The 46074-nt window shown below is 39.8% G+C and carries 39 protein-coding genes and 2 pseudogenes; 12 read left to right on the top strand and 29 right to left on the bottom strand.

Annotation, left to right across the window (positions count from 1 at the left end; all coding sequences use genetic code 11):
• Positions 1–726: 726 nt before the first annotated feature.
• The 8 genes and pseudogenes from OA91_RS23585 to OA91_RS23550 all read right to left on the bottom strand — a co-directional run bounded on the left by OA91_RS23585 (position 727) and on the right by OA91_RS23550 (position 15663).
• Complete coding sequence (locus tag OA91_RS23585) at positions 727–1278, bottom strand: hypothetical protein (RefSeq protein ID WP_063337839.1); 552 nt, start codon at positions 1276–1278, stop codon at positions 727–729.
• Positions 1279–1499: 221 nt separating this feature from the next.
• Positions 1500–4385 carry a UvrD-helicase domain-containing protein gene (locus OA91_RS23580; RefSeq protein WP_197477866.1) on the bottom strand — a complete coding sequence of 962 codons (2886 nt, stop codon included), beginning with the start codon at positions 4383–4385 and terminating at the stop codon, positions 1500–1502.
• 656 nt (positions 4386–5041) lie between these two features.
• A pseudogene (locus tag OA91_RS23575) lies at positions 5042–6043 on the bottom strand (transposase).
• 229 nt (positions 6044–6272) lie between these two features.
• On the bottom strand, positions 6273–7700 hold the full coding sequence (locus tag OA91_RS23570; RefSeq protein WP_157203810.1) for a pentapeptide repeat-containing protein: 1428 nt from the start codon (positions 7698–7700) through the stop codon (positions 6273–6275).
• Between the two features lie 74 nt (positions 7701–7774).
• Positions 7775–11056 carry a type I restriction endonuclease subunit R gene (locus OA91_RS23565; RefSeq protein WP_063337841.1) on the bottom strand — a complete coding sequence of 1094 codons (3282 nt, stop codon included), beginning with the start codon at positions 11054–11056 and terminating at the stop codon, positions 7775–7777.
• Positions 11053–12606 carry a hypothetical protein gene (locus tag OA91_RS23560; protein ID WP_063337842.1) on the bottom strand — a complete coding sequence of 518 codons (1554 nt, stop codon included), beginning with the start codon at positions 12604–12606 and terminating at the stop codon, positions 11053–11055. The genes OA91_RS23565 and OA91_RS23560 overlap by 4 nt, the downstream gene beginning before the upstream one ends.
• Before the next feature lie 17 nt (positions 12607–12623).
• Positions 12624–13973, bottom strand: a complete 1350-nt coding sequence (locus tag OA91_RS23555; protein ID WP_063337843.1) for a restriction endonuclease subunit S — start codon at positions 13971–13973, stop codon at positions 12624–12626.
• Positions 13966–15663 carry a class I SAM-dependent DNA methyltransferase gene (locus tag OA91_RS23550; protein ID WP_063337844.1) on the bottom strand — a complete coding sequence of 566 codons (1698 nt, stop codon included), beginning with the start codon at positions 15661–15663 and terminating at the stop codon, positions 13966–13968. Before OA91_RS23550 ends, OA91_RS23555 begins: the two co-directional genes overlap by 8 nt.
• Positions 15664–16231: 568 nt before the next feature.
• On the opposite strand from OA91_RS23550, the gene OA91_RS23540 reads away from it, so the two are divergent.
• From OA91_RS23540 to OA91_RS23530, 3 genes are all read left to right on the top strand, one after another.
• Positions 16232–16786 carry a methylated-DNA--[protein]-cysteine S-methyltransferase gene (locus tag OA91_RS23540; protein ID WP_063337846.1) on the top strand — a complete coding sequence of 185 codons (555 nt, stop codon included), beginning with the start codon at positions 16232–16234 and terminating at the stop codon, positions 16784–16786.
• A 755-nt stretch (positions 16787–17541) separates the two neighbouring features.
• Positions 17542–18255: a response regulator transcription factor gene (locus OA91_RS23535; RefSeq protein WP_063337847.1), complete on the top strand. Its 714-nt coding sequence runs from the start codon at positions 17542–17544 to the stop codon at positions 18253–18255.
• Positions 18236–19477 (top strand): sensor histidine kinase, encoded by a 1242-nt coding sequence (locus OA91_RS23530; RefSeq protein WP_046019408.1) that lies wholly within the window; start codon positions 18236–18238, stop codon positions 19475–19477. The genes OA91_RS23535 and OA91_RS23530 overlap by 20 nt, the downstream gene beginning before the upstream one ends.
• A 30-nt stretch (positions 19478–19507) precedes the next feature.
• Here OA91_RS23530 and OA91_RS23525 read toward each other — a convergent pair whose 3' ends face one another.
• On the bottom strand, positions 19508–20155 hold the full coding sequence (locus OA91_RS23525) for a TetR/AcrR family transcriptional regulator (RefSeq protein WP_063337848.1): 648 nt from the start codon (positions 20153–20155) through the stop codon (positions 19508–19510).
• Between the two features lie 232 nt (positions 20156–20387).
• Between OA91_RS23525 and OA91_RS23520 the strand changes: the two genes are divergently transcribed.
• From OA91_RS23520 to OA91_RS23500, 5 genes are all read left to right on the top strand, one after another.
• On the top strand, positions 20388–21839 hold the full coding sequence (locus OA91_RS23520) for a coniferyl aldehyde dehydrogenase (RefSeq protein ID WP_063337849.1): 1452 nt from the start codon (positions 20388–20390) through the stop codon (positions 21837–21839).
• A 90-nt stretch (positions 21840–21929) separates the two neighbouring features.
• A complete protein-coding gene (locus OA91_RS23515) occupies positions 21930–22553 on the top strand; it encodes a hypothetical protein (protein WP_063337850.1) in 624 nt (207 codons plus the stop codon).
• A gap of 24 nt (positions 22554–22577) precedes the next feature.
• Positions 22578–24182 (top strand): GMC family oxidoreductase, encoded by a 1605-nt coding sequence (locus OA91_RS23510; RefSeq protein WP_063337851.1) that lies wholly within the window; start codon positions 22578–22580, stop codon positions 24180–24182.
• 212 nt (positions 24183–24394) lie between these two features.
• The gene (locus tag OA91_RS23505; RefSeq protein WP_063337852.1) at positions 24395–25255 is read left to right on the top strand and encodes a crotonase/enoyl-CoA hydratase family protein; all 861 of its coding nucleotides are present in this window, start codon (positions 24395–24397) and stop codon (positions 25253–25255) included.
• 57 nt (positions 25256–25312) lie between these two features.
• Positions 25313–25711, top strand: coding sequence for a nuclear transport factor 2 family protein (locus OA91_RS23500; RefSeq protein WP_046019413.1), 399 nt, complete (start codon positions 25313–25315; stop codon positions 25709–25711).
• Positions 25712–25799: 88 nt separating this feature from the next.
• On the opposite strand, the gene OA91_RS23495 is transcribed toward OA91_RS23500, so the two are convergent.
• The 3 genes from OA91_RS23495 to OA91_RS23485 form a co-directional block, all read right to left on the bottom strand.
• Positions 25800–26045, bottom strand: a complete 246-nt coding sequence (locus OA91_RS23495) for a YdcH family protein (protein ID WP_046019414.1) — start codon at positions 26043–26045, stop codon at positions 25800–25802.
• Positions 26046–26158: 113 nt separating this feature from the next.
• Entirely contained in the window at positions 26159–26935 is a 777-nt protein-coding gene (locus tag OA91_RS23490) for a CmcJ/NvfI family oxidoreductase (protein ID WP_063337853.1), read from the bottom strand.
• Between the two features lie 308 nt (positions 26936–27243).
• Positions 27244–28131 carry a cation diffusion facilitator family transporter gene (locus OA91_RS23485; protein WP_063337854.1) on the bottom strand — a complete coding sequence of 296 codons (888 nt, stop codon included), beginning with the start codon at positions 28129–28131 and terminating at the stop codon, positions 27244–27246.
• A gap of 354 nt (positions 28132–28485) precedes the next feature.
• Between OA91_RS23485 and OA91_RS23475 the strand changes: the two genes are divergently transcribed.
• Positions 28486–29340, top strand: coding sequence for a transporter substrate-binding domain-containing protein (locus OA91_RS23475; RefSeq protein WP_082828102.1), 855 nt, complete (start codon positions 28486–28488; stop codon positions 29338–29340).
• Between the two features lie 129 nt (positions 29341–29469).
• On the opposite strand, the gene OA91_RS23470 is transcribed toward OA91_RS23475, so the two are convergent.
• The 8 genes from OA91_RS23470 to OA91_RS23435 form a co-directional block, all read right to left on the bottom strand.
• Positions 29470–30723 (bottom strand): NADH:flavin oxidoreductase/NADH oxidase family protein, encoded by a 1254-nt coding sequence (locus OA91_RS23470; protein WP_063337856.1) that lies wholly within the window; start codon positions 30721–30723, stop codon positions 29470–29472.
• Positions 30724–31042: 319 nt separating this feature from the next.
• Complete coding sequence (locus OA91_RS23465; protein WP_063337857.1) at positions 31043–31660, bottom strand: TetR/AcrR family transcriptional regulator; 618 nt, start codon at positions 31658–31660, stop codon at positions 31043–31045.
• A gap of 112 nt (positions 31661–31772) precedes the next feature.
• Positions 31773–32945, bottom strand: a complete 1173-nt coding sequence (locus tag OA91_RS23460; protein ID WP_063337858.1) for a GGDEF domain-containing protein — start codon at positions 32943–32945, stop codon at positions 31773–31775.
• Positions 32946–33138: 193 nt separating this feature from the next.
• Complete coding sequence (locus OA91_RS23455; protein ID WP_063337859.1) at positions 33139–33495, bottom strand: hypothetical protein; 357 nt, start codon at positions 33493–33495, stop codon at positions 33139–33141.
• A gap of 182 nt (positions 33496–33677) precedes the next feature.
• Positions 33678–34841, bottom strand: coding sequence for a beta-aspartyl-peptidase (iadA, locus tag OA91_RS23450; RefSeq protein ID WP_063337860.1), 1164 nt, complete (start codon positions 34839–34841; stop codon positions 33678–33680).
• A 79-nt stretch (positions 34842–34920) separates the two neighbouring features.
• Positions 34921–35340: a GNAT family N-acetyltransferase gene (locus tag OA91_RS23445; protein WP_063337861.1), complete on the bottom strand. Its 420-nt coding sequence runs from the start codon at positions 35338–35340 to the stop codon at positions 34921–34923.
• Between the two features lie 131 nt (positions 35341–35471).
• Positions 35472–35789 carry a YciI family protein gene (locus tag OA91_RS23440; protein WP_046019428.1) on the bottom strand — a complete coding sequence of 106 codons (318 nt, stop codon included), beginning with the start codon at positions 35787–35789 and terminating at the stop codon, positions 35472–35474.
• 171 nt (positions 35790–35960) lie between these two features.
• Entirely contained in the window at positions 35961–36266 is a 306-nt protein-coding gene (locus OA91_RS23435) for an NIPSNAP family protein (protein WP_063337862.1), read from the bottom strand.
• A gap of 142 nt (positions 36267–36408) precedes the next feature.
• On the opposite strand from OA91_RS23435, the gene OA91_RS23430 reads away from it, so the two are divergent.
• Positions 36409–37353: a helix-turn-helix domain-containing protein gene (locus OA91_RS23430; protein ID WP_063337863.1), complete on the top strand. Its 945-nt coding sequence runs from the start codon at positions 36409–36411 to the stop codon at positions 37351–37353.
• On the opposite strand, the gene OA91_RS23425 is transcribed toward OA91_RS23430, so the two are convergent.
• From OA91_RS23425 to OA91_RS23410, 4 genes are all read right to left on the bottom strand, one after another.
• Positions 37350–38333: a glutathione S-transferase family protein gene (locus OA91_RS23425; RefSeq protein WP_063337864.1), complete on the bottom strand. Its 984-nt coding sequence runs from the start codon at positions 38331–38333 to the stop codon at positions 37350–37352. The genes OA91_RS23430 and OA91_RS23425 overlap by 4 nt on opposite strands.
• A 65-nt stretch (positions 38334–38398) precedes the next feature.
• On the bottom strand, positions 38399–39004 hold the full coding sequence (locus OA91_RS23420) for a malonic semialdehyde reductase (RefSeq protein ID WP_063337865.1): 606 nt from the start codon (positions 39002–39004) through the stop codon (positions 38399–38401).
• A gap of 56 nt (positions 39005–39060) precedes the next feature.
• A complete protein-coding gene (locus OA91_RS23415) occupies positions 39061–39822 on the bottom strand; it encodes a pirin family protein (RefSeq protein WP_063337866.1) in 762 nt (253 codons plus the stop codon).
• 23 nt (positions 39823–39845) lie between these two features.
• On the bottom strand, positions 39846–40289 hold the full coding sequence (locus OA91_RS23410; RefSeq protein ID WP_046019434.1) for a DoxX family protein: 444 nt from the start codon (positions 40287–40289) through the stop codon (positions 39846–39848).
• A 108-nt stretch (positions 40290–40397) separates the two neighbouring features.
• Here OA91_RS23410 and OA91_RS23405 point away from each other — a divergent pair, with 108 nt between their 5' ends.
• Positions 40398–41306, top strand: a complete 909-nt coding sequence (locus tag OA91_RS23405; protein ID WP_063337867.1) for a LysR substrate-binding domain-containing protein — start codon at positions 40398–40400, stop codon at positions 41304–41306.
• Between the two features lie 43 nt (positions 41307–41349).
• Complete coding sequence (locus OA91_RS23400) at positions 41350–42483, top strand: glycerate kinase (protein WP_063337868.1); 1134 nt, start codon at positions 41350–41352, stop codon at positions 42481–42483.
• 13 nt (positions 42484–42496) lie between these two features.
• On the opposite strand, the gene OA91_RS23395 is transcribed toward OA91_RS23400, so the two are convergent.
• The 5 genes and pseudogenes from OA91_RS23395 to OA91_RS24880 all read right to left on the bottom strand — a co-directional run.
• The gene (locus tag OA91_RS23395) at positions 42497–43249 is read right to left on the bottom strand and encodes an SDR family oxidoreductase (RefSeq protein WP_063337869.1); all 753 of its coding nucleotides are present in this window, start codon (positions 43247–43249) and stop codon (positions 42497–42499) included.
• A gap of 53 nt (positions 43250–43302) precedes the next feature.
• Complete coding sequence (locus OA91_RS23390; RefSeq protein WP_063337870.1) at positions 43303–44034, bottom strand: PAS domain-containing protein; 732 nt, start codon at positions 44032–44034, stop codon at positions 43303–43305.
• Between the two features lie 60 nt (positions 44035–44094).
• Positions 44095–44505, bottom strand: coding sequence for a CBS domain-containing protein (locus OA91_RS23385; RefSeq protein ID WP_063337871.1), 411 nt, complete (start codon positions 44503–44505; stop codon positions 44095–44097).
• A gap of 313 nt (positions 44506–44818) precedes the next feature.
• On the bottom strand, positions 44819–45346 hold the full coding sequence (locus OA91_RS23380) for an Hcp family type VI secretion system effector (RefSeq protein ID WP_046019440.1): 528 nt from the start codon (positions 45344–45346) through the stop codon (positions 44819–44821).
• Positions 45347–45948: 602 nt separating this feature from the next.
• Positions 45949–46074: pseudogene (locus OA91_RS24880) on the bottom strand (IS30 family transposase); the annotation flags it as partial.

The following is a 46074-nucleotide window of genomic DNA, read 5'->3' as shown; positions in this document are numbered from 1 at the left end:
AGATCTAACCAAAGTCGACGAACAAATGATGTGAAAGCGGGTTTTCCGCACTTAACGACAGTCTGGCATGGACAAGGTTCTTGAAACCGATTGGGTGATAAAGACAGTTAAGTACGGATCTCATCAAGGCCAGAAAACCAACAAAAAGCGTTTTCATAACAGGCCGGATATATGTCTAGTACGACCCTTCATCGAGTTTTTGGAATTGGTAAAGGTCAAAAGCGGTTAATAAGAAAAAGACAAAACCACTTAATATTCAGAATTAAAAAGTGGTTTGGATAACTAATGCCTTGACGGCACAGGAGCGTCCATATATGTCCATGGTAATTGAAAACAACTAAAGAGTTAAACAGCCGAAAAAGATCTAACCAAAGTCGACGAACAAATGATGTGAAAGCGGGTTTTCCGCACTTAACGACAGTCTGGCATGGACAAGGTTCTTGAAACCGATTGGGTGATAAAGACAGTTAAGTACGGATCTCATCAAGGCCAGAAAACCAACAAAAAGCGTTTTCATAACAGGCCGGATATATGTCTAGTACGACCCTTCATCGAGTTTTTGGAATTGGTAAAGATCAAAAGCGGTTAATAAGAAAAAGACAAAACCACTTAATATTCAGAATTAAAAAGTGGTTTGGGTAACTATTGCCTTGACGGCACGGGAGCGTCCATATATGTCTATGGTAATTTATATTATTAGTTTACTTGAACAACCGACTACATCTTTCATTTAATAATTGGGTTTGTTTTTTCAAGAAAACCATTGCCTACTAGCATTGGTTTAAATTCGAAAGTATATCCATCTAATTCTGATTTATTATAACCATACAGTTCTGCGGCATAAACTCCCCCCGTAAAGTCACGAAATATAGTTGCATCAAAGAATTGCCCACTCTCTAACAATAACCAACAATGAACTTTTTGAGTTTTATTTGAAACCCCTTCATTTAACTGCTCCATTAATGTATTTATGCTGCAACCCATATGAGGCTCGCCATTTATATATATATCTCCAAAAACTAATTCTGAAGAATAACCGTGTGCTGCAAATGCCTCTTTCAAATTAGAATGGACGAGTAAACATGCACCTGATAAGTGGTCATAATTCATTACAGGTTGAAGCCTGTCAATAATAGAAAAAAGATTATTAAAGTCATTCTTGTCTAGTTTTCTGTAACTCAAAAAATCGGGGCTTAATCCTAGTTTTTTAGACTTAGAATAAGCTTCTTCAATATTTAATACGTGTTCTTGATGGTTTATTTTAATTTCGCTAAACATATTGTTACCTTCTAACTCCACTTGATAATTTAGTAAACTAACAGCTTAATTACTAAAGACATCCATTTTAAAAGAAATAAAAGGAAACAACACCTGAACAACACTCACTTCGATCAAGTTCATCATTTTATGGTTGAAAATAATAAGAAAATCTTAAATTTTAGGCTAAATTTAAAATATTCATTGAAGTTTTTCGTATTCAAATTGACATGCTTGTCCTGTTAAATTACCTCTTGGTAGATACTCTCAGAATAGGTACAAGAATTATCTTTTTTTCCACGATAATTACTACATCCTAAAAAAACACTGCCATCTATCGAGTTTTTACGTTCTTCTAGCACCCCATTATGACAAGCAGGGCAACGTTTTAACCTGAAGTCACAGTCTTCAGAAGAACATTCATAATGATGTTCATTTGGTAATATTGGTGCCTCTTTACAATTGGCACAAACCTTAACTTTAGTTTTACAGTAATACTTTCCTAATGAACACGCATAATAAGGCCCGTAACGGCCTTCCAAAGGAACAAGGTTTCCCTCTAAACATTCAGGACAACTCACGTTTTTTTTAAATAATGAACTTAGATTATTTGAAAACACACGTACATCCTGTTTATTTTCCTCAAGCTCTTTTATGAAGACAGATTCACGTCCAAGCTCGGTTTGAATAAATACAGATTGCTTGGCTCGACTTAATGCAACATAAAAAAGTCGTCGCTCTTCTGAATATTTAAAATCATCTACAGAGGGCAATAAGGAAAGGAGAATAGGATCTGTTTCAATCTTTGATGGAAAACCCCATTTAGCATCAATAACATCTAAAATAACCACATAGTCTGCTTGTTTTCCTTTAGAGCCATGAACAGACATAGCTTTAACCTCATAGTTTGGAAATTTCGATTGCAACCCTTCAATAACTTTTAGGGCCTTTTTAAAACGACTTAAAAACATAAGGGTTGGTCTGGTGCCCGTTTCAGGTTCACCTAAAGCATTCATTATCCGAGCTATCGCTTCCTCTTTAGTATCCTTGATAATTGATACTTCTGGGTGATTGCTATGGGAGTGCGTAAGTAATTTTTTAGGAATCTGTGCTGGGTTCTTTTGAACAAACCCAGAAGCAACTTTCTCAATGCGATCATTAAAGCGGAAGGTACGATCTAATTGTAATACTTCACTTGTACCGAAGTTCTTCGAAAATTCAGTGGTTAAGCTAACATCACTGCCCGTAAATCTGTAAATTGCCTGCCAGTCGTCTCCTACTCCCATCAACGAAGACGCTGGACTTGCAGACTTTAGCGCTTTAATAAGTGACGCTCTTATAGGAGATATATCTTGAAATTCATCAACTAAAAGATACTTTAGTTTAAAAGAGTTTCTCGTTATTTTATGGAAATCGTTTTTCCCAGCATAGACTGTTGCTTTATTAATCATATCTGAAAAATCAAGAGTGTTTTTTATCTCTAATTCACTCTGATACTGTCTATAAATGAAATGAAATAAGCGTTCAAATATCTGCCATCTATTATGATTATAATCATCTAGATGACCAGTTTTAATTGCCTCTAAGCCATATGGTGAAGCTTTGAATAAAGAGAGAAAACTTGCTAATAATTTGGAGAATGCCGAAACCATACCTAAATCTTTCAATCGTAAATAGATATTACTCGGGCTCAGTGGGTAGTAGATATCTTCGGAATTAATATTATTAAGATCACAATAGTCGTTAATCTTCTTATCTAAAAACTTTGTTAAACTATCAGGTGTTTTTGCTTGATGACTAAATGTTTCCCAAAGCACTGTTCTATTTTCTTTATGAAAATTACGTTTCCACTCCATTTCTTCTTTGTATTTTTTGGAATCGATACCTTTTTTTGTATGACCATTTTCATCAATGCCAAAGTGCTCTAGATAAATATCAAAATCTGAAAGATAAAAATCAGGTTGGTAAGATCCACGCCCTGGATCTTTTGACGAGAATGGATATACTTTTTCATACTCGAACTTAATATTATTAGAGTATAGAAAGTTTGCAATAGATAATTCTTCAAAACTCTTTACTAAGTCACCAGAAAGGGCTCGTAAACCGTTATCCTTTACATAACGTAAATATTCGCCATGAGACTTAAAATCCAAATCACTAGGTTTTGGATAGAGATATTTAGTCGTAAACTGTTTAAAAACTTCACCTAATTTTTCATTTCTTAGTAACTCTTGAATTTTATTTTCAATAAATTTTGTATAGATTTTTTCATCTATAGCAAACTTACTTACTGAATTTTTTTCATGAAAATTAACTATTCCTTTGCCAAGGGAATGAAAAGTTCTAACTTGAACACCCTCAAGTTTTTTGTGCTCTTTTACCCTCTCTTCTAACTCATCTTTAGCTTCAGCCCCATAGGCTAACATCATAATTTCAGAAGCTTCTGCGTAACCATTAACAACTAGGTATTTAGCTTTAGCCACCATCGTGCTTGTTTTTCCTGTTCCTGCACCAGCTAATACAAGAATATTATCTTCATCTGTCACACATGCTAAACGCTGCATGTCTGTTAAGGGGTGTTCTTCAAGTTGATCAAATAAACTTTTATTTTTTTTAACTTGAGATGTAATCCACTGCTCATTATATAATCTCTGAAATACAACTGGCTCATTCAAAAATAACCTAAAGGATTCTGATATAGGTTGAGTATTCAAACCTAATACTAACCACTTGGATTCTTCAGCAAGGACTGATTTATCTTTTGAGAAAACATCCATCAATTCATATAAGTAGCTGGTTTTAATATATCTATTTTTACTTTTCAGTAGGTCATCAAATTCATTACCTCGCACTATAAAGGCTTCGAGTTCTGAACGAGATTGGCTTATCCAATACTCATTACGACACTCAATAACTTTATAAATAGCACTTATTAATTTTTTATTTCTAAAAAATAAAAAATGATTTTCAGCCCAACATAAAATCATGAAAGGGCCACTTAGCTTCAGAGAAACATTGATACTTATTGAAGGGTACGGGTATTTATATTTATTAATTTTCAAACCTTCTTGATATGACTTTATACTTATCTTACCTAATAATATCTGCCATTTTTTTATTTTAATCATATTGTATATTTTAAAACTCATTTAAGAATTGGAAAACTATTAAAAATAACAAGACTTAATCATTTAAAAAATAAAATCAAGACATTTCAATTAAAAAAACAATATCAAAAATTTAAATAAAAAACCATCATTTTAACACTGAAACTAAAAACTAATTCATTTAGTACCGTACTAATTAATTTGGTACCGTACTAATTAATTTGAGTACCGTACTAATTAATTTGGTACCGTACTAATTAATTTGAGTACCGTACTAATTAATTTGGTACCGTACTAATTAATTTGGTACCGTACTAATTAATTTGGTACCGTACTAATTAATTTGAGTACCGTACTAATTAATTTGAGTACCGTACTAATTAATTTGGTTACGTAATTTATAAGCTAAGTTCTTATTCATAACAAATAGCTCAGAAAAGGCATTTTTCAGAACACATTCAAAAACTTCAAAAACAGCCATTCTAAAAGAGATCAAACACGACTACACCTGAACATCACTCACTTGGCTCATGTTCATCAATTTAAGGTTGAAAATAATAAGAAATTCTTAAGTTGGAGGCTAACTATAAAGTATTCATTGAAGCTTTTCGTATTTTGGTCGAGCAGGTATCTCGCATTAACGATTAGGAAGAATTAGATGTGTTAAGCTTGTCGAGTTAAGACAAAAGTCTTCTACATGTAGTTAAATTGGGCCGCCTTTTAATATGAGTATGTTGGCAGTACTTAGCCAATTGCCTGTCAGACCCAACAGCTGTGGTGAAATGCTTTTCAAACCCTGTTGAAACCTCTAACCATTGCTCTGATGTAAGATTGATTCGCTGAAGAATTGGAGCCAAGGAGATATCCAACGATCCTCTTTTATCTTCTCTCACCAACCTCCCCGTTAAATCAATTAATTCAAGGTAATCAGTAAGTTTAAAAGGCAAGCCTTGGGGCTGATCTTCTCTTTCATAACCAATAAAAGGAAATAAGTTTTTGGGTTGCGTCTGATTCGCTTTGGCGACTTCAATACGAGTCTTGATACTTGTATGTTTTGAAGTTTCAGGTGTCTTGTCCATCTTTGCGCGTACAGGATTTAAGTCAACATAAGCCATACATGATACTAGCGCGGCTTCATTCAACAAGGCTTGAGATTTAAAGCGACCTTCCCAAAATCGTCCTGTACATTTATCTTCTTTGTTAGCCATACGCGCTACAGATTCATTGAGCTCTCGCATAAACCAACTTATGTCCATTAAACGTTTACGGTACTTCTCACAGCTATCATAAACAGAGGCTAGCTCAAACTCTTCTAAGACTTTGTTCTCTAGATACTTTTGCGTGAACTGGGTGCATTTATGCTTATCTGAAGTTAAAGAGAATGCCAGCGCTCAAGTACCTGTTTAATAGACCAATTATTCGCTTCATCTTCATTCACATGAAGCACTAAATGGGTATGCTTCCCTAAAAAAGGGCATGACCGAATAAGCACATACATCTATTGCAAAGATAGCTTCAAGAGAGAATATCTTATCCTCTATCCAACCACGTCTATGTTCGTAACTTTGGCCTGTCTGTTCATCTTGGCCACAGAGAAAAGCGCGCCTCACACAACGTGAAACACAGTGATAGTAAGGTGTATCTTGAAGGCTTATTAAAGATTTTCTTGGTTTAGGCATATTAGATTCCTCATCCTTGAGTGAATCCAATAAAACTAGTCTGAGACTAGATGCAGGTCAAATTACGAAGGGTGTCCATGGTAAATTGATAAATCAATGAATATTCTGTCGCACTTTTCATCAAGTATCAGTTCATTAGGTGTTGGTACTTTCTTAAACTTTTTTAGCAAACTAGATAACAACACGAAGAATCTCCAATTTTTTTTATATACTTGATAATTACAATTATTCAATTTGGTATTTTTTCACCACACGCTAAACTTTTTGGCCGTATTGATAAATGCCAATTTTTTGCTTTCTTAAACTCTGTACACGCATCAAGCGGTTTTTTAGTTTTTTCATCGAACCAAGTTAGTGTCGATGTTGAAAAATCTACACCAGAGATATCACTACCAGTAAGGTTTATATTCAGCATTTCATTTTCGATAAATTTAGAGTTCATTAAGTCGGTTTCAATAAAGCTAACATTATTGAGAATTGAATTAGTAAAAAAAGATCTCTCCATCCTACTCCTTTTAAAATCAACATCTACTAGTTTAGATCTAGTAAAATAAGCCCTACTTACATTTTCAGTCCTTTTATTTTTAGAAGCGATATTCATAAATACAGTTTTATAGTTTCGCTTTACCTTTTCATTAAAAAAATCTTCAAACAATGAACGCCCAAAAATCTTATCACCCATCAAATTGATTTTATCATAAGCATTAAATTTTTCTACATTATTAACAAAACTTGTATTGACAGAATTAAACTCTACATTTTCCATATTAACTTCATAAAATTCAAGTCCAATAAAGTCTATTCCTTTAAACATAGTATCTTTTAAATCAGCATCATTAATTCCTAATACACTATTACATTTATCAGTGCCATAGTCATTTTCAAAGCTAACACTTCTAAAAGCACCATTATTCATATTAATGTAAAAACAACTATTTAATACATTAGCCTCAATTAAATCAAATTTATCTGACACTATAAAAACTGAATCTTTAACTAGAATATCATCAATAATATTAGACCTTTTATTTAAGTATTTATTTAATGTAAATACTAAAAATGAATTTTCAGCAGTTAAATTATGAAATTCACTTTCTCTAGACTCACCAACTAAATAGGAATCAACAATACTCAAGCGCTCTACCACTAAGTCTTTAATATTATAGTTTAATAAAAAAGAGTTTTGTATTTTTGATGCAAAAATATAACTTTCAATAAGTTTTATTTGATAGAATCCAATGTCGGTGAAATTTATTTTCATGTCCTTATTTGATAGTTTTATATCAATTAGAGCATGACTATTCTCCCTATCCCCTTTTAGAATTAAATCCTTCATATCGGGATCGTTTTCATTTAGGTTATTTAAATGTCGAGATCTAACCGATGAGGTTTTGTCTTGAACTACACTCCAACTTTTATTAATCTCATTCAATAAAGTTAACTTATTTGCTTCACGTCTAAATTGATAGTCAGAAATTGAAGTCACTACTAATAATATAAATGTTCCAACTAAAACAATAGACTTATAGTTTTCCCTAGTTATCATAAAAACATATGGAGTTGTTAAAATTATTTTTATTGATTTTCCTAACGTTATCGCATTCAAATAAAATTTTTTAGAAAAAACAATTACGAATTCACTTACTACATCCAACATATCAAGCAACTACCCATCTTTGTATTATTTAATGGTTATCTAAAAATAACCATTAAATAATCTGTCAATCTTAATTACACACTCCAGCTGTTACTCAGGGCTTCGGCCTGTTTTAGGCAAAGCTCTATGGCTTCGTCGGCTTTATCCGGTGGGTATTTCCATTTTCGCAATGCTCGACGTACTAGGTTACGTAGTTTGGCCCGTACACTGTCTCGTACTTGCCAATCGACAGTGGTGGATTTTCTAAGTTGGCCAGTAACGTATTTAGCCAGTTCTCTTAAGTTGTTATTACCTAACTCTTTCACTGCCGATTCGTTTTGAATCAGCGCACGATAGAAGGCAACTTCATCAGAGTTGAGGTTCATTTTTTTGGCAAGTTCAGCATCATTGGCCATGTCTTTGGCCATCTGAATCATCTCTTCAATCACATGGGCAGATTCAATACCGCGGTTATGATATTTGCGCATTGTCTCGGTGATTCTGTCTGTGTAGCTTTTCTCAGAGACCACATCTGTGCTCATGCGCGCTTTCACTTCATCTTTAAGCAGTTTTTCAAGCAGGTCTACCGCAAGGTTTTTATGCTCAATATTGGCAAGGTCTTCAAGAAAGCCTTCCGATAACAAACCGATATTAGGTTTCTCTAAGCCCACCAGCTCAAAAATATTATCAACACTTTCTGTTTCGATGGCGTTATCGAGAATCTGTTTAAGGGCCGAATGCTTCGCCTCATCATTGCGTTTTTTGTCTACATTGGTGCTTTTGCAAATGGCCGCTTTTATTGCATCGAAAAAGGCAATTTCTTTGGAATAGGGCTTAGCTTCATCTAACGTAGCGCAAAGCGTATAAGCCGCTCGAATGTTTGCCATGATATCTAAGAAACGGCTTTTACCATCGAGCTTGCCCTTACCTTTATCATTTTTAACTGGGCTTTCAATTGAGGCGATATGGTTCATCACTTTTGGGAAAAGTAACAAGGGCTCTTGCTCAAACCCAGCATAATCACAACCGTGCATCAGGCCATGTAACTTATCCATGTTCTCCATAAACACCGCCAAAGCTTCTTCAGTGTTCAAGGTGGTTTTGCCTTTACCGTCCGCATTGGTATATACCTTAAGCGCTTCTTTTAGCTCATTACCTATGCCGATATAGTCCACCACCAAACCACTGGGTTTATCTTTAAATACTCGGTTAACCCTCGCAATCGCCTGCATCAGGTTATGGCCCTTCATGGGTTTGTCTAAATACATAGTATGGCAATTTGGTGCATCAAAACCTGTGAGCCACATGTCTCGTACAATGACTATTTTTAGCGGGTCATTCACATCTTTGAAGCGCCTTTCAAACAGCTTTTTGGTTTTCTTATCATGAATATGAGGCTGCAGTATTTTTTTATCTGAGGCTGAACCTGTCATGACAATTTTAATGGCGCCCTTCTCAGGGTCGGCATGATGCCAATCGGGCCTTAGGGCAACTATAGCGTCGTACATGGCCACACATATGTCACGGCTCATGGACACTATCATGGCTTTGCCGTCTAAGGTGCTATTACGCAATTCAAAATGATGCACCAAATCTTGACTCACCAGTTTGATGCGGTTTTCCGCCCCCACTAGCTTTTCAAGAGCTGCCCATTTGGATTTAGTTTGCTCGCGTTTACCGCTGTCTTCTTCGTCCTCAATCACCTCATCCACTTCATCATCCAAGGTATAAAGCTTCTCGGTTTTTATATTGAGGCGAGCCAAACGAGATTCATAATAAATAGGCACGGTAGAACCATCATCTACTGCATCTTGAATATCATAAGTGGAAATCTTCGGACCAAAGACACTGGTTGTTATCTTGTCACCCTGTTCAATCGGGGTGCCCGTAAAGCCAATAAAAGCCGCATTGGGTAAGGCGTCACGTAAATACTTAGAATAACCATGGGTATACTTGGCGCTAATCACCTTGCCGTCATTATCTTTTTTGGTTTTCAGCTTGGCCTTTTCCCCGTAATGGCTACGGTGGGCTTCGTCACTGATCACCACAATATTGCCCCGTTCACTCAAGGTCGGAAACCGGCTCTCTTCTACGCCGTCAATTGTCATCAAGCCGAATTTTTGAATCGTGGTGAAGAAGATGCCACCCGCTTGGCGAGAACCTAATACTTCTCTTAGTGCTTCCCTATCATCCACCTGTATCGGTGTTTGTTTTAAGGTGTCTGCGGCGGTCACAAAGGTATTAAACAGCTGGCCATCTAAATCATTTCGGTCTGTTACCACCACTATGGTGGGGTTATTCATTTCAGGTTGTGCCAACAACTTAGCCGCATAACACAACATGGAGATAGACTTACCACTGCCTTGAGTATGCCAAACCACCCCCGCCTTACCCGAGGCGAGTTCAATTTGCGCTAACTCCCCTTGGTATATGCTAGCCGTCTTAGGCTGATTAGAGAGCGCATAAAGAACAGACTGCTCAGCCACTTCATCAAGCGTACTTTCAATGGGGGTTGCAGTTCTACTTGCGAGTATGGTGCTTTGCACCGCCGCTCTCACCGCATGGAACTGATGGTAACCGGCTACTTTTTTAATCAAGTCACCGGATTCATTTTCTTCAAAGAGGATGAAGTTTTGCACAAAATCCAAAAGATACTCAGGCTCAAAAAAGCCCCGAACCAAGGTTTCTAATTCAAGCTTATCATTGGGTCTGTCTTTTTCATTCTTGATCACACGCCAAGGTTGAAAGCGCTCTTTATTTGCCGTTAAAGAACCGAGCCTTGCTTTAATGCCATCACTAATAATTAAGGCTTGGTTGAAGATGAATAAATCAGACAATTCCTCTTTATAGGTTTGTAACTGCTGATAAGCCGACCAGATATCCGCCTGCTCGTCTTTTGGATTTTTCAGCTCAATAACGGCCAGCGGCAGACCATTAATAAAAACCAACAAGTCAGGGCGTCGATTCCCCTTAGACCCTGTAATAGTGAACTGATTGACCACTAAAAACTGATTGTTAGCTAGCTGCTTAAAATCGATTAATCTCACATAATCGATTTTCTCAACCCCTTTTGCGTCCTTGTACTCAACCTTCACTCCTTCTAACAGCCACTTATAAAAAGCACGGTTGTTCTTAGTTAAAATGGGCGTATCTGCTTTTGCGATTTGCTGAGCAACTTGCTCTAAGGTGGCGAGAGGCACTTGAGGGTTAATGACTTCAAGTTGAGCTAGTAAACGAGCATGCAACAAGACTTGGCGATAGTTATCCCGCTCGGCAGCGGCTTCTCCTGGGGCGATGTCATAACCGCAAACTGTGTAATAACCGATATCTTGAAACCATTTAAGGCAGAGTTGTTCTAGCTGGTCTTCCGTGATCATGCAACCGCACCACCATTTTCTTGATGATTTTGTACAATATGCTCTAACCAATTTTGGTCTTGAATACAACGAGATTCTGCACCAACAGGAATAACAGTGACTTTTGCTCTGTTCTCTGAACTTATACGCAGTCGCTTCACCAAGTTTCTTTTTTGGTGTTCTGCAGCCCCCTCAGTAGCCAAGCTGATCCAATATAAATGCTTACCCGCTTCTTCAATTAATTGCCGAAACAGTCCATTAATATGGCTATCGTCAATATTAAAACCGTATCCAATAACAATGATTGCATCTGCACCTTGATACTGATCATATAGGCCCACATAACGCCTCGACATATCAACGGAGGTTAAAGGCTTCAAACCACTTTGTGTCAATATAAACGGAACATGTATTTGATCTTTAGGCACGTCATCGGCATTATCAATGGTCACCACTGAATTTTTATAAGGATTATAATAGTCCTTCACTCCACCGTTTAAGTGCTTAACATCAGGCAGATCGTATCCTATCTGCTCGGATATCGATTCAACTAAATTGTTATAATTAGCTGTACCAACAGCCTCGATTTCTACACCTAATTCTTCGCATTGCTGCAAGTCATGGTAATACCCCTGCTCCGGTAGCTCTCCCGCACCTTCAAGTTGTTGAACTATATATTCTCTTGTTGCCCTTAAAAACACTACCATCTTGGTAAACTTAGCCCACTCAGTTTTTGGTGAGTAGATATAACGAAAATGGTTGTCGATTAACGATTGATAATCCAAGACAGTTGTGAAGATATTTTCTAACATTTGTTGAGCAACAGCACATATAAGTTCAGCCACATCACCATTTTCTGTATCAAACTCATGGCGCTCTTCTAGAAGCAATTCCAATGCCGTCATACCGGCACGGCTAAATTCAATCTTAAACATCCCGGTCACGTCATCAAAAATAGGGATATCATCCGGTGCTGCTTCGAATAGCTCTTGATTCAAACGCTGCACTAAGTCTTGACCGTGAGCACCAACCAATAACTGAAGGAATGCTGCTGCATATCTTTGAATATTTGCTGTATCACCACCACGTTTAATGACATCAAGAATCGCCGAATAAAATTCAGAACCAAATAGCTGTACCTCATTAGCTAATATTTGATTCATCCTAACAGCATGAGCATAAAGCTCTTCTCCAAAAGCGGTTTCCATCTCATTATTAAACTGGACGATGAGAGCCTGCTTTTCAATACCTAGCTGCTGCATTGCCCAATCTGCTTCAGTATCAAAGTCATTTAATCGACGAATGATCTCATTCTTGCGGTATTCGATGGATGACTCAATTAAACTGGTAAATTCGTTTTTACCAAATGCATGAATTCGGCTTGTCTGATACCTCTGAGGCAACCAATCAACTGCATAAGGGCTAAGGTGATTGATATTTCTAAGTTGCTCTCTCAGCGCAGTTTTATGTTGACTAACGTCCTGTCTAAACAAATCAATTGCAAACTTACCGCCTGAAGGAAGGCCATATCCGATTTCAGCACCCGCTCCAAAAAACAATCCTATTTTCATAATCAATCCTTTTCTAATCAGCTAATGCTTACTTCACCAGAAAGAAGCTTTGGCAATAGCGAATTTCTAATATTTTCCAAACTTGTGTTTTCTAATCTCTGCTCTATTTGTTTTTCGATAAAATCACCAATCATTCTAAAATTCGACAACTCAATATTCGGCACTACGCACTCAGCCTCAGATAAATGACTCCTCTTGATATGTCCCATGGTCACAGCTTTATCTGCAGCGACTTGTTGAAACACGCCAAGGTGTCGCTTTGTCCAATAGCAATAAAACCATTTAGGGTAATCAGACGAAGTAACCTTAAAGAGATGCTGATTCAACGCCACCTTTCCACCACACCAAACATCAACAACTAAAGATCCTGACCATGAAAAAACTACATCACCGTTATCCACTATGCACTCAGGCTTAATATTTGGGGATGCCTTCTCTTCGCCATCGGCAAAACCTTTCTTGAGTTGCGCTATTTTTAGAACTGGCAAAAAATCATTTTCATCTTCTGGCCTAAATTTCTGAAGAGCTAGACCATTTTGATAATGTGCAATTTTATCAAGTGCTTTAACTTCCCACCCTTCCGGTATTTCACCCAACTCCGAATCCACCAGTGAGTCTGGAAATAAAGCAGCGGTGGTTTTGAGTTCTTGATATTTTTCTGGAGGGAGTTGGTCGAGTTCAGTGAGTGGCTTACCGCTAATAGTCGCCATGGCCGCGAGTTCTGGGTCTTGACCTGTTTCTTTTGCAGTCATCTTGGCGCGGGTCGGTTCGAAGTCCACAAACCAACTTTTAAATATGGCTTGCGTCATTTCTTCTAGGGTTTGGTTGGTTTGGCGGTTGAGTTCGATTTTTCTATCCAAAGAAGAAAGCATCTTCACTATGCTTTTCTGAACTTCTATTTCAGGTAATCTAATCTCAAGGTTACCTATCTGTTGAAGATTAATATTTGGCTGAGCCGATTGAGATGTTGCATTATTAACAAAATATACAACTTCTTTTTGCTGTAAAAAGTAGAGTAGATATAACGGTTCAACTATATCTTGCTTCGGTCGGATCAATGCCAAAGCCTGATTAGTGTTCGCAGGCACATGTTTTTCTTCTACTATCCCAGACTTACCAAGATGAGCACCAGCCATAGAAAATAAAATATCATCAACATCTAACTGTGATCGTTTTAGCTTGTTGTGGATGGCTTCGGTAACGTATGAAAACTTACTACTATCAATTCGACCATCGTAACCAACAGACTCTGCCTTGATATAATTAATGCCTGATTCTGAAAACCCACCATCTTTTTTTGACGGCGTTGTGCCCTTCGTGATCTTAGATGTTATGTCCGTTAGCTTTACAATTTTCCAATCAGACATCAAAGCCCAACCCCGCTAAGTTCTTTTTAATCTCAGCTTCTAATCGATCCGATTCTTCAAATTGGCTTTTTAGCTGGCTAGTTAAGCGTGCCATTTTTTCGGCAAAGGGCTCGCTGTCTTCCCCTTCGGCAGCAGCGCCCACATAACGGCCCGGTGTGAGGACAAAGTCGTGTTTTTCTAATTCAGCAAGTTTGACTGATTTACAGAATCCAGCCTCGTCATCATAATTTTGTCCGGTTTCCCATGCATGAAACGTCTCACTAACGGTATTAAGATCCTCTTGGGTGAAGTCACGCAGTACGCGGTCTTTCATGAAACCTAGATTGCGCGCATCGATAAAGAGCACTTCGCCAGTGCGATCTCTTAGTTTTTTGCCGCTGGCCGAGGTGCGCGCTTTTTTATTCTTGGTCAAAAACCAAATACAGGCGGGGATTTGCGTATTGGTGAAGAGCTGACCGGGCAAGGCCACCATACATTCCACCAAGTCGTTTTCAATCAGGGCTTTACGAATATCGCCTTCACCACCGGTATTCGAGCTCATGGAGCCGTTAGCTAATAAAAGCCCTAAGCTGCCGTTGGGTGCCGTGTGATACAGCATGTGTTGCAACCAAGCAAAGTTGGCATTGCCAGAAGGCGGTGTGCCATAGACCCAGCGCGGGTCATCCTCTGCCACGCCTAAATCCCATTCCTTCATGTTAAAAGGCGGGTTGGCCATGACAAAGTCGGCCCTTAAATCCGGGTGCTGATTATGGGTGTAGGTACTGGCTGGCTCTTTACCAAAATTAAAGTCGATGCCACGAATGGCCATGTTCATGGCCGCTAGCTGCCAAGTGGTATGGTTATACTCTTGGCCGTAGATAGACACATCATCAATACGACCTTTATGGGCATTAATAAAATGCTCGGATTGCACAAAGAAACCACCTGAGCCCATGGCAGGGTCATACACTCGCCCTTTAAAGGGTTCGAGCATTTGTACGATCAGGCTAACGATGGATTTAGGAGTATAGAACTGCCCCCCCTTTTTACCTTCTGCCAAAGCAAATTGGCCCAGCATGTATTCGTACACATGGCCTAAAATGTCTTTGGAGTTAAGCTCTAAACCTTCTTTCTCAAAAGGTACCGTCGCAATCAGATCGATTAACTCAGCCAGCTTGGCTTGGTCAATTTGCAATCTGGTATATTGCTTGTTCAATACGCCTTTTAGTTTGGCATTGTCGGCTTCGATCAGTTCTAGCGCGTTATCAATAAGATGACCGACTGAGCTGAATTTCTTTTTAACTTGACTGTTCGCACCGTTTTGAATAGTAAGTTCAGCACCGCCGATCACGGTTTTGTTATTGTCTTGCAAAAACTGCCAACGAGCCCCAGCTGGCACCCAGAAGGTATTGGTTTCGGCATAATAATCACGGACTTCGAGTTCTGCTGCGAGTTCTTCTTGGTACGCTTCGCTTTCTACACCGCCAAAGTCTTCTGGGTCTAAAAAGTAGTCATGCTCGGGGTTTTGTAGCTGCTTTTTCAAATCAGCGTGCCTAATATCAAAGGCATCGGAGACATATTTGATAAACACTAAACCCAAAACAGTGTGTTTATACTGGGCAGCATCTAAGGTGGAGCGCAATTTATCTGCGGCTGTCCACAGCTTTTTTTCTAAGTCATTTAAAAATGTTTGTTCTGCAGAACTTGTCATGGGTAACCTAAGTAGGAGTATGTGTTAAATAAGTGAGTTTTTGGGCTAAGCGAAGGCGGTAAAACGCGGCGTTTAAATATTGTAAAAATGAAATAAGATGAATACACATTACCATACGCGCCTCCTTGCATTTCGTTCTAAAAAAAGCCCAGTACTTCTGAAGCTAATTTCACTAATCAATGAATAAAATTATGGTTATAAACCAAACCCGCTTCAGTTTTTCGTACCTTTAAAGTGAACCTCTCTTTATACGCCCCTCTTCTCCACATTTCAATTACACTAAGTTGCTGTCTTAAAAGATTTATTTAACGAAATAATAAGCGGCTTCATTTGTGGCTTTTGTTTGCTGAGTGCATTGTAAAAAAAGAGACAGATAAACTCACAATAAGCCTTAATCCTTCCTTTTTTGGTTAATTGACAGAGGCTGTTATACCTATGATTTTTGCCTTTGTTGAGTTTCATTGGTGCTTTCTTAACAAACCACTGTATGTTCAAACAGTCTTTTATTTGTTACTTTACCAACACCTCAATTTCTAATTTTTAGATAACGCCAACCAAAGGACGTTCAATGTCTCAATCCAACTCCCCTATTCTCATCCAATATTACAAAACCAAATATGCTGAGTTTATCTTAGGGGCTTATGAGGGAGAGTTGTGTATGTTGGACTATCGCTATCGTAAATCTCGCGATGCGGTGGATGCGAGATTGCAGCGTTTGTTAAAGGCGGACTATCTTGAGGTTGAGGAAAGCTCGGCTGAGGTGCCGGTTTTTGAGCAAACCAAGGCTCAGCTGAATGAGTATTTTTTAGGCGAGCGTTCTGAGTTTGATATCCCTCTGCTTTTGGTTGGCAGTGAATTCCAGCAAGGTGTATGGCGTGCTTTGTTAGAAGTAGCCTACGGGGAGACGGCGAGTTACTTGGATTTATCCAAACGGTTAAATAATGAGAAAGCCATTCGTGCGGTCGCCAGTGCCAATGGTGCGAATGCGATTTCTATCATTGTACCTTGCCATCGTATTATCGGTTCGAACGGTGAATTAACGGGTTATGCTGGCGGTTTACCTTTAAAGAAGCGTTTGCTTGATTTAGAAAACGCCAAGTTCGTTCAAGAAACTTTATTTTAAAATTAATTTTTTATTGCCGTTTTTTGTATGCAGGCTCACTTTCGTCATGTTTTGAGTCAATAAATAAGCTCATTATTGTAATTATTTGTAATAAAAAATATTCATTTTTTCTCAAATTTCCACAAAGTTTTTAACTTTCTGTTTCCTTAAGTGTGATTCATCTTAATAAGTGAATTATGCTTCATTTTTAGTGTTTTTAGCTCGTATTTTGTTGTTTTAGCTAACTTTTGTTTATCTTAATGCATTAAGTTATATGGTAAGTTTCCCTTCTTTAAGTGCGTTTTCACTAAGATATTAATAGGAATTATTCTCGTTAATCTTACTTTTACTTAGCCTTTTCTTTTCCTACCTACTTGCTGGTTACTTATTGATCTACAAACGATTTTTGTCTTTTAAGATTAATTAATTAGACTACTTCTCAAACCCACGTTTACCTAGCATTTACTTTCATATTGATAGAGTGCGAAGGAAGGCGTAAACAAGTCTTCCCGCCTCAGCATGGGGCTAAAGTGTCTTGTATATCGGATATGAAATGAAACTTAATCACAGGTGCTTAAGGGGAATTTTCAGTCGATAAAAAACGCTTTAGAGCATGCCTTTCGGGTCTTTAAGAGAGAACCTCAACCTGTGTTGCCTCTTCTCGTAAGGTACCTACATTGCGTCGAAATGCGCCTTGTTTGAGTTTTTCACTGATAAGACTGAGAAGTGGTGACTATTTCGCCTTTCCAGGTAACTCGATATGGATATGATGATAAATGTTAGAACAATTCAAACAAACGCCGTTACTCGTCTTAATTGTTGAAGACAATACTGCTTTAGCTGCCAATATTATTGAGAGTTTAAAGGAGTTTAATATTGAGTGTGACTATGCAAAAAACGGTGTTCAGGCACTTAGTCTCGCTCAGCTATACCATTTTGATGTCATCGTATCTGATATCTTAATGCCGGCAATGGATGGCATTACCATTTGCAAAAAGTTACGTGCTTTAGATATCACTACGCCCATTCTTCTGTTAACGGCCCTTGATCATATTGAGGATAAGGTCACAGGTTTTAGTGTGGGTGCGGATGACTATTTAGTTAAGCCTTTTGAGATGCTGGAATTAATTGCCAGAATCCGCTCTCTTTCGGAAAAAAAACGCATCAACCCCTCTCGTCTGGTTGTTGAAGACCTTCAGGTAGACCTTAAGACCTATAGTGTTACCCGTGCAGGTAAGCCGATATTTCTATCGCCTATTTGCTGGGAGTTATTGGTCTTTTTAATGCGTAAAAGCCCTAGTCTTGTGAGTAAGGAGCAAATAGAACAACACTTATGGAAGCATAATGCGACCCCTGAAACGGATGTCACCAAGGTTCACCTCTATCGCTTGCGTCAGGCGATTGATAAATCTTTTGATAAACCACTTTTGCACACTGTACGTGGCCGGGGAGTGGTATTAGGAAAACGCCATGTTGAAGCCAATGTTTAAGTTACGATCTCTGTGCACCATTTATCTCTTATCTTCTTTTATTATTATTTTAGTGTTTGGTGCCTTGGTGCATGATTCGGTGCAGAAAAGCTCTGTTATCAATACCTTAGAAATAAGCCTGAGGGCATTAGCTGAAAAGCGAGACAAGGATACTGGCGGCATTATTAGCGAGGCTTACTTAGGCCGCTTAACCAGTTATGACAATTGGTCTTTAGCGCCTATTAGCATTCGTGCTCAATTTGATGTGACTAAGCTAAGTGAAAATAGGCTGAGTTTAGAAAGTGCTGAGGTAAACAAGTTTACGGCTATTTTGCCTTATCGAAACAGTGATAATAAGGTGATTTACTATCTACTAGAGCTTGATAAAAACGACCTCCCGGAACATATGAATGGAGTAAATACAGGGATTCTGCTTTATATCCTCGCGACTCTGGTGCTTATGTTTTTAGTCGCTTATTTATTGGCAAAGAACATTATGCAGCCTTTAAATATGCTGGCTGAGTTCGCTAAAAAGAATGAAACTGGCACGATTGAGATCCCCAGTACTTTGGCAGAAAGAGAAGACGAAATTGGCGATGTCGCCAGAGCGCTCAACCACTCTTTACATAATATTCGTGAACAACAAGACAGAGAAAAGCAGTTTCTACAAAACGCCAGCCATGAGTTGCGTAGCCCACTTGCGACAATAGGCAGTGCTTTACATGTGATTAATCTGCGCCAAACAAAAGGTTTGGGGTTTGATGATAAGTTACTGCAAATAAAGCGCTGTTATCACCAGATGACACAGCTCACTCAAGCCCTGTTGTGGCTCTCAAAAGAAGAGAAGAGCTTTAAGACCTGCGAGTTTAATTTGTCTGAATTGATTGAGTTACATCTGCACCAGCTTGACCATCTCATTTCAAATAAAGCGATTGAGGTGGTGTTTAATCGTGAGAATATTCAGGTAGATCAAGCCCGTGCCTTGGTAGATGTGGTGATTAGTAATTTGATTCGTAACGCCTTTGAGAACAGTGCTGGCGGTAAAATTATTTTGCATCACTCTAGAGATGGCATTTCTATCTCTAACCCTATTTATACTCAAAAACAAATACCGCCCCATGGACAGCAGCATCAAGGCTTTGGCCTGGGCTTACATCTGGTTAATAAGGTGACAAAGAAGCAAAACTGGAAGCTAGATATACATGAGAGTGAGCAACAAATGGATGTACAGGTTTCTTGGTAGCCGTTTAATAACCCTTATAGAATAAAAGCGCTAAACCAAGGCTAATTGATAAGCCTGTTTGAGAGCATCTATATCAGTCAAGTAGTCTGGGTTGATATAGGGGCTTTCCAGTTGTAGCACTTGGTACATGCCCCCTTCTACCATGTTTTTACTGATGTTTTGGCCTTCTTCTAATACGCAAGATTGTAAAAAGGCAAACCAGCCTGTGACGTTTATCCAAGTATTGGTCACTAGGCCTTTTCTCTGCTCTTGGCTAATGCTGATAATGCCAGCTTCGTTAAGGCCTTGATAAACAGCATCTAGCTTACCTAAACAAGCTTGATAAAACTCACGATAACGCTGTTTGAGCTTTGGGTTATCACTCAGTAATTGGCTTAAATTGAGATGAATGAATCGGTAATGCCAAAGGCTTTCGAATACCCCTAGCATGACGTTGAATTTGTCTTCTAATGTCATGATACCTTGAGCACCTTTAGGCAGGCTTAGGGCTGATTCTATCTGGGCTTCGTGCTGTAAGAACAAGTCGTAGATGATGTCTTGTTTGTTTTTGAAATGATAATAGAGATTCCCCGGGGACATACCTAAATGGGCAGCCAGATGATTGGTGCTCACTTTGCGCTCGCCTTGCTCGTTAAACAAGGTTAAAGCGGCATTTAAAATACGGTCACGGGTTTTCATAAAATCTCTGGGCTCTTTTAGCTGGCTTTCTATTTAGCTGGTTTTTTCAATTGATCTGTCATTCGCAATGCATAGCCATCATTTTATCGGAACAGATCGAGAAATATAATAATTTAAAGTTATATCACATTATCATAGCATGCGTATTGCAAATTAGAGTATTTACTCTAAACTGACTTTCAGTATTTAAATTATCAAGAATAATAATCGCCAGTTTTATGTGGAGCGTTACATGCAACCTAGAATCGTAGAATCATGCTCGAAACTCACCGAACTTAGTCCAAGTTTGCATATTAGTAACTTGCTCGCTTCACAAAAAACGGCCTATCGTAAAAACCCGCTTCCCACTTATCAAGAACGTATCCACCAGCTTAAGCTGCTAAAACAAGCCTTGCTTGAATATAAAGAGCCGCTGATTGAAGCGATTAATCAAGACTTTAATGTGCGTTCTCGTGATGAAACCTTGCTGGCTGAGTTTATGCCGACGATAGAGTCCATTAACTATGCGATTAAACATCTCAAACAATGGATGAAACCCAGCAAACGTAAGGTGGGTTTACTCTTTATGCCAGCAAGCAATAAGGTGCATTTTCAGCCTGTTGGAGTTGTAGGGATTATCGTGCCTTGGAATTACCCTATCTTTTTGGCGCTAGGCCCTTTGGTTGGCGCATTAAGCGCGGGTAACCGTGCCATGATCAAGATGTCGGAATTTACGCCTAACCTAAATAAAGTGCTAATTAAATTATTAACCAGTATTTACAAGCTAGATAAGGTGGCGATTATCGAAGGCGACGCACCAACTGCGATTGCCTTTACCGAACAAGCTTTTGACCACCTTTTATTTACTGGCTCTACCTCGGTTGGTCGCCATGTGATGGCTGCGGCGGCGAAAAACTTAACGCCAGTGACTTTAGAATTAGGTGGTAAATCTCCTGCGATTATTAGCCAAGATGCACCCATGGTCGAGGCCTGCGAGCGTTTGTGCTTTGGTAAGTCCCTTAACTCAGGGCAAACCTGTGTAGCCCCTGACTATATTTTATTGCCTAAAGGTCGCGAACAAGAGTTTGTCCAAACCTATCAGCAAGTCTTTGCCAAGATGTACCCAAGCATTAAAGACAATGATGATTACAGCGCCATCATTAACGAGGCGCAACACCAAAGGCTCAATAACTGGTTGGATGAAGCCAAAGAGCAAGGTGCGATTCTCCATGAGGTTAACCCGAAAAACGAAGATTTAAGCTCAGGCCGAAAAATGGCACCTGTTATTGTGGAAGATGCGGATGCAGAATCTACGCTCATGCAAGATGAGATATTCGGGCCTATCATGCCGATTATTAGCTACCAAGACATAGATGAAGCCCTTGATTATGTGAATGATAGAGCGCGCCCTCTTGCCCTTTATTATTTTGGTTACAACAAACAAGAACGAGAACATGTGTTGCAACATAGCCATGCAGGCGGTGTGTGCGTGAATGACACTCTGGTACACCTTGCTCAAGAAGATATGCCATTTGGTGGCATAGGTGACTCTGGCATGGGTCAATATCATGGTTATGAAGGCTTCTTAACCTTTTCTAAAGCGAAAGCTGTACATACCAAAGGGCATTTCAACAGCGCTAAGTTTGCCTACGCGCCTTATAAAAGCCCTATCCATAAGCTCATCTATAAATTTTTTATTCGTTAGCTTTTCCCTATCTCAATCTAGTTCCAAACATATTGCTCGCACTGGCTGTCATAGCCAGTGCCTCACCACAAAAATAATAAAGGTGAATTCATGCCTCATTCTGAGCACAGACAAGCAAATAATGACAATCCTCAAACGCGATTAAGCACGAGCCGTCGTGGATTTTTGCAGTTGAGTCTCGCCTCTTCAATCAGCTTAAGCTTGGCTTCTGGTCTTGTATCTACTCTTGCTCCTGCTCTTGTTCCCGTGAAGGCTGTGGCAAGTGAGAATAGTAGTACTGAAAAGCTTGAATACCGTTTTTTAACACCCAGTTCTGCTGAGTTTTTAGCAGCCCTCTTCCCGGTTGTGCTAGCGAAGACATCGCTCAATCAGGATGAGAATAACGCCTTACTGATGGCATTAGATAAGATGATTTTCCATTTTAGTGCCTTTAACCAAAAGCAGATGCAGCAGCTTTTTGATGTGATGGCTTATGCACCTATACGCTTTGTAGCGGGCGCACCTTGGGCAAATTGGCCAGAAGCCAGCCATGAGGATATCCAGTCCTTTTTGGTTGGTTGGCGTGATAGCCGCTTTGAATTAAAACGTATGGGATATCTCTCAGTTTGTAAGCTGATTAATTTGTGTTGGTACGCCAGAAAAGAGAGCTTTGCTCAAACAGGCTATCCTGGGCCTCCTGTCAAAATCCCCACTCCCGTTTCCAATTCTTTATAGCCCTTTTTAGATTAGGTTAGCACTATGGCAGAACGTAACTTTGCAGAAATTCGCGGTATTCCAGACCCAGTTTTAAAGGGTATTAATCAAGGCTGGCGCACTTTAGATGGCAACCAAATTAGCCAAAGCCAAACACTCAAAGCAGATGTTGTTATCATAGGTTCGGGGGCTGGCGGTGGTACCAGTGCTGAGATATTGGCGCACGCTGGGTTGAAGGTCATCATATTAGAAGCAGGCCCGCTTAAAACCACCAATGACTTTGATATGGACGAAACCCGCGCCTATAAAAATCTCTACCAAGAGCACGCTGGCCGTATGAACAAAGATGGCAGTATGTCGATTTTACAAGGTCGCTGTGTCGGTGGTTCGACTGTGATTAACTGGACTTCTAGTTTTCGTACGCCCAAACAAACCTTGCAATATTGGCAGGATGAATTCCAGCTGGAAAACTGCTCTGAAAGCGAGATGGCACCTTGGTTTGAGAAAATGGAGACACGATTAAACATCAGCCCTTGGCCTGTTCCTCCTAATGAGAATAATGCGGTATTAAGCCGAGGGGCAGAAGCGCTTGGCATCCCTTGGAAGACGATTCCGCGTAATGTATTAGGTTGTTGGAACCTTGGTTATTGCGGTACAGGTTGTCCGACGAATGCAAAGCAGTCCATGTTGGTAACCACGATTCCTGCAGCGTTAGAAAAAGATACACAACTTATTTATAACGCCCCTGCTGAGCAGCTAATTTTTGATGATAAAAAGCAGAAAGTGCTTGGCGTTAAAATCAAAACAAAAGTAGGCGAACTTGAAATAAAAGCGGATACGTTTGTGATGGCAGCAGGCGGTATTAATAGCCCAGCTTTGATGCAGAGATCTGATGCGCCAGACCCAGAAAGCCTGATTGGCAAACGTACTTTTTTGCACCCTGTGGCCTTTTCGTTTGCTAAATTTGATGAAGAAATCGCCCCTTATTATGGCGCGCCACAATCAGTTTATTCGGACCATTACCAATGGCAAAGTGTGACAGGCAAAATAGGCTATAAGCTTGAAGTGCCGCCACTTCACCCCAGTTTAACCTCGGCCCTGTTGTTAGGCCATGGGCCAGAACATGTGAAAGACATGCAGTCTCTGCCTCACCTCAATGCCATGATCGCCTTGATGCGTGATGGTTTTAACGAAGACAGTATTGGTGGTTCTATTGAACTTGCCGAGGATGGCAGCCCGATTATTGATTACCCTATCAATGATTATCTTTGGCAAGGCATTCAAGATGCTCACTTTAAAATGGCAGAGCTACAATTTGCCGCTGGCGCTAAGGCCGTTAAGCTGGCTCATATTGATAGTGAGTGGTACACCTCTTGGTCTGATTGCAAAACCGCGATCGAAAACTTCCCTTATATTGCTTGTCGACCTCTTGTGGGTAGCGCCCATGTTATGGGTGGCCTTGCCATGGGTGAAGACAAAAACCAATGTCTAGTAGATAGCCAAGGCAAATACCATTATTTAGATAATCTTTATGTATTTGATGGCTCTGTATTCCCCACCAGCATTGGCGCGAACCCGCAATTATCGATTTATGGTATGGCCTGTAAAAATGCGACGGCTTTGGCGAAAAAAAGCCTAAAGCAGGGCTAAAACAATCCCAAATAGTGTCGAATAAGGCTAATTTTTCCCTCGAAAGAAATCACCATTGTTTATAACTATTGGTAAATCACATTTGTATTTTGAATCTTGACAGTGTCAAAATACATCTATAGTTTAAAGCAAGCTAAACAAAATGAGCCTTAGATTCTGGCGCTTTTGTTATCCATTTTTCTGGCCCGAGCCATTTGCCTTAAGGAATTACCATGAGTGATCAAGACGATAACACCCTTATTTATAAAACAATGAAGGTTGAGATTCAGAACCAAGTTGCCCATGTGCAATTTACTCGACCTGATGAGTTAAACACGATGAATCTTGATTTCTGGCGTGAGCTACCTGAGTTAATGCACAAGATAAATGACGAAGTATTAGCCCGTGTTGTTGTTATCTCCTCTACTGGTAAACATTTTAGCGCGGGTATGGACCTTTCTGTTTTCACCGGTGCTAAACGTAAAAAAATGGAACTTGGCCGTAAGCACGAAAACCTGCGCCGTACTGTGCAACAGCTTCAAGCTTGTTTAAGTGTCTTAGAAGAAGTTCGCATGCCTGTTTTAGTCGCGGTACAAGGTGGCTGTATAGGTGGTGCATTAGATTTAGCCGCGGCGGCAGATTGTCGTTATAGCACCAAAGACGCTTTCTTTAGTATTGAAGAAACCAAGCTTGGCATGACAGCTGATGTGGGTAGCCTACAAAGATTACCTAGCCTAATGTCATTAGGATTAGTACGAGAATTAGCCTTTACCGGCCGTCGTATGTATGGTGATGAAGCCAAAGAAGCGGGCTTGGTTAACCGTGTTTTTGATGATCAAGAAAGCATGGTGGCAGGCGTATTAGAAATTGCCGCTGAAATTGCCCAACGCTCTCCTCTTGCGGTAACTGGCTGTAAAGAGATGATCAACTTTAGCCGTGATCACAGTGTGGATGAAAGCCTTAAACAAATGGCCCTTTGGCAGGCGGGTATGTTTCAACCTGAAACCGACATGATGGAAGCCTTTATGGCCAAAACCCAGAAACGAGATACAAATTTCGCCGAACTTTGCCCAGTAAAAGCCCCATTAGAATAAGGCTATCAAAATAAAGGTTACACCCGTTTTAAACCATAAAAATAAAAAGGATAAAACATGAGTCAGGAAAATTTAGAACGTTGGCATCAGGTTGTATATAACAAAGATATGGCTCTATTAAGAGAGCTATTAGCCGAAGACGTTGAGTTCCATTCCCCTACCCTTTGGGCGCCTAAAAAAGGTCGAGATATTACTCAATACATTCTTAAAATGGTGATGGATATCTTTGAAGATTTCGAATATCAAAGACAATGGGTAGATGACCAAAACCTTGCCCTTGAATTTAGTGCTCGCGTTGATGATAAGAAGATTAAAGGCATAGATTTGATCCGTTGGAATGAACAAGGTCAGATCGTTCACTTTGAAGTTATGCTGCGCCCTATGAATGGCCTACAGCTTATGTTCGATAAAATGACTAAGCACTTACAGGATGCAGGCTTTATTCCTAAACCGTAAATTTTCTATCTTTAAAAAGCTTAAACAAAAAGAAGAGCAGTGGCTCTTCTTTTTGCTTTTTACGCGGTGCAAACATGCTCTGATTTAATTAAGCAGGCACCTTTTTAAGGCGTGCATAGAGGGCATCTTTAAGTGTGCTTCTATCATGCTTTAGTTTGTGCATTTCGTCATCGCTAATCGGTGTATTGCTTAGCTCAAGCTCACGTATTTCTTTATCTAACAAGGTGTAACGGCTGTTCTCTTGTTGAAATTGACTGTCCTGCTCACACAAAGTTTTGATCGTATCTGTGAATTCAGGAAAGTCTGTTGTAAGTAAATGGTTTTCGCCTAACATAAAAACTCCCGCTCTTTTTGTTTAAATAAAATGAATGACCTTAGGTTCTTATCATAGTGGGTTTTATCAAACTCGCTTCAAAGCCTGCCCATTTAGGTCTGAATTTAGTTGCTTTAATAACGTACTAAGGTTCGACTTTCGATACTTCGACGAAAAGCCTGATTATTTTGCCCCATAACATCCAAAGCACTATGACCGATTGATGGTAAGGCTTTGCTGTCGAAAATATTAAATATCGCTATGTCGTCTGGTGTCATATTAGATAGATAAATCCATTCGTGGGCGTCATTTACCGTTAGCCCCATGATCTGCCCGATACGATCTGGATAGATAAGCTGTAACAATAGCCAATCTTTCTCACTGACACTTTTTGGTCTGATAAAACCCAGTGGTGCGCTGACAATAGGCGCTTGAATATGACGCCATAAGTTAACAAAAGCAAAATGCTGGTCTTGCCATTTTTTCGCTTCTTCTGCCCCTAGAATGTCTTCAAGCCTTTTCATCGCACCACACGCACTGTAATCACTATGCACATTACGCGCTGGTTTACGATCTGAGTTTGGATCATCGATACGAATTGTATGGTCGAAAATAATGACTTCTTTGGCGCCAAGCTGTTCTACCAGTAGCCGACTTAACTCAGCGTTGTAGGTTTCTCGCCAATCTTGTGATTGAGTAAAGTCTTTTATTACGGAAGGACTTTGCACATAAAGCAGGCTGTCTTCCCAGAAATTAAGTTGAATGTTTCCGTCTCGAACATCCTTTACTTTAACTTGAGTTGGCGCGAGTTCAGGAGAGACTATTTTGCCTTTTTCGCCATTAGCATCAATGTGAAAAGCTTGTTGTTTATCACTGGTAACATGATAGTTAACCATTGCCGTTGCTTGCATCTTCTTCTCCTGAATTCTCTGTGCTGAGTGTCTATTCGACTTCAATGACAAGCAGTATAACTTTTTAAAATTTGATGATAATTAGCCTTTTTCAAGAAAAATAATTAAGATATTTTTGATAATAGAGATGAAAATAGTTTATTTTTCAAACAAACCATTAGAAAGATACGTTTTTGGGAAACGAGTCTGTTCTGCCATTAATTAGGCATTAACAGGCTAAGTTGATGCTTGATAGAAGAATCAATACAAGAAGAAAAGAGGCTTATTCGGTTTGCATCTAGCCTAGAGAAAAGCGATTTAACAAAAGGCTAAATTGGATCATCCAAGATAGCACGCTTAATATCGTAGCTGGTTTCTAAGGTGCTATGACCAATACTAAATTGGCTTTCAAGAACATTACGTACACGTTGTTTAATCTGTTCAGCATTGCCTTCATCTAAAACAAGGTGACCTTCCAAAAAGACTTTTTTATCGTCTAGTTGCCATACATGAACATGCTCGATATTCGCCACGCCCTCTATGGTGTTGATGGTGAGTTTTAACTCAGTAAGATCGATATTATCTGGTACAGCTTGCATGATAATTAGTACGCTCTTTCTCAGTAAAAGAATGCCATGGAAAATGACATAAGCTGAAATACCGATAGTGGCAATAACATCAAAAATATAAAGTTCGTAATTGATAATAAGTATGGCAGCAATAATGACCACAATTGAGGCAAGTGCATCTGACACATTATGAATAAATGCCACCTTGATATTCATATTGTCTTTCGCGCCAGCACTGTAGGTTAGAAAGGCGGTGATAATGTCGATAACCAAGGCGATACCTGCCACCCAAAATACAATCCAACCATTAATTGGCGTTGGGTTAAAGTAGCTGTCTATGGCTTCGAATATGAGGTAAATGCCCACTAGGATCAAACTGGTACTATTGATCAGCACACCAATAATCTCGGCCCTTTTATAGCCGTATGTCATGCTGGATGTGGCCGAACGGTTACCTATGCTGCGTGCAATCAAGGCAACTAAAATGGCACCAGCATCACTTAAATTATGTAGCGCGTCGGCAATGAGAGATAAGCTTCCTGATAAAACACCACCTATTACTTGGGCTATGGTGAGTAGCACATTCACTGCAACAGCCATCACTAGCTGGCTATTTGTACCTTGATCGTGATTGTGGTCATGACCCATGAAACCTACCTATTGAATAAAAAAGAAATGTCGAAGAATGCGTTTTATCAAAACCTAATCATAAGGCACGGGATTAATACAATGCCACTTTTCGAAGGCCAAAACACACCATCTCCACACAAAGTTCATTTTCTGAAAAATAGAAACATAAATATGCATTTTATCCCTTGCCATATAAAGAATTCTTATCTCAAAAATGCCCTTAAATTTGACAAGAGTGATCGAGTTACTAACTTTAATAAGTGACGATTAACCTTTCTGCTATGCCTCATGCTGAGAGATAGGTCTCGATATTGTTGCATTTGGATGAGTAAGTTTTCTCATCGTTAAATATTGAATTAAGGGGACAAACAGATGAATGCTTTGTCTTGTTTCTGCGCGTGTATTTATAAAGCCTTTATCCAATTTGCTTGGCATACTTCACTTGTCAGCGCCTTAATTTTATTGTCCTTTTCATCTCAACTCATCCATGCTCAAGCCTTAGAGAACATTAAAGAAAAAGGCTATATCACTATCGGTGTCAAAGCGGATTACCAGCCTTATGGTTTTAAACTAGAGGATGGTACTTTAACTGGCATTGAAGTCGATTTAGCGAAAGATGTCGCCCAAAGGCTTGGGGTTGAGCTTAAACTTGTCCCTGTAAAAAGTAGCAATAGAATGCGGTATTTGATCCAAGATCAGGCCGATTTATTAATTGCGACTGTCAGTAATCATTTTGAAAGACACAGAGTTGTGAGCTTTGTGGAGCCCGCCTATTACTCCTCAGGTACCAATGTTTTAGCCTGGAAGAATGCTAAATTACACTATTGGGAACAACTACATAGAAAAAAGGTATGTGGTATTCGTGGGGCTTTTTATAATCACACCACCAAGATGGATTATGGTGCGATTATCATTCCTTTCGATAAAACGGATGAGGCCTTATTAGCGTTACGTAAAGGTCAGTGTCTCGCATTTGTATACGATGACTCTTTTATTAAGCATCAACTACATGATGTTCGTTGGCAAAAACGGTTTGAAATGCCGCTCAATTCTATTAAAGGCACACCTTGGGGCCTTGTGGTCAAACTCGGTGAAAATGAGTTTAAAACCTATCTTAAAGACATAGTGATTGATTGGCACGCTAGTGGTTATCTCATTGAATTAGAAAAGCTGTATGGATTAAAAGCCAGTGGGTTCACAATTAAGATGCACGACCTTTACAAATAGTAGATAAAGGAAAGTAAGTAAAAATAGCAGACAAAAAAAAGCGTCTTCATAAAAAGACGCCCTAAGCCTACTATGTTCAAAAGGCTTGAAACTCTTGTATTCTGTTAAAACAACTAAGCCTGTCTCTTTTTAAGCTCGTCTCTTCTTAAAAGCGTAAAAACCTGCCCCCATAAACACCTTGATAAAGGTTCTCACCTCACTCAAATTAGGCTTTGGTGCTTTACCCTTCGCCATTCTAGCGAGTTGCTGTTCGTACCAAGTGATATCTAACATGGCCATTTTATCGAGAGACCTCACCCCCGTTGTCAGTACTTTAAGCTCTTGCTTATGGTTAACATCGACTAACAGCTTGTTAGGAAAATCTGGATCTACCGCTGTCGTTCGGGCAATACCGATAAAGTCTGTCGCACCTGTATCTAATGCAGCTTGCATACCTTGAGCAGAGCGAAAACCACCCGTTAGCACAAGCGGTGTATCCACCAGCTCACGCACCTTCTCAATATAATCTAAGAAATAAGCTTCACGTTTTAGGGTCGATTCTTTGGCTTTGTGTCCCATCATTGAAGGACTTTCATAAGTGCCACCAGACACCTCGATTAGATCAATGCCAGCTTGAGCTAAGCTTTTCACCACTTGCATTGAATCTTCTTCTGTAAAGCCGCCTTTCATGAAGTCGGCGGAATTAAGCTTGATACCAATTGGGAAGTTATTGCCCACTTTGCGTCTTATTGCGTGGTAAACCGCCAAGACAAAACGCATGCGGTTTTCAATACTGCCGCCCCACTGGTCTTGTCTTTGATTGTGTCTTGGGGATAAAAACTGGCTTACAAGATAACCGTGTGCACCGTGAATTTGCACACCACTAAAACCTGCATTTTTAGCCAGTTCAGCACTGGTCGCAAATTTTTTGATAATGCCTTCTATTTCAATTTCGCTTAGTTCGCGGGGTTTGTTAAAGCCTTTTTCTAACCCCCCTTCTAAGGCAATGGCTGAAGGGGCGACGGGTTCTTCACAAATAAATTTTGGGATCTGCTTACCTGGGTGATTAAGTTGAACCCAAAGATGAGAGCCGTTTTCTTGGCCAGCTTTCGCCCAAGCTTTGAACTGAACAAGATCTGATTTTTCATCCAATACGACATTTTTAGGTTCACCTAGGGCATTTCTATCTATCATGATATTGCCTGTCATAGATAAGCCAATGCCCCCTTGCGCCCAGCGGCTGTAAAGCATAGCCAGCCCTGGAATAGGATTGTGTTCTTTATCACCCAGCTGCTCACTCATGGCAGACTTGAAAAAACGATTTTTGATTGTCTGACCGCCTGCTAAGGTGAAGCTGTCGCCAAGTCCATTTAGCCCTTGCTCTTTCGTTTGTGTGTTTTGCATTTACTTCTCCAATATTATTAGACCGGTCGTCTTTTAACTGTGTAAATAAAAAGCCCCACGGGCTTTTATTTATTTTATTAATAAGTCTTTAGGGAGCCTGCGATTAAGTCACCTCTTCTCAGTCTTTTAAGAAAAAGGATTAAGCAAGGCGTCACTTTAACCTAATGTAGGCACCTTTCGAGAAGGGACAACACAGGGTGTTACTTTTTCACAAAGACCGAAGGGCGTGGTCTAAAAGCCCTACCTTTACGTTGAGCACCTTATCAATAGAATAACTATTAAGTTATGCCCCTCGCCATAAATCTAGAGGCTTTTATCCTCACGCTGAGTCGGGAGGACTTGTTCGCAGACTCCCTAGCAATAGAAACATGCTTTCTTGGGCTTCTTGCTTATCCCGAGAGACTCGCATCCTCAGTAATACTCCTTGCCAAGTTGACCAATAAAGCTTGGCCATTTTTGCTGCCTCGATATCCTTTCGAATAGTTCCCTCAGTTTGTGCTATTTCAAGCAACTTGGTGAAGATTCTTAAGCATTCTTCTACCGAAAGATTTAAAGCTTGTTTGCAAAGGTCATTCCCTTCATCAATGTCAGCCGATATGGTCGCGATTAAGCAGCTATGCTTAAATTCAACTTTTTCATACTTAATAAGACTTAAGTTAACAATTGTTTTTAGTTTAGCTAGGGCATCCATTTGCGCCCCTTCATGCTCAAAAAACTGACTAAATTGCCTTATTAAATCTTGGGTGTATGCCTTAATTAACTCGGCTACAAAAGCTTCTTTGCTAGCAAAAAAATTGTAAAAAGATCCTTTAGGTACTTTCACCTCATCAAGGATCTGCTTTATTCCGGTTCCATGATAGCCATTAGCAGAAAGGTGGGTGATCCCTGCTTCTATTAATGCTTCTCTGGTTGATTCACTTCGTCTTGGTCTTGCCATTTGGAGAGTATATGACCGATCGTCTTTTAATTAAAGTGGCAATGAAGTTTTTCTTTTTTTGTACACATTTATGCTGAGCGACATGTATGTTTATAAAAGGTGAAAATTCGTACTAAGCACTTTCTACTTTGTTACGACCAGCTCGTTTTGCTTTGTATAAAGCAACATCTACTCTTTTGAATACATTCTCCCAGTTTTCGACTTCACTCTCACGGGTTGCGACGCCAAAGCTGGCGCTAATATGTAAGGCTTCATCTGAACCGTTATCCAAACTAAAGTGTTCATCCGATAGCTGAACTCTGAGGTTTTCTGCCATTCGCTCTGCCTGCTCCCGGCTAGTATTTGGCAGTAAAATAATAAACTCCTCGCCACCGTAGCGCGCGACTGAGTCGTTCTCTCGGGTATTTTTGGTGAGTATCATGGCGAGCTTTTGCAATACCGTATCGCCAGCCTTATGCCCATGACCATCGTTTAGTTTTTTGAAGTAATCAATATCAAGCATGATTGCTGACAATGGTACTTGGTTGAGTTTAGAGTCCACATCGCTGTCCGCCACAATTTCATCTAATGCTCGACGGTTATAAACCTGTGTTAATGGGTCTAACGATGCTTGGAGTCTTAATTTGAGCTCTAGATTTGTCGTCGTCATCCATACAATCGAAAAACTAAAACTGACGACTAAGACTTGATAAACGATAAGCACCATAGAGTGCAACAAGCCTGCATTCATAAAGAAGTCTAACTGCACGGATTGACTCACAATAAAGACTCGTAAGCTGAAATAGGCCGCTGAGAGTAAACAGATTGATGAAAGAACTCGCATGCTGGCTTTGCCGAACTCGTCATTACCTTTTAATAAAAGCAAGCTGATTAATACAAGCTGTATCGCACTCGTGCTGCTCATTATCATAATACGTGCATTCACATCATATTGGTTGAAGGTAAAGTGCATCATGCCTGCAACCATCGCACAGAAGCCCACTAAGCTTAGCCAGCTACTCTTGGGAATGGGCACAGAAAGATAACGAGAGAAACCTAATAAAACGAGATAGAAACTCACATATATAGCGCTGTTCGCTAAGACGATTGAAATGAAGTCAGGCACATGTTGTTGGGCACCATTTAAACTTAGAGAGAAGAAGTTTATTAGCAGAGCGCCAGCGATTAACTTAATGCCATTAAAGGTGGGGTAAAAGCGGGAAAACAGAAATAAGCCTATAGCAAAGAACAAACTGAGAAAACTGCTATTCATCAGCAAGGTACGTATGTCTATCAGGTCGCCCATTTTTAATTAACCCTATTATCTAAAGAAGAGTATTAAGGCTGATATTAAATAGATTATGTATAAACCTAAGGATACCCAGCAGTTAAAGCCATACCTAACTTAAACTGCTTACACTCCCTGTTTTGGGAAGTCTTATTCTCGACTCGCCTCTCTTATTCAATCCAGTATAGATAAAATTTCGTTTAAAACTAACTTATTGGCAGTTTCTTAACCAGTTTATTGCCGCATTTCTATTGGTAAATATTTGAACATTATTTGAGTAAACTAGGTGTATTTTTGCAGCCATTAGAGAGGGCTCGCTATAAACAAGAATTGCTATGGCACTGACATTCTTAAGTTCGCCAATTCTTGCTAAGGACTCATGTCCATGAGAGTAAGCATTTTTACGATTAATTAAAAGAGCGTATTTATCTTGATACTTTTCTAACAAACCTTGTTCAATTTCTTCTATGTTTTTTTCGCTGACTTGAACCCCTTGATTGATCGTAATCTCCATAACCTTAGGTTCAACTTCTTCAAAAGTTCCAAATGGCAGTTCGCCTAATAACATATCTCATCCCTGTTGTTCTGATTCCAGTTTTTAGTGGTTCTAATCACTATTTTTATAATTTATTCACAATGTGAAATATTATCAATGAATTTTCAGTGTATCTAAACCATTTTTTAGCTTTATCTATATTCTTTTATTTTTGCCGTTTAAAAGCCTTAATTTAACCTTAACATCCGCAGCTTTTATGCAAAGGTTCCCTTAATACACATTTCGCCATCACGCTTATGCCATTTACCCAGCGCCATGACATCTGTTACTTGATAGTTAGCATCTAGTACCACTAAATCGGCATCCATATTTTTGGCTATCTTGCCTTTGTGTGAAAACTTTAACAGGTCGGCAACATTGCTTGTGATAAAGCTTAGGGCCAAGCTTAAGGAGTGGCCTGCTTGCACAAGAGAGTACAAGGTATCGGGCAAGGTTTGCGCTCTACCAAACTCCATGTGTTGCAATTTACCGCATGCATCGAATTGAGGTAAGCAGCCTCCGCCATCTGAACTTATGGTAATTTGGTTTAGAGGCAAACTACGTTCGACAGCAAGATTAATCGCTTGATAAACATGATAACCCTGCTTATTAAAAGACTCTGGAAAAGCGGTAATATCGATATAGGCCCCTAGTTTGATTATCTCGCACGCATTATCAAATAAGGCCTTATTGCGGTTAACATGGGTGGCATTGAATACTCTAGCAGGGATTTCTGTTTCTTTAATGGCACGTTCCAGAAGCGCCAGTTTTCGCTCCCCATCGCCTAGATGAAAATGCACTATGCCTGCTTTACCTGTCATCAAACCTGCTACATGGGCCTCACTCGCTAGACGGATCACTTCTTGATAGGTGGGCTGGCTCGATCTGTGATCACTTATCGCAAATTCACCAATACCGATCACGGGTTCTAGAAACACCATATCTTGCTTGGCAGTTTCCATTAAACTTTTAGGAGGATAATGATAGCCGCCGGACCAACAATAGGCGCTCATGCCCTCTTCTCTTAAGCCATACACTCGGCTAATCATATTTTCCATGCTTCGAGTTGTATCATCTGTGCCCAATAAGCCTACAACCGTCGTCACACCGGCTGAGGTAAACTCGCTAATGGGCAATACGGGTACTTGAGTCGCGAAGCCTGCTTCTCCTCCACCTCCTGTTATATGCGCATGGGCATCTATAAAGCCTGGCACTAACTTTGCGCCAGCTAGGTCAACCACTTGATGTTCGATGGTGTTAGGTAATTCAATTACCTCTTTACTGATGCTGGTTATCTTGTCATGACAAATGAGGAGATGATTCAAGCCCAAAGACTCTGGGGCATATAGGTCGGCATTTTTGATGATAGTAATGGACATAGTAGGTGGAATTTCCCTTTATTATTCTTTTAAGCATCGCTCTGATTAACCCTATGTAGACGTTAACCTTATGTAGACATTAACCCCTTTGAAGAAAAAGGTAATCCCCTTCCTTATCCACGCCTTTGCTTAATTCTTTAAAACCTTGAGACTGATAAAACTGGATGGCATTTTGATTATTGCAAAGGCATTTAAGCCTAATTGCTTGCTGATAAAACTGACTAACAGTATCAATTAAAGCTTTTCCAACACCTTTTCGTTGGGCTCTTTTATCGACATAAAGATGATGAATAAACTGATCTTGAGACCAAACAGCAATGAAGCCTAAGACACCCGAACTGTCTTCTGCTAACCAAATTTTTTCGCCTTTTGTGTCTTCAATAAAATCTGAAAGTTTGTAGTGACTGGTATCCATCCACTGAAAAGTATCTTGTCGTGCGGTTAAATATATATGCTCTAACTGGGCTTGGTACTTCGCATCATATTCTTTAATTTCCATATATAAAACAACTCCTTAAATTAGCAAAGCCTGATAAATATTCATTTCATCATAACACTTATAACGCAAATGTCTTTAGGCTAAACCCACTAAAAAAGCACTGTTTTAAAAATCTTATTTAACTCATATTATTAGCTAGATAGCTGCACCAATTCTGACACTTCTAATTGCCCTCCTACTTCTAAATAAGGGCAAGCTTGAGCAATAGCTAAAGCCGCCTCATCTGACTCGGCTTGGATAATAGTGTAACCAGACATATGACTTGCACTGCCTTCACTAACCTTGCCTTCACTATCTATGGTCTTGGTGTTTCTTACAGGATTGGCCGCTGACACAACCGCGTCACCTAGGTTATCTAGCCAATCTCTGTATTTCACCATATGTTGTCGTCCTTCATCTCGACCCATTTCTCTAGGTGTGCCCACATAGGTAATTAAATAATGTGTCATGTTAACCTCAGGATAAAAATAAGCTTTATGGTTTAACTCTAATATAAAAATTATTTTTTACCTGAAACTCTTACCTGACTCATTTAACAAATTCTTTTGCCTGAAACTCTTATCTGAAAGACAGAAACTAAAACGATAGGTTAAAAAAGCGTTACAAGGTATATCACTGCCCTATGAAAATACAGGTCTAAAAAAGCGTCGCTTATAGGATTTTATACACTTGGTTTGTTTTGCATATTCAAACGCTGCTTGGCAGTCTTCATCTGCAAAAGAAGCATTTCTATACTCTTCATATTTAGCCAAACTCGCAAAGGTAAACATGGCAATCGCTAGGTCGTTATCGCCTTCTGAAGGTAAAAAGTAACCTTGGTGCTGACCACCGAACTTGTTTACCAGACTTATCCATAATTTTGCATACTGCTCAAATTCCGCTAATTTGTCCGCATCGACTCGATAATGAATGACACAAGTCACCATGATATTTCTCCTTCGCTTGTTTATTTAAAAGCCATCTTAAGTAATGAAAGCCAAATAAAAAATTGGCTTATAAGTCATTTATCGATAAAAATAAGCCAATTATTTCATAAGCCTTTTGCCTACAACCCATAGAAGGAAACCCATGAACAAGGTTGCTATTCTCTGCAAACAAAACGCGTCTTTATTTGAGCTTGGTTGTGCCACTGAGTTCTTTGCGTTAGCAAGACCTGAGGTTCCAAACTGGTATCAGGGCGAAGTAATCAGCTTTGAGCATCAAAAAGTAAACACTGTGGCGGGAGTCAGTATGGATATCAGGCTGATTCGGTCTTTAGATGAGTTTGATACGCTTGTTATCCCAAGTTGGTATCCAGAACAAACTCTCGATAAGGATGTAATAGACAGGGTGCAGTCTTTTTATCACAAGGGGGGCCGCATCTTATCTTTTTGTACTGGCGCTTTTTTTGTGGCTGAATGTGGGCTTTTAACTGACCGCGAAGCAACAACCCATTGGGCCTATGCAGATACCTTTAAAACACTCTACCCTGATGTCACTTTTGTTGAGGATGTTTTGTATGTTTATAAAGACAATATTGGCTGCTCAGCGGGCAGTGCTGCCGCCATAGACTTTAGCCTTGCCGTTATACGTGAAGATTTTGGTCATACTATCGCTAACCAAGTAGCAAGACGTTTGGTCGTCTCTCCCCATAGGGATGGTGGACAGGCTCAGTTTGTGGAAACACCTATACTTTCTCATCAGGTATTATTCGCGAAAACGCTAGACTGGGCGAAAGCTCATCTCGATACACAGATTAATGTGGACTCTTTAGCGCAACAAGCGGCAATGTCACGACGTAGCTTTGATCGACACTTTAGAGCCAGTATGGGGGTGAGTGCTAAAACTTGGCTGACTCAACAGCGTTTAAACCTTGCTAAACGTCTGCTAGAGGAAGACAAACTTAATATGGAGCAAGTCGCCATTCAATCTGGCTTTAATAATCCTATGACCCTGCGCCATTGTTTTCGTCAGTATTTGACTATTTCTCCTAGTCAATATCGTCGTCAATTTGCCTTGAGAAAAACAAACTAGTCAAATTGCGCATCACGATAGTGAGGGATAGTCCAATCTTGCTCATGCCCGACAGGCACTATGCCATAAGGGTTAATGGCCAAATGACTAGCGTAATAATGACGCTTGATATGCGCCATATTAACTGTCTCGGCAACACCCGGCATTTGATAGAGTTCGAGCATGTATTGGTAAATATTAGGGAACTCATTCAGTTGCTTTAGGTTGCACTTAAAGTGAGTATGATAAACCGCATCAAAGCGAACTAAAGTGGTCCATAGACGCCAATCTGCTTCGGTGAGTTGATCTCCTACTAGGTATCTTTGCTTAGAAAGTATGCCTTCGATAACCTTGAGTGCATCAAACAAACCTGTGACATTCTTCTCGTAGGCACCTTGTGTCGTAGCAAAGCCTGATTTATACACGCCATTATTAATTTTGTGATAAACCAGTTCATTGATCTCATCAATTTGCGCTTGTAAATCACTCGGATAAAAGTCTAAGTCATTACCTGTGATGCCATTAAACGCTTGATTAAACATGCGAATTATTTCAGATGACTCATTATTAACAATACGGTTTTGCTGTTTATCCCAAAGCAAAGGTACTGTGATATTACCTTGGTAATCCGTTTGGTTGGCAAAGTACTTTTCAGAGAGGTAAGTACTGTCTGCTAAGGTATCACCTGTTGTGCCATAAAGCTTGGCTGAATTCTCATCATGTTCAAAACTCCAACCTTGGCTATGCATATCAGGGTGAACCACGCTGACACTGATTAACTCTTCCAACCCTTTTAGTTTGCGAAACAAAAGCGCTCTGTGTGCCCAAGGGCAAGCAAGGGAAACAAAAAGATGGTATCTATTCGCTTCTGCTTGAAAGCCAGCATCTCCTGACATACCCGCACTGCCATCGGCGGTTATCCAATGTCTGAACTGCGAATCTTTGCGTTTGTATTCACCAGCTTTAATACTGGTTTTCCAATTTGATTGAATCTTTTCCATCTTACTCTCCCCTTCACCTGCTTTGGGTAAACGTCTTATATTGGATTTAGTTGATACCTTCTGAATTAAAGGATCTGAGCCAGTTCCTCAAAGGCCAATCTTGGGCCTCTTGGGTGTGCGCCGTCTTTTTCACCATAACCCAAGTTAATTAAAAAGTTTGATTGATAACGCCCTTCTGGGAAGAACTCAGCATCTAAAGCTGCATTATCAAACCCACTCATTGGACCACAATCTAGCCCTAACATACGCGCAGCCATTATCAGGTAAGCACCTTGTAATGAGCTATTACGAAAAGCGGTGCTATCACGTAGCGCTGCATTTTCTTCGAACATTTGCTTAGCACCCGGTACTGCTGGAAATTGCGTTGGCATATGCTGATAAAATTGCATATCGCTTGCGACAATAACCGTTACTGGCGCGGCTAAACTTTTCTCTTGATTGCCCGGCATCAATGAGCTTTGCAATCTTTGCTTCGCCTCTTGGCCTTTAATAAAAACAAAATGACTTGATTGGCAGTTCATTGAAGTTGGGGCCCATTTAAGCAGGTCATAAAGCTGTTTGATTTGCTCATCACTTACTTGGATATCTTGAAAACGGTTAAAACTTCTGGCAGAGCTAAAGACCTGTTCTAGTGTTTGCGCTGATACTTGACTCTCTTGTGCTACTTGCATTGTCTACTCCTCTAAAATTAGTCGACTTAGGCTTATTCGGTGACCTTTTCGCTAGCTTAACCTGCTGGCATCTCAATAATGATGAAGTGCCCATAGCCTTTGCTCGATGAAAACACCAAAGACTGCGCATCTCTTATTTCTAGCGTGTCTTTTTCACTTAAGACTTCAGCCCTTGCTTCTACTTGGCCTTCTGCTGTTAAGGTGACGTTAAGATCTCCTTCAATACAATTGATATAAGCTTGTCGACCAGCTTTAAGCTGAAATTCAACCTGACTCTTATCATCAAGCACTTCACTGGCATAAAGGTTTACATTGCTATTCACATATAGAGGCACGTCTGCCTTGTTACTTGGGTTGCCTACTATATGAACTAGCTTATTAGCCCTATCTTCTGGGATGAACGCTTTATGCTCATAGCGTACTGGACCACCTGCTTGCTCAGGTAAAATCCAGATTTGTAGAAAACGACACCATTCATCATGAATATTCATTTCTGAGTGCCATAAACCTGTGCCAGCTGAAATTGCCTGCACATGGCCTCGGCCTATAGTTTCTTGCGTATTGGTAACACTGTCCCAATGGGTAAGCTGGCCTCGCACCACATAGCTAATAATTTGCATGTCCCTATGAGGATGGCGCCCAAAACCATTTTTTGGGCTAATGTCATCGTCATTGAACACTCTAAGTGCACCAAACCCCATGCGCTTTGGATCGTAATAATTCGCGAATGAGAAATGGAAATAAGTATTCGCTGGATGCATCGGACTACTGGCTAAGTAATGTAGTTTTGATGCATCTCGTTTTTCTATCCTTTCCATGCTGCGCTCCTTACTTAAAGGGTTTAGTTGAATTGCTTTTTTGCAATCAGCTTATCCAGTGACAGATTCCCTGCGCCACTTACAACCAATGAAACTGAAACAGCTAATAACGCTAATGCAAACTCATAGCCGTTGTTACTCATAAAGAGTCCATTGACAAAATGTACGCTGAAAATTGCAACTAGCATGGTGACAGCAAGCATGGCAGCAGCAGGCCTAACTAAAAAGCCAAATACAAGGGCTAGACCACCAAAGAACTCTGCACTACCTGCCATTAACGCCATAAAATAACCTGGCTCTAAACCAATGGATGCCATCCATTGTCCTGTGCCTTCTAAGCCATAACCACCAAACCAAGCAAACAGTTTTTGGGCACCATGAGCCATGAAAGTTAAACCGACAGGTAGACGTAAAGCGAAAGCGGCAAAGCTATTATTTGAACGGGTAATCATTTCTAAATAAGACATAACATTCTCCAAACTTCATTGTTTTTGATCGATGGAGAGATTATATTTCCTGTATTAATTAAAAAATAACGATATATATTGAACCTTTAGTTCAAAAGGATTGAAGTAATGCAGAATCTGCTAACCTTAGATGCGTTACGTGTACTTGATGCGATAGATAGAAAGCAAAGTTTCGCTGCAGCAGCAGATGAATTATTTCGTGTTCCCTCTGCTATTTCCTATACCATCAACAAACTTGAGGAAGACTTGGGCGTTGCCTTATTTGACCGCTCTAAGCGTAAGGCTGAATTTACTCAGGTGGGTCAGCTCATCTTGCAACAAGGCCGCGCTATTTTAAAAGCCAGTGATGAGTTAACTCATATGGCAAAACAAGCGGCAAGTGGTTGGGAGTTAGAGCTGAGAATATGCATGGACAGCATTCTGCATTATCAGGCGATTTACGATCTAATTAACCTATTCCAACAAAGTTACCCTTGGATAGACATTCGCCTCACTCAAGAGAACTTTGGTGGCACTTGGGATTCTTTAAGCGCGGGTGAAACCGACCTTATCATTGGCGCTTCTGACGAACCCTACACTAATGATTTTGACACCCATCCATTAGGTTTGGCTGAGTTCATTTTTGCCATTGCTAAAGATCATCCTTTAAGTCTTGAGCCCGAGCCTCTTACCTCTGACAAGATCAAGCAGTATCCTTCCATTGTCGCTATGGATAGCTCAAGATACTTACCGCCAAGATCGGCAGGTTTATTAGACGGGCAAGCTCGTATTACAGTACCCGATTTGCAGAAAAAAATTGATGCTCAGCGCTTCGGATTGGGTGTTGGTTATTTGCCTTTGCATCGAATCCAAGACTACTTACAAAGTGGTGAATTAATTAGCCCCAGATTAGAAAATGCAGAGGCAAGACAACACCAACTATGCATTGCTTGGCGTAAAGATAATCATGGAAAAGCATTAGCTTGGTTTGTCGAAAAACTCAAAGAAATGCAACTCACTCGCTTTCTTAATTATTAAAAAATGGCTATTTCAACTAAATAAGATAAACAGATATTCTCCTATGAAAATTTTAATTGCTCCAGATTCGTTTAAAGAATCCCTCAGTGCTGAACAAGTGGCTAAGGCGATTGAACAAGGTTTTAGACAACATTTTGCAGAGGCAGATTATCATCACGTCCCGATTGCAGATGGTGGCGAAGGCACCTTGGCCGCTTTGGTTTCTAGCAACCAAGGAGAGATAAAAACAAGTCTGGTTGAAGGCCCTTTAGGAGATTTAACTAAAGCAAAATGGGGATTAATCAATCAAGGGGACGTTGCGGTAATTGAGCTTGCTGAAGCGTCTGGTTTAGCGCTAGTTGCGCCTGAAAAGAGGCAGGTTTTAGCGGCATCCAGCTATGGAACAGGGCAAATCATCAAGCAAGCATTAGATCTTGGTGTTACGCAAATTATACTCTGCCTTGGTGGCAGTGCGACCAATGATGCAGGCGCAGGTATTGCACAAGCCCTTGGCATTCAACTATTAGACAAAGCCGGTAATGAGATAGAAAAAGGCGGCGCGGCATTATCCCAATTAGATAAGATCAATATTGATAATCTTCACCCAAGAGCAAGCCAAATAGAATGGCTTCTAGCTTGTGATGTGGATAATCCATTATGTGGCCCAAAAGGGGCAAGCGCTGTTTTTGGACCACAAAAAGGTGCCACACAAGCTGAGGTAAAAACGCTCGATGCTGCCTTAGCGCATTTTGCTAAACAGATAGCAGACCTAACCAAAGAGGACCACGCTACAACCTCTGGTTACGGTGCTGCTGGCGGCACGGCGCTTGGTATCTCACTTTTTGCTCGACCTAAACTCGAAGCGGGTATCGATATCGTTTTAAGGACAGCTAATTTTGAGCAGCACCTTGAAGGCGCTGATCTTGTTATTACCGGTGAAGGCCAGATGGATTATCAAACGCTTCACGGTAAAGCCCCTTTTGGTGTTGCCAAAGCAGCGAAAGAAAAAGGCATCAAGGTAATTGGTATTTCAGGCTCTTTGGGCGCAGATACAAGCGGATTAGAAGATTACTTCGATGCGATTTTTGATTCGACTCGCGCTTCTATGCCATTAGAGCAAGCATTAGTTGAGGCAGAGAAGAATCTAGTTCATCTTGCCTCAAATATCGCCGCGACATTAAAGCTAAGCCTAGGTTAACAATAACCTAGAGCTATAAACCGCCCATTAGGTCGATGTTAGTGCCTGTTGCAAAGGATGCTTTGTCGGATGCGAGCCAATAAATAGCTTCGGCAATTTCAATTGGCTCGCCGCCCCTTTGCATAGGGATTTTCTCTTTCAAACGATCTACCCTACCTGGCTCGCCACCATCGGCATGCATATCCGTATAAATAAGACCGGGTCTCACACCATTCACCCTAATACCCTGAGTTGCAACCTCAAGGGACAAGCCTCTTGTCATGGCATCCATCGCGGCTTTTGAGGCTGCATAATCGACATATTCATTAGGTGAACCTGTTTTTGCAGCCCCTGAAGACACATTAATAATGCAGCCTCCTTGGCCATCATATTTAAATGACATACGCTTAACTGCCTCTCTGGCACACAAAAAAGCACTGGTTACATTATTAATTAGGATGGTATTAATACGCTCAGCCGTCATGTCTTCTAAACGCATTTGCTGCTTTAAGATACCTGCATTGTTCACTAAGACAGAAACTGGACCCAGCTCTTTATCTACTTGCTCAAACAGACGCACTACATCTTCTTCTTGGGCAACATCGGCTTGAACCACAATGCATTTTGCACCTTGAGAACGGAGTTTCTCAGCTAATTCATTGGCTGGCGCAGCTTGAGATTTATAGTTTAGGCAGATGGCATAACCATGCTCAGCAAATAACTCTGCTGTTGTTGCCCCTATACCACGGCCAGATCCTGTGATGACAACTACTTTTGAACTTTGCATACACTTCCTTATCTCAAGTTACGGGGTGTTTAGAGTAACTTAAGAAAGCGTTTTTAGTCATCTTTTTCATTTTTAAGGTCAAGCCCAGGATAAAGCTTTTTGGTGCAGGCAGGACAAATAGCATGGCTAAATTCAGCTTCTGAATGCTTGCTAATATAGCTCTCTATTTTATTCCAATAGCCTTTATCATCCCGAATATTTTTACAGGATGCGCAGATAGGTAGAAAACCACTGAGTAAGTTGACCTTATCCAATGCCTCACTTAGCTCCAACACTAAACGTTGGTTTTCTAATTCGGCCTCTTTTCTTACATGTATATCCGTGTGAGCACCTACCACTCTTAATGGCTTCCCTTCTTCTGTCCAACTGAATATCTTCCCCCTATCAAGAATCCAAAGGTACGAGCCATCCTTACATAAAAGCCTATGTTCATTGTGATAAAAAGGGGTTTTACCTTGTAAATGATCATTTAAATCCTTGTAAACCGCCTCCCTATCTTCTGGGTGCAACCTCTTATCCCATTCAGCAAGTTCATTACTAATCTCATCATCAACAAAGCCTAGCATCTCTTTCCACCTTGGCGAAAAGTAGACTTGGTTTGTCACGGCATTCCAATCCCATACGCCATCCATATTACCTTCCATTGCGTAGATCCAGCTGGTTTCTTTGTCTTGAGAGTGACTTGCTGCCTCTGAAAGCTTAGTTGCTAAGCACTTAAGATTAGTAATCTCTTGCTTTAACTCACTGATTTCATCATTCAAGGACTGTATTTTTTGTTTTGACACTGATGCCTCCACTATCCTCAAGTATTTATTACACCTTCGAGCTTGGTTGCATAACAGTCCTTAGGCAGCAGCCATTGCCTTGATGATATCGCGCCAACTCAGTATGCCGACGGGTCTTCCCTCATGATTTACAACGGGTAAACAGGATAGATTGAATTCATTAAATAACGCGATGGCTTTAGCTAATACATCATCCTCATTGAGAACAATGGGCTTTCGCGTCATGATTTGATGCACTTTAATATTTAAGCAAGCTAGGTCATCATGGGTAGCCACCTTACCAAAGACTTTCGGGTTTAACGCCTTAAGTAAGTCCCTATCTGATAGCACACCGTATAACTTGCTACATTTCTCATCCACAACCAATAAATGATGGAACTTCTTTGTATCAAAAATCGCTTTTATCATATCAAGCTCATCATCCATCAATACCGTAACCAAGTCTTCACTCATTAATTTAGAAACCTTCATAATTAGCAAGCTCCCTATACATTGACTAATGAAACACAAAACTTCCGGCTACTTTAAAATTAAAAGTAAGTTCATAAAAAATCCAGTTTAATACTCAGAATAAAATAGATAACGGCTTAAACCTTGATTCACAATATAAAATCCAACATATATGGAAGCAAAATCACTTAAATTCAGGTTAAATGAAAATCAAAATTATTAAATTTTACACCATCAATATTTACAAAAACATGCGAAATAACATTTTAAATCCCAATAAAAAAGGCCTGATAAAATCAGACCTTTTTTCATTTCTTTTTTAAAAGAGACGCTTTTATAGGCTAGCTTTAGATGCCAAAGTAGCTGTAGGAACATCATATTTAATGGTGTCACCTTTTTGGATTTTACCAGCATCATCTTCGTAGTAGTAAACTAGGCTCATAGTTGCATAAGCCAAAGCGAATGATTCGCTTGGTAAAGAGCCGTCGCCACAGCCAACGTTATAGCTAGCAATACGTGATTTCTCTACCGTGATAACTAGGTATGGATCAGCACCATTACCTTCACGAGATGGTTTGGTAATCATGATTTCACATGTTTTACCTTCAGCACCTGGTGAGAACAAGAAAGTGGTTAGTAATGGGCTTGCACCATCAGAACCGCGAGAAATGCTAAGTTCACCTAAACCGACCATACCTTGATCTGCATTGTTTGCGTTACCAACATCAACAGTTACACCACGAACAGCACCCCAAGAAAGAGAATCGATTGCGAAGAAACCTTTTTTACCACCTACTTCACCAATTGTTGCTGCACCATTAATTGCATCAACACCATCAATACGCATATATATAGTAGCCATAATTTAATTCCTTATATTTCAATTAAATATCAATAAATTTTAAAAACCTAAAAGTTAATTCCAAGAAAAATTAAATTCTTTTGTTAAACAAACTTCATAAAACTGAAGCTTTTATTTAAAACCTAACTAAGAGGTTTTTAAAATTAACTCGTCTTGTTGATAAAAATAGTACGACGGGAAACTAGCTGAGTAAATGAAATGAATTTAACATCCACGACTTCTTCATATTCTGCTAATACATAATTACATAAACTAAGAAGATAAAATCAAAAACCAACCTAAAGCATTGATAAATAACAATTTATATAGAAACATAAAATTATGAAGATCTACATTTTTTATTCACATTCAGGCTAAAAGTGCAGTTAAAAATGGAGGAATCTGCTTATTTAAAAACCGTAGAAAACATATTTCGGAAAAAGTAGTGAATTTAAAAATAAATCTAACAAAATTACTTGACCCTTTATTTAAAGGACAAGGTTATCACCCCTTATAATCGCATTTTTCTAAGATTAAAAACTTATCTACTGAAGCCTCTTTGCTACATTAAAAGCAAAAGCACTTTAAAATAAACTAGTTTTTTCTCCTTTATCAAGTACTTCCTAGATCTCAACAATAAGTGACACACGCTTATTTAATAATACTTCAATTGGTGTGAGATAATTTAGCGATTTTCTCGGCCTAAAATTGATTAGCATTTGCGTGACTGTAATGTCCTGCTCTGTGAG

Origin of the sequence: Marinomonas sp. SBI8L (assembly GCF_001624705.1) — a bacterium.
In the GTDB taxonomy this organism is placed as follows: domain Bacteria; phylum Pseudomonadota; class Gammaproteobacteria; order Pseudomonadales; family Marinomonadaceae; genus Marinomonas.
Note: the sequence above shows the minus strand (reverse complement) of the source record. Positions and strands in the feature narration are given on the sequence as shown.

Excerpts from the sequence above, each read along its gene's own strand:
- OA91_RS23470 (WP_063337856.1), bottom strand. The coding sequence starts at position 30,723 with ATGCAAAACACACAAACGAAAGAGCAAGGGCTAAATGGACTTGGCGAC.
- OA91_RS23510 (WP_063337851.1), top strand. The coding sequence starts at position 22,578 with ATGGCAGAACGTAACTTTGCAGAAATTCGCGGTATTCCAGACCCAGTT.
- OA91_RS23475 (WP_082828102.1), top strand. The coding sequence starts at position 28,486 with ATGAATGCTTTGTCTTGTTTCTGCGCGTGTATTTATAAAGCCTTTATC.
- OA91_RS23565 (WP_063337841.1), bottom strand. The coding sequence starts at position 11,056 with ATGATCACGGAAGACCAGCTAGAACAACTCTGCCTTAAATGGTTTCAA.
- OA91_RS23580 (WP_197477866.1), bottom strand. The coding sequence starts at position 4,385 with ATGATTAAAATAAAAAAATGGCAGATATTATTAGGTAAGATAAGTATA.
- OA91_RS23410 (WP_046019434.1), bottom strand. The coding sequence starts at position 40,289 with ATGTCTTATTTAGAAATGATTACCCGTTCAAATAATAGCTTTGCCGCT.
- OA91_RS23465 (WP_063337857.1), bottom strand. The coding sequence starts at position 31,660 with ATGGCAAGACCAAGACGAAGTGAATCAACCAGAGAAGCATTAATAGAA.
- OA91_RS23505 (WP_063337852.1), top strand. The coding sequence starts at position 24,395 with ATGAGTGATCAAGACGATAACACCCTTATTTATAAAACAATGAAGGTT.
- OA91_RS23555 (WP_063337843.1), bottom strand. The coding sequence starts at position 13,973 with ATGTCTGATTGGAAAATTGTAAAGCTAACGGACATAACATCTAAGATC.
- OA91_RS23440 (WP_046019428.1), bottom strand. The coding sequence starts at position 35,789 with ATGACACATTATTTAATTACCTATGTGGGCACACCTAGAGAAATGGGT.
- OA91_RS23395 (WP_063337869.1), bottom strand. The coding sequence starts at position 43,249 with ATGCAAAGTTCAAAAGTAGTTGTCATCACAGGATCTGGCCGTGGTATA.
- OA91_RS23520 (WP_063337849.1), top strand. The coding sequence starts at position 20,388 with ATGCAACCTAGAATCGTAGAATCATGCTCGAAACTCACCGAACTTAGT.
- iadA (WP_063337860.1), bottom strand. The coding sequence starts at position 34,841 with ATGTCCATTACTATCATCAAAAATGCCGACCTATATGCCCCAGAGTCT.
- OA91_RS23500 (WP_046019413.1), top strand. The coding sequence starts at position 25,313 with ATGAGTCAGGAAAATTTAGAACGTTGGCATCAGGTTGTATATAACAAA.
- OA91_RS23570 (WP_157203810.1), bottom strand. The coding sequence starts at position 7,700 with ATGTTGGATGTAGTAAGTGAATTCGTAATTGTTTTTTCTAAAAAATTT.
- OA91_RS23495 (WP_046019414.1), bottom strand. The coding sequence starts at position 26,045 with ATGTTAGGCGAAAACCATTTACTTACAACAGACTTTCCTGAATTCACA.
- OA91_RS23490 (WP_063337853.1), bottom strand. The coding sequence starts at position 26,935 with ATGCAAGCAACGGCAATGGTTAACTATCATGTTACCAGTGATAAACAA.
- OA91_RS23530 (WP_046019408.1), top strand. The coding sequence starts at position 18,236 with ATGTTGAAGCCAATGTTTAAGTTACGATCTCTGTGCACCATTTATCTC.
- OA91_RS23550 (WP_063337844.1), bottom strand. The coding sequence starts at position 15,663 with ATGACAAGTTCTGCAGAACAAACATTTTTAAATGACTTAGAAAAAAAG.
- OA91_RS23385 (WP_063337871.1), bottom strand. The coding sequence starts at position 44,505 with ATGAAGGTTTCTAAATTAATGAGTGAAGACTTGGTTACGGTATTGATG.
- OA91_RS23405 (WP_063337867.1), top strand. The coding sequence starts at position 40,398 with ATGCAGAATCTGCTAACCTTAGATGCGTTACGTGTACTTGATGCGATA.
- OA91_RS23380 (WP_046019440.1), bottom strand. The coding sequence starts at position 45,346 with ATGGCTACTATATATATGCGTATTGATGGTGTTGATGCAATTAATGGT.
- OA91_RS23430 (WP_063337863.1), top strand. The coding sequence starts at position 36,409 with ATGAACAAGGTTGCTATTCTCTGCAAACAAAACGCGTCTTTATTTGAG.
- OA91_RS23485 (WP_063337854.1), bottom strand. The coding sequence starts at position 28,131 with ATGGGTCATGACCACAATCACGATCAAGGTACAAATAGCCAGCTAGTG.
- OA91_RS23585 (WP_063337839.1), bottom strand. The coding sequence starts at position 1,278 with ATGTTTAGCGAAATTAAAATAAACCATCAAGAACACGTATTAAATATT.
- OA91_RS23445 (WP_063337861.1), bottom strand. The coding sequence starts at position 35,340 with ATGGAAATTAAAGAATATGATGCGAAGTACCAAGCCCAGTTAGAGCAT.
- OA91_RS23415 (WP_063337866.1), bottom strand. The coding sequence starts at position 39,822 with ATGGAAAGGATAGAAAAACGAGATGCATCAAAACTACATTACTTAGCC.
- OA91_RS23535 (WP_063337847.1), top strand. The coding sequence starts at position 17,542 with ATGTTAGAACAATTCAAACAAACGCCGTTACTCGTCTTAATTGTTGAA.
- OA91_RS23540 (WP_063337846.1), top strand. The coding sequence starts at position 16,232 with ATGTCTCAATCCAACTCCCCTATTCTCATCCAATATTACAAAACCAAA.
- OA91_RS23420 (WP_063337865.1), bottom strand. The coding sequence starts at position 39,004 with ATGCAAGTAGCACAAGAGAGTCAAGTATCAGCGCAAACACTAGAACAG.
- OA91_RS23460 (WP_063337858.1), bottom strand. The coding sequence starts at position 32,945 with ATGGGCGACCTGATAGACATACGTACCTTGCTGATGAATAGCAGTTTT.
- OA91_RS23425 (WP_063337864.1), bottom strand. The coding sequence starts at position 38,333 with ATGGAAAAGATTCAATCAAATTGGAAAACCAGTATTAAAGCTGGTGAA.
- OA91_RS23435 (WP_063337862.1), bottom strand. The coding sequence starts at position 36,266 with ATGGTGACTTGTGTCATTCATTATCGAGTCGATGCGGACAAATTAGCG.
- OA91_RS23455 (WP_063337859.1), bottom strand. The coding sequence starts at position 33,495 with ATGTTATTAGGCGAACTGCCATTTGGAACTTTTGAAGAAGTTGAACCT.
- OA91_RS23560 (WP_063337842.1), bottom strand. The coding sequence starts at position 12,606 with ATGAAAATAGGATTGTTTTTTGGAGCGGGTGCTGAAATCGGATATGGC.
- OA91_RS23525 (WP_063337848.1), bottom strand. The coding sequence starts at position 20,155 with ATGAAAACCCGTGACCGTATTTTAAATGCCGCTTTAACCTTGTTTAAC.
- OA91_RS23400 (WP_063337868.1), top strand. The coding sequence starts at position 41,350 with ATGAAAATTTTAATTGCTCCAGATTCGTTTAAAGAATCCCTCAGTGCT.
- OA91_RS23515 (WP_063337850.1), top strand. The coding sequence starts at position 21,930 with ATGCCTCATTCTGAGCACAGACAAGCAAATAATGACAATCCTCAAACG.